The organism is Prochlorococcus sp. MIT2309, from assembly GCF_059772305.1.
Genome location: NZ_CM186282.1, coordinates 1659564 through 1716239, shown reverse-complemented (window position 1 = coordinate 1716239; position 56676 = coordinate 1659564). Strand labels below are relative to the sequence as shown.

Genomic DNA, 56676 nt, shown 5'->3' with positions numbered 1-56676 from the left:
CATTCATTGGAAATGATTGTTGTTCAAGATAACCCCACATCATTTGCAGATAAAGAGAGTTATTTTTTACCAAAATTTGCAGGTCATAACTTACTCCCCATTTGTATCTGAAGAGCGTCATAACCTCATCCACTGTGAGCGGAACAGAGGGATTATTTGAATTTGTGTCTATCAATTGTGTTCCTCAACATTTAAAACCCTGTATTTATAAGAAGGAATTAACCATCTTGATTCCATGCTGGTATATATTTTGAATCAGGTGAACATAAGTAATGACACAAATGACCGCCTCAGATGTGCCCTCCATGGGCAGGAGGCAGTTCATGAACCTACTCACCTTTGGAACTGTTACAGGCGTAGCACTTGGTGCTCTTTACCCTGTGGCCAATTACTTCACTCCTTTAAGGGCTGGTGGAGGGGGTGGAGGCAGTTCTGCCAAAGATGAATTGGGGAATCCCGTCACAGCAAGTGGTTGGTTAAGTAATCATGCTGTTGGTGACAGAAGTTTAGTCCAAGGACTCAAAGGTGACCCGACCTATCTAATCGTTGAGGGTCCCGAAGCAATCACGGACTATGGCATAAACGCCATATGCACTCATCTTGGTTGTGTAGTGCCTTGGAATAATGGAGAAAACAAATTTAAGTGTCCTTGTCATGGAAGCCAATATGATTCAACTGGGAAAGTAGTAAGAGGACCTGCTCCTTTATCTTTGGCATTAGCTCATGTGTCTATCGAAGATGACAATGTTTTAGTCAGTCAATGGACTGAAACCGATTTCCGAACAGAATCTCCACCTTGGTGGGCTTAACTTTGCAAAAATCTTCGCTCCACAATTCATAAAAATGAGACGCTCAATAACAATTTTTCTAAGCTCATTTCTTTTAGGAATTTCATTATTTGTTTTTCCAAAAGTCACATGGGCTTACCCATTTTGGGCACAACAAAATTATGAAAACCCTAGGGAGGCCACTGGCAAAATTGTTTGCGCAAATTGCCATTTAGCAAATATGAAAACGCAAGCCGAAGTTCCACAGGCAGTTGCTGCAGATAGTGTTTTTAAGGCAGTAGTCAAAATACCTTATAAGAATGGAATTCAAGAAATTGGAGCAGATGGGAGCAAAGTTCCCCTTCAAGTTGGGGCCCTTGTAATGCTCCCAGATGGTTTCAAGTTAGCCCCTCAAGAAAGATGGACGGATGATATAAAAGAGGAAACTCAGGGAGTATTTTTTACCCAGTACAGTGAGGAAAAAGAAAATATTATTGTTGTAGGTCCATTGCCTGGTGATCAAAACAAAGAGATTGTTTTCCCTGTCCTCTCACCCAATCCTAGGATAGATAAACAATTTCACTTTGGAAAATACGCAATACATGTTGGAGGCAATAGAGGAAGAGGACAAGTTTATCCGACAGGAGAAAAAAGCAATAACAATATATACAACTCAGAAAATGCTGGGAAAATATCCTCAATAGATACGGCAGAAGATGGCTCTACTGTTATTTCATTGATTAACGCTGAAGGTGATATTTTAAATGAAACTATTCCATCTGGGCCTCAAATACTTGTTAAAGTTGGAGATGAAATTGAAAAAGGTGCCGTCCTTACAGACAACCCTAATGTAGGTGGATTTGGACAAATTGATACTGAGATTGTTCTTCAAAGCTACGCAAGGGTAATAGGATTAATTGTTTTCTTTGCAGGAGTAGCTCTCTCTCAAATCATGTTGGTTTTAAAGAAGAAGCAAGTAGAGAAAGTTCAGGCTGCAGAGGGTATTTAACAGATAATATTTTTTGTTATTTAACATGCAAATAATATTTTGTTATTTGAAATCACCTGGTTCAGAAATACTCAATTTTGGTCCAATATCCATAAGATGGTATGGACTACTAATTGCCATTTCTGTTTATATAGGTCTATATTTATCGAATTATCTTGCAAAGAAAAGGAACTTACCTAATGGAACATTTAATGATCTTCTGCCATTTTTAATACTTTCATCAATTATTGGAGCGAGACTTTATTACGTTATTTTCGAGTGGGAAATGTATAGTGGCAATAGGTTTTGGTCTTCATTAAATATATTAGGTTTAAATTTTAAGATTCCTAGTTTTTTAGAAATTTGGGGGGGAGGCATAGCTATTCATGGAGCAATAATTGCAGGAGGATTTTCTGTATTTATATTTAGTAGATTAAGATCATTAAATTTTGGGATTGTAATCGATTCTCTAATTCCTTCCGTGGCGCTTGGACAGTCTATTGGCCGTTGGGGTAATTTTTTCAATAATGAAGCCTTTGGAATTCCTACAGATTTACCATGGAAACTTTACATACCAGTCATAAAGAGACCACTAGTTTATTTTGATCAAGATTATTTTCACCCTACTTTTTTGTATGAATCTATTTGGAATTTCTTGATTTTTGGGATATTAATTTACTTATTTAAACTTGCATTGAATAGACGAATTAATCTTCCTAATGGTGCATTGAGTTTCTTTTATCTTATTTTATATGGTGCTGGCAGGTTCTGGATAGAGTGGTTGAGAATTGACCCCCTTTGCATAAATTCAAGTCCACCTTTTTGTTATGGAGGTATAAGAGTAGCTCAGTTAGTAAGTATTGTATTTTTAGTTATTGGAATTTCAGGATTAATTTGGACTTTTAAAAAGTGTAAAAGCACTTTCATCAATAAAATAAAACTAAATAAAAAATCTTAGTGGAAAAAATCTCAATTGTTGGAGCAGGTCCAGGATCACCTGACTTAATGACAAGAAAAGCATTTAAACTTTTAACCGAGGCAGAAGTTGTTGTTTGGACTGACTCTTTAATTTCTCCTAAAATAATTGATTTATGCAACAAAGAGTGTCAATTAATAAATTCTAGTTCTTTGACATTGGAAAAAATAATATCAATTTTGGTAGAAAAATCAAAGGAGGGAAAAAAAATTGTTCGACTTCACGATGGTGATCCATGCTTCTATGGTGCGCTTTCAGAGCAAATTAATCATTTACATAATGCTGGAATAAAAGTTGAGGTAATTCCTGGAATAAGTGCATATCAAGCGACTGCTGCTTTACTCCAGACTGAGTTAACAATTCCTGGCATTACTCAGACCATTATTTTAAGTAGAGCAAGTGGAAGGACTGGAACACCCGAAAGGGAAAATTTAGAGAAACTTGCCTCTATTCAATCAACTTTGTGTTTATATTTGAGTGCTTGTCATGTGCAAGGTATTGAAGACACACTTTTGAAATATTATCCAAAAGATACACCTGTAGCGATTGGATATAGGGTAGGTTGGGATGATCAATGGTTACAATTAACTCAACTTGATAATATGGCCAAAGTATCTTTAGAGAGGGGACTAACTAGAACTACAATTTATCTTGTAAGCCCAGCATTAAGAAATTCTAATAACAGATCAAAACTCTACAGTAGTGAACATAAACATATTTTTAGGCCAAAATGATATTTCTATTATTAAAATATTTATTAATTATTAAATTTATATTTTTACAGTTAAGATCAAGTTCTTATTGATATTAAAAAACCAAAAAATAATAAAAACTTATTATCAATATAATCAATACATAAAGGGATACATAGTCTGGCCTAAAGATTAAGTTTCATCTATTCTATAAAAATATGAAGTTCCCTCCCATTTGGGAACAATCAAATCTCCACAAAAGAGCCTATGAAAACCCCCCTTGAGAAAGTTGGAGCATTCTTAAGAGAAGCAAGAACTGGGCGAAGCCTTTCCTTAGAGGAACTTTCTAGCAGCCTCAGGATAGGAAAAGAACAACTATCAGCTTTAGAATGTGGACAAGAGGAGCTTCTTCCTGAGAAGGTTTTTGTAAAAGCTATGGTTAGGAGAGTCTCAGAAAAATTAAATTTAGATACAAATTTCATATTGCAAGAACTGGAAGGAAGAGATATCTCCGTAGAGGAAATCTTTGAAAATAATAATGAAAGAATTTTAAGGCCTAATATTTCTTTGGTTCCTATATATTTAGTTTTATCGGGAATTGCGGGGATTTTATTATCAATGATTTTCATTAATTTAATTGAAGACAAAATTTTCCAAGCTCCAGAATCAACAACTTTAAATAGCAAAGAAAAAATAATTACAAGTTTTAATAAATAAAATTATACATCAATTTTAACATCAATTCCAAGATATTCCTTACTCATTTTTAATGTGTTCTGAAGACTCCATTTTTCTAAACTTAAGTTATTATTCTTACTTTCAGGAATAAGCTTAATTGTTATTTCTCTAGACCTTGATTGAACTTCAATAGATGAAATCGCCGGCACTGGACGCCTATCAAGTGAAGCCGATAATCTTAGAATTAAGGACATTTCAGCAACAATGTTTCTATATTTTTTCTCATCAAGAGATTGCCACGCTTCATGTCTTTTCTTAGGAAAACTCTTTCTGTGATATCTAGCTATTCCAGCTACCATCAAATGTTCAACATGAGAGTATCCCAATAACTCACAGTTTTTTATTAAATACCAGGAATGTTTGTGATACGCAGCTAAATTTATATGTTGGCCACAAGCATGCAAGATTGCCGCGGCCCATAGAAGATCTCTACCATTTCCATCATCACTGTGTAGAAAATTCCTTGTATTGTCGTATAGCGTCAACGCATGCTTTGCAACACGCTCTGCGCGTCTCAAATTAACTGCATATCGTCTGGCTTGGTGAAGAACAGTCCTTTGCCTGATATTGCCTTGCAAACTAAATCTATCCTCCAAAAAGCTATTCCGAAACATCCAATCAACGACCAACCCCTCTCTTAAAGCGCGTTCACTTAGGACTACTTCATTTATTTCCATCATCTTCATGGTGGTTTGAAGAATTAGAACACCTGGAAGGATAATTTCCGCCCTTCTATCATTTAGAGGAGTCATCCTCTGTATTTCTTGCGGAGTCATCCTTAAAAGTTTCTCAATAATCTGATCAAGTTGAGACTTGGATATTTTCAAGCCTTGTAATTTAGTTTTGATATTGGAATTCTCATTTAATATCAAAGCACCCAAAGCCATTGCAGTTCCACTAGTTGCTACCATTACGGGATTTTCCCCAGCTTTTATTCTCTGACCTATTTTTCCTATCGCACCCTCAAGATTCCCTTGAATGTAGGTCCTGAGAAATTCATATTTACTTTGAGAAAACGGTTGATGCTTTATAAAATCTGTTTTTAATCTGACCGCACCAATCTTTGTACTTGTAAGAGCTCTTGAGTCTTGACTGTCGGCAAGAACCAATTCGGTAGAGCCACCACCTATATCAACTATCACATGCGGGCGATCACCAAATTGCATGCCCGAGATAACACCAAGATAAATTAATCTCGCTTCCTCAGTACCGCTAATGATTTCAACCTCAATGTCTACTAATTTTTTTATCTTTTCCAAAAACTCATTACCATTGGGAGCTTCTCTTACTGCGCTGGTGGCTGCTGTTACAAGATTTTCTACTTTGTAGCCCTCTGCAAGATCTTTGAATCTCTTTAAAGTCTCAATAGCTCTATCTATTGCATTAGAAGTGAGTTCACCAGTAATGGGGTCTTTCTCGCCCAACCTCGTTGTCGACTTCTCAGCTAATTCAATGCTAAAAGTTTTTAACTCAGTATCTACTGCGGCAATTAAAAGATGTGTTGAATTAGTCCCAATATCAATGGCTCCAACGTAATTTATCCTCCCAGGATGATCTATCCCAGTGTTTGTCCCTTGGGGGATATCTTCAAGGTAAGTGCCTAATTCGACACTATTCATTTGAAGCAACATCCAGATAGAAATACTCTGCCATTAGATCAAGTAACTGTGTAGAAAATGTCCATTCTTGTTCAAATACAAAAATTTTTTCAGGCCAGATTCTTTCAAGAGCAAATATTCCCTATCATCACACTTCTTCGGTGGAATAAACCTAGTGGAAGACTGATATTATTGATTCCCGCAGGATGGTCTTTATGGCTCGCCCCTTCATCGCCTCCATCCTTAGAAATTATTTTTCTAATCACGGCAGGAACGATTTTTATCAGCGGAGCCGGATGTATTACAAATGATTTGTGGGATAAAAAAATTGACAAGCAAGTAACTCGAACGAGAAATAGACCATTAGCGAATGAGACTTTGACAGTCAAAAAAGCTTATTCGCTTCTTTTTTTGACCTTGTTTTTAAGCTTAATGGTCGTTATTAGTCTTCCAAATAACAGTAAGAGCACCTGCCTAGGACTTGCCTTAACGGCATTACCTCTAATTATTATTTATCCCTCAGCAAAAAGATGGTTTAAGTATCCTCAGGCTATTTTGTCTCTGTGCTGGGGTTATTCAGTTTTAATACCTTGGGCAGCTATTGAATCAAAAATCGTTTTAAACGCCCCATTAGTATTTTGCTGGTGCTCAGTAGTAATTTGGACTTTTGGATTTGATACGGTATATGCCCTTTCAGATAAAGATGATGATATTCGCTTGAGACTTAAAAGCAGTGCGATCAGCTTAGGGAAGAAAGTTTTAAAGATAGTTTCTTTTTGCTATTTAATCTCATGTCTTTGCTTGGCCTCAGCAGCATACATACAAGGTGTCAATTATCTGTTTTGGATTATTTGGTCAATCTCAAGCATTATTATGCAGTTAGAAGTAAGAAAACTTTCTATATCGAATAAAACTAAAAATATTTATGGATTACATTTTAGGAATCAAGTTTTAATTGGCAGCATATTACTTTTAGGTTTAATAATTGGAAAGTTGTAAAATATATGGCGCAAACCAAATCAAATAAAAAATTAAACGTGTTAAAAAAAGGTGATTTTTTTAACATTTCTGCTATTAGCTCAAAATTATACATCAATGATCAGATCATAGAAAGTATTAAATTAATTGAAACCTGGGGCCTTATTTGTATTAGTGATCTAAATGAATTATCAAAAAGAGAATGGAATTACCTTGCTGGTACAGATCAAGAAAGGTTCCAAGATCTTCATAACAAAAAAATATCTAACCTTACTGTATTTGCTTGTGGGGGGTGGGGTGCCGCAAGGTTGCTTGAAAAATTTCAACCTTGGAGAAATCAATACATGTTGGGCTTCTCTGATTTAACTTCGGTTTTACTTTCTAGGTTATCTGCAGGCTTTGATGGTGGTATACATGGTCCACTCTTATCAACATTAAGTGCGGAACCTGATTGGAGTAAAGAAAGAATAAAGTCAATACTTTTTGGGAGAAAAATTTCTGATTTAAGTGGGGATATCTGGGTTAAGGGTATTTCACGTGGTCCTTTAATAGTGGGCAATTTAACTATTATTTGCAGCTTAATCGGCACAAGTCATATTCCTGATTTTCAAGGTTCGATTTTGATTCTGGAGGAAACTAATGAAGAGCCTTATAGAATTGATAGAATGCTTACGCAACTTCGATTGGCAGGTATTTTAAAGAAAGTTTCTGGATTGGGATTTGGAAATTTTAATTGTTGTATTCATCAAGAAAGTTCTCATAACAATTCATTGCTGAGCCTTGAAAATATAATTATTGAGCGTTGCTTTGATCTAAAAATACCAATTATAGGCAATCTACCAATAGGTCACCTTAAGGGGAATGCAGCAATGCCTATTGGAAGGCAAACAATCCTTGATGGATTTAAAGGGAAAATTATCATAGAAGATTAGATGAAATTAAAATTTCAGCAATTTTCAAATCAATTGGAGTAGTAACTTTGATATTTGAACGAGAGCATTCGGTTATTTTAACCGGCAAACCAAGCCTTTCAAAGAGCGAGGCATCGTCAGTAACTTCCCAGTGATTTTTAATCGCCTCCTGATGAGCAGACTTAAGCTCTTTCACATTAAAACCTTGAGGAGTTTGGGCTGCCCAAAGTTTTTCTCTCTCCGGAGTTGAATTTATATATCCCTTGAAATCTACTTCTTTTATGGTATCTGTTACGGGCGTAGCCGCAATCAAAGCTGTTTTCTCCTCAGAGAGAATTTTTGAAAACGTATCAAGAAATCTCGAATCGATCAAACATCTCGCCCCATCATGTATTAGAACATTTTCGGCTTGGGTGGGTAATGCTTCCAATCCTAATTTGACTGATTGTTGTCGAGTACTGCCACCATTAATCCACTCAACTGGCTTTAACGTCTTAGGAACATTTCTCATTATTTCTTCTTTATCAACTGGTTGACCAATGATTCCAACCCAATGAATAGACTCAGATGAGAGTATGGCTTTCAAAGTCCACTCAATTATTGTTTTTCCATTTATTTTCAAAAGAAGTTTATTTTTCGCCGCCCCCATTCTTTTGCCACTTCCTGCTGCTGCAATTAAAAGGTGCAAAGACTTTCTCCTTAATTCCCTGAAAAATATTCTCTCAGAAATATGAAATATTTTTGTCTTTTAATATTATTCCTAGAAGAAGATTGATAATGAGTAACTAAATCAATAAGAATGGGAAAGAGGAACAAAATTTCCTAGTTCTGAAATAACTCAAATCAAATACCACCCAAAAACAATTAAAAATGACAAAATCAAAATTGCTTGAAGGACAAACAGCCCTTGTAACTGGAGCAAGCAGAGGTATTGGAAAAGCAATTGCAATTGCTCTAGGTGAAATAGGAGCAGAAGTGGTAGTTAACTATTCAAAATCTGCAGAAGAAGCAGATAAAGTGGTCGAGAAAATAAATTCAATCGGGGGGAAAAGCTACTCAATTCAATGCAATATTGAAGATGAATCATCAGTCAATAACTTAATTAATCAGATTCTTCAAAAAAGCAATGCTATTGATGTACTAGTCAACAATGCTGGCATCACAAGAGATGGGCTCCTCATGAGGATGAAGACAGAAGATTGGCAAAAAGTAATCGATTTAAATTTAAGCGGGGTTTTTTATTGCACCCGAGCAGCTGCAAGACCAATGATTAAACAAAGAAAGGGAAGAATAATCAATGTTTCCTCAGTAGTCGGATTAATGGGAAATGCGGGACAATCAAATTATGCGGCATCAAAAGCAGGCTTAATTGGTTTTACAAAAAGTTGTGCAAAAGAATTTGCAAGCAGAGGCATCACAGTAAATGCAATTGCTCCAGGCTTTATAAAAACTGACATGACCAAAGATTTAAGCAGTGAAAAAATCTTATCGGCTATTCCACTAGGTAAATTTGGTTCACCTGAGGATATCGCTGGGACTGTAAAATTCCTGGCTGCTGAGAAAGCTTCTTTATACATTACAGGGCAAACATTCAATGTTGATGGTGGTATGGTTATGAATTGAACAAATTCTTATATGATTGATTAAACGCTTAATAGTTAAACTTAATTAATTTATTTTCAACTACTAGAACGAATATTTTTTAATTTCGTAAGTGTATCAAATATCAGTATTATATATACAAATGATTCAACTAATTCCGCTTCCATTAAAAAGGAAGTTTCAAGAATATTTATATTATTCAAAATAGATCCTATAATAATATTTACAGGAAAAAGGAGCGTATATAATGAATATTTTTTCTCTAAGAACAAAATTTCTATATTTTTGGTAAATGAGAAATAGGAGCCAAATCCAATAACAAGCAAAGTAACTGTAAAAAATAATAAGCTAAGCTGGATATCAAAACTATAATCGAAAAAAGGCATATTTATATTTTCAAAAATCGTCTTATCAAGAAAACTAAGTTGGTGAAAGTTGACTTCAGATTGATTATTTATAGAATAAGTAAAAGTAAATTTATCTTGAGTTATCCAGCTTGCTTCCTCATAAAAGAGAAAAACAAACATTAATATTCTCAGGTTTAGAAAAATTTTATTAGATAGTCTTTTTAAAAATTTTCTATGTCTAATATGAATATAAATTGCATAAGCTAATAAAATTAGCTGAATTGTTGAGATTAAGCCATTTTCGGAAGTTGTCCAAATCCAACTAGCTCCATTGTCAAATCTTACTTTAAAAGAAATAAAAGTAAAAAAAACCAATAGGAATAGTAAAACAAAATGCGTATTTTTATATAATTTATTCAAACTATTCATTTAACTAAGTATGCTTATTGATCTACATTATTTTATCATCAAATCAATTCCTTAAACACCAGGATTTGAAATTAAAGTTGTTTGTTTTTTAGAAAAATAAAAATTACCCTACCCCAATTATAACTATGAGTTGTCAAGCGACTGGCCCAATTCATCTCTTAGTCTTCTAATCTTTTGGAGAAGCCTCAACCTCCTGCTTCTGGCAGTAGCTGTGAGGAATATTCTTAATGGGAAGTAAATAATTGTCATCGTTCCGGCTAAGCCAGCCATCAAAACAAAAAATAAAACTCCAGGATCATTCATAGCTTGAAGATACCTTCAATATTGATAACTGTGAATGCAAAGTTTCAAAGGATTCGGCTTTCCCCACTTAGTCACGCACCATATTTAAAGTCTACTGTGGGCAATTAACAGAACATTCAGTAAAAATGGTCAAACTTCTAAGTTTCTCAGATGAATCTCGAGGTTCGCTTGAAAATGGAGTAAATGCCCTTGCTGATGCCTTGAAAGTTACCATTGGACCAAAAGGTAGAAATGTAGTTATCGAGAAAAAATTCGGAGCACCAGACATAGTGAATGATGGAGTAACTATCGCTCGTGAGATTGAGCTAGAGGATCCTTTTGAAAATATTGGAGCAAAACTCCTTGAGGAAGTTGCTGCAAAAACAAAAGACAAAGCAGGTGACGGAACCACCACAGCAACTGTTTTAGCTCAATTGATGGTTCAAGAAGGTCTAAGAAACACTGCTGCTGGAGCAAGCCCAATCGAGTTGAGAAGGGGAATGGGTAAAGCCTTAAACAAAATCATCGAATTACTCGATAAAACCAGTGAAAAAGTCTCTGATGACAGAATTCAACAGGTCGCAACAGTCAGCGCCGGTGGAGATGAAGAGATAGGAAAAATGGTTGCAGCTGCTATGGAAAAAGTTACCGCTGAAGGTGTAATAACTGTTGAGGAATCAAAATCACTGACTACTGAGCTTGAAATCACCGAAGGAATGGCCTTTGACCGAGGTTACAGCTCTCCCTATTTTGTCACTGACCAAGAAAGGCAAGTTTGCGAATTTGACAACCCTCTAATACTTCTCACTGATAGAAAAATCAGCTCAATCGCTGATCTAGTTCCAATATTAGAGATAGTTGCCAAAAATGGTTCTCCTCTTTTGATTCTTGCTGAGGAGGTTGAGGGGGAAGCACTGGCTACTCTTGTGGTCAACAAAAATAGAGGAGTTATTAAAGTTGCGGCAGTAAGAGCTCCTTCTTTTGGTGAGAGAAGAAAAGCAGCATTAGCAGACATAGCAATTCTCACAGGGGGGACACTCATAAGTGAAGACAAAGCTATGCAGCTTGATAAAGTCCAGCTTTCTGATTTAGGAAAAGCCAGACAGATCACGATTACAAAAGAATCAACAACAATAGTTGCTAATGACGATAATAAAGAAGAAGTTGCCCAGAGAATCTCTGCAATTAAAAGGGAACTTAATCAGACGGAATCAGAATATGATCAAGACAAACTTAATGAGAGAATTGCAAAACTGGCAGGTGGAGTTGCTGTTATAAAAGTTGGAGCCCCAACAGAGACTGAACTAAAAAGCAAAAAACTACGTATTGAAGACGCTCTAAACGCAACAAAGGCGGCAATAGAAGAGGGAATAGTTGCTGGCGGGGGATTCACACTTTTAAATTTAAGTGATGGGCTCAGTTCACTTGTAGAAAAAACTGATGGAGATCAAAAAACTGGTATTAAGATTGTTCAAAACGCTTTATCTGCGCCTGCAAAACAAATTGCAATTAATGCTGGAAAAAATGGTGACGTAGTCATATCAGAAATGAAGCGCCTGAAAAAGGGATACAACGCTTTTACTGATGAATACGAAGATCTAATAAAATCGGGGATAATTGATGCATCGAAAGTCTTACGTTTAGCTTTGCAAGATGCCATATCAATAGCATCAATGCTAGTAACTACCGAAGTGGTTATTGCTGACAAGCCTGAGCCGCCTGCCACCGCAGGGGCAGAAGGGGCTGACCCCATGGGGGGTGGCATGGGAATGCCTGGCATGGGTGGCATGGGAATGCCAGGTATGGGTGGCATGGGAATGCCAGGGATGGGTGGCATGGGAATGCCAGGTATGATGTAGAGAATACTCCTCTAGATTTTTATTAGAAATAATTACTCAAGCCACCTTCTCAAGTTATTTAAAGATGGAGGAGGTGGAGGGGAAAAACGTTTTTCTTTCTCTTCCATTTCTGATTTACTTTCATTATTTTCTACGGGCTTTTTGGTTCCTGATGTTCTATTTTTTGGACTCTTATTTGATGATATTTCACTATCACGAATTCCTTGGGATTCAGGCCCATTAATTACTTTTTTATCATCGCTATCCTCATTCGAAATAACAGAATTATGAGAAATTTGCCCTTGGAGATTTTTCTCATCATCAGTATCATTACCAATCAATGGAATTTGATTCGATGTTTTTTTATTCAAAATTGTTGACTCTTCATCGCTGATAATTGATTTTGATTGATTCAAATTTTGTTTGTTTTTAGCATCAGTTCTCTCAAATTCGATTTCATCTTTAATTTTATCCTTCAATTGATTTATCCCTGACAAAGACTCGATACCAAATCTATGCACATAAACGGATTCTAAAATATAAAAATCATCCCAATTTTCTTTTCTTATAGCCTCCGTAAGTTTTTCTTGAAGAAATTTCTCAAGATCTGAGAGTTTGTCTTTTTTGTTTGGTGATGTTGATAATTCCACTTAATTAAGCCAGTTTACGGTTGAGTAAAGGGCGGATGAAAAAGAATAAAATAACTGTCAAAAGTATCAAGATAAACAAACATTGAGTACCTGTAACTTCTCCATATGGTGCAATCAAAACAACTTGAGTTAAATCAGCAGAACCTTTATATGCAGCTCGTATGGGTTCGATCGCAAAAGTCAAAGGATTTAATGATGCAATCCAACTAAGCCAATGAGGCATATATGAGATGGGAGCTAATGCTGTACTTGAAAAAAGAAGAGGTAAGTTGGCAACAAAAATTACTGCGATTAATTCAATATGACCAGGTAACGCAAAAGCCAATCCTAAGCTCATTGCCGTAACAGCAAATACAAGTATTAAGAGGGTAAATAAAACAATTGAGAGGCCATCAAGTCCTGGCCATCCATATCCAAGAAATGAAGCTGTTGCGATAATCGCCACACTTTGCAAAAGGCTTAGAAATGTTATGTAGATTACTGATGCATAAACAATTGAATTTCTACTTACTAGTGGAGCAACCAATAATCTATTTAAAAATCCAAACTCTCTATCAAACATTACTGGTAATCCCGCATTTAATGCACCACTGAATGCAGTGAAGACAATAATTCCTGCACCTAAAAATCTCCCATAATCGCCTCCCTCGGGCAGCATCTGCTCAGGGGCATTAGAAAATAAAGCTCCAAATAAAACAAGCCAAATTAACGGTTGCAAAATACCTGCAATTAAAGTGGAAGGTCGCCTTATTAATTGGATAAACAATCTTTTAGTAAGCGCGATAACTTCCTGAATTTGATCCAATAATTTATCTTCATTTTGATTTACAAAAGCTGGATCTGTTGTTGCATTCATTTAATAGGCTCCTTATTTAAGGTAGGAGATTAATAAAACTCATCTCATGGAGGATTTACTTTCCCTTTTCAGATCTCTTTGACCTGCTATTGAAAGTTCTGCATCCATAAGTGTGCGTCCTGTCGCTTGCAAGTAAACGTCATCTAATGAAGGACGACTTTGTGTGAGAGAAAAGATCTCAAACTGTGCACTTTCTAGCTGATCTCTGAGAGTTGACAATACAGCTTCATCATCCACAACAAGATTTAACGAAAAACCTTGTGCTCTGTTAACAACAACTTGTCTCACTCCAGAAATATTTTCCAATATTTGCTTGACCTTTAATGATTCTCTTTCATCACTAAACTCTTTAACTCTAAGAGTAACTCTATCTCCGCCAAGTCGTTTTTTTAATTCATCTGAGGTGCCCTCTGCTATTACTTTCCCTTTATCAAGTATTGCCATTTGATCAGCAAGTGAATCTATTTCTTCGAGATAATGACTACTTAAAAGAATTGTCGTGCCGTTTTTCTTAAGCTCTCTTAATAATTCCCAGATAACTTCTCTACTTTCAATATCCAACCCAACAGTTGGTTCATCTAGCACAAGTAATTTTGGTTTATGAAGTAATCCAGCAGCTAAATCTAATCTCCTTCGCATACCGCCTGAATAAGATCCACAACGTCTGTCAATCCAATCATTCATTTCTAATCGAATTATTAGTTCTTCAATTCGGGAATTTTTTTTTGTTTTACTAAGGTGATACAAATCACATTGAAGATTAAGTAATTCTCGTCCTGTAAGGATTTTATCTACCGCGACTTCTTGTGCAACGAACCCAAGCTTTTGTCTTATTGTTCGTGAATTATTTAATACATCCAGGCCGTCAACAATTACCTCACCAGAATCAGGATTGAGTAGTGTACATAGAATTTTAATTGTAGTGCTTTTTCCAGATCCGTTAGGCCCCAAAAGCCCAAATAGCACGCCTTCAGGAATAACTAAGCTCAAACTCGAAAGGGCTTGAACTTTTCCGTAAGTCTTTACAAGATTCTTAATTTCAACTAAAGGCATCAAAAACTTTTGTTGTTGTTGTTTGGAAATCTAATGAAATACCATCATAGAGGTCCTTTGTGAGTTACTAACTTAAATTTATTGAGAACCCAATCAAATTAAAAGATTCTCTCATTAATAAGCTGAGTTGATGATCAAATTGAACAGCCATAGGAGATCTACTTAGGATTAAGAGCAAGCAAATACCAAACATATAAAGTATCGACCATCGAAAAAGCCCCTTTGCTCTACTTGAGTCTTCAGGATCAATTTCAAGAGTATTAATCATCTGCAGAAGACGGGCATTAAATGGTATGACCAAAATTCCATAAAACAATCCCCCATCTGGTAAGGCAAAAATACCAAAGAAACTTAAAATAACAGTTGCAAATCCATATTTTCTAATTGCCTTGGCAGTGAACACAGGTCCCTTCACCACTGGGAGCATAGGTATACCTACTGATTTGTAATCATCCCTTAAGAAAATAGCCAAAGCCCAAAAATGTGCAGGAGTCCAAACCATCACCAACGTAAAAAGCCACCATCCTCCTAAACCTATGTGCCCAGTGGCAGCAGCTGCCCCTACTAAAGGTGGAATCGCTCCTGCAACACCTCCGATAACGATGTTTTGAGAAGTCCTAGGTTTTAGAAATGCCGTGTATAAAAGTACGTATGAACAAAGACCCAGCAAGGAAAGTCCAGCCGCCAGACAATTAACACCTCCAACTAATAATGATGCAGCTGCCAGAGTACATGATATTGCTCCGGCAAAAACGGCCGTAGGAGATAATTTTCCAGAGGGCAGGGCTCTTTGGCTTGTCCTTTTCATTCTTTTATCAAGGTCTTGCTCCCAAAGACAATTCAAAGCACCTGCAGCTGCAGCTGCCAAAGCACCACCACCAAGAGTGCAGGCCAACCTTGGAGAAGGCAAAGGCCAATCCTCACTTAGAGCCATTCCCCCCAAGGTTGTTGCCAAAAGAAGAGGGATTAATCGAGGTTTGGCTACTTCAAGCCAAGGAGGTAGTTTTATTCTTTTTCGAGATGGAACGATTTCATCTCTTGGATTATTCTCTTGAAAAGTCTCGGCTGAGGAACTAACCATGACAGGCCTCCATTAAGGATTGATCACTATTTTTGACGTTCATAACATCAGAGGTGATCGGTTGCTTAACCGTCAGAGCTGAAAGTAACGCCACAAGAAGAGCACCGAAAAGTTGATGAGAAATTGTCACCAATGGCTCAGAAAGTCCAAGTCTCACCGAAGTGATACCAAGAGTTATCTGAAAGCAAACAATTCCCAAGACAATTAACAAAAAGGGCCATTGAGTTCTTGGCCAACCTCCTGCAAATAATGCAGTTATCAAAAAAACCACAATAAAAGCAGTAATAGGTATTGCGAACAAACGATGGTTATCAAGTAAATTGCACCCGATATCTTGAGTCAAGCAAGTTTTGGAAGCCCATTGTGTAGCCATACGTCCTCCTAAAAGTGCTTGCACCATCACAAGAACGACTGAAGTAGATCCCATGATGCGCCACCAAATTGGTGCATTAGTTTGATTCGTCTGAAGTAATTTTTGTGAGATTCCACTCATTAGAGCAACCAGTGTCAAAGCCAGAATTAAATGGGCTGTAACTATGCCTGAAGGGAGAAGTTGAATTACCGTAAGAGCCCCTAAACCAGCTTGGAAAGCAACAAGAAGGATTAATGAGCCATATAGCCAGAGTAACCATTTGGGTAATTCTGATCTAAAAATCAACGCCGCCAAAAATTGCAATATCAACGCAATTCCAACAACAAATGCATCGAGGCGATGGAACCATTCCAAAAAAACTTGGACATTCATCTGTCTACCTGGCAAAAATGACCCATAACAAAGTGGCCAGTCAGGACATGCCAGACCAGCTTCCATTACCCTGGTTGCCCCTCCAACAACAACCAATGCAATTAGTGCCACTACTAAATGAGAGGCCACTTGAGCCAGGCGCCACCTAACTTGAGGGAGAGAGGATGAATTCAATTGATAAATCCCAGGTAAATCAAAATTACCCTGATTGCAAGGTAGCGATTTAACTGGCTACGTCACCGTCTTTGGCCTAGTACAACTTTAAAAAAGGATTTAGATTTTCCATCCCTGACAGAAAAATAAAAAAATCCAGTAAAGCTAACCAAATAAATCAAAAATACATACAAAAAGTGAACTTCAATGATTCTTAATGAGTTTATTCATGCATTGTTTCTAGTTCTCAATAACCTAAAGACAGCTGAGTAAATGAGTTGCCGAAATCATCGGCCATAATCACGCTCACATCGAGCATTGCATGTTCCATTGGAATCATTTGGCTGGGAAACGCCATAAATTTCCTGCCAGCAGAGGCAAGTACTAATGCCCCAATTTATGATGAACTTTCACAAGTTCTTTTTATTATTGGGACAATACTTTTTGTTGGGATGGTAGCTTTTATCATTTACAGCTTGGTTGAATTTAGAAGGCGGCCAGACGATAATGAAGATGGTTTAGCGATTGAAGGAAATATAACTTTAGAAATATTTTGGACAGCTGTGCCAGCAATTGTTGTTTTGTTTGTTGGTTTATACAGCTATGACATCTACGACAGGATGGGGGGTATGCAACCTCTTAATCATGGAATAGCTAATCATGAGCAGATTCAACATGCAAATATGGAATCTGACAAAAAAATCTGGGGTGGGATTGGATCAGGAACAGTTGAAGCCTCCAGAACAATCTCGGGAAATTCGATACCAGTAGAAGTTACTGCAATGCAGTTTGCATTTTTATTCCATTATCCAGAGGGAGATATTATTTCAGGAGAGCTTCATGTTCCAGTCAATAAAAAGATAAGTATGACTATGGAGTCTAAAGATGTTATTCATGCATTTTGGGTTCCTCAATTTCGAATCAAGCAGGATGTCATTCCAGGACAGCCGACTATCTTAAGCTTTACTCCAACAAAAACTGGTCGATTCCCAATAGTTTGCGCAGAACTTTGCGGTCCCTATCATGGGGGGATGAGATCAACAGTAGTGGTTGAAGATATAAATGATTATGAAAATTGGTTTTCTCAAAACGCTAAAATCACGACCTCCTAAATATGACTGTTGCTGCCCCTTCCTCAAATCAAAACTCACCAACAAGCCTTCAGCCAAAGGGATGGTTGAGGTATTTCAGCTTTAGTCTTGACCATAAAGTGATAGGTCTTCAATATCTAGTCTGTGGTTTTGCTTTTTATCTAATAGGTGGGTCGCTTGCAAGTGCCATGCGAATAGAACTTACTAGTCCAATTTCAGATTTCATGCCAAGAGACGTTTACAACCAAGTCTTAACTCTTCATGGGACAATTATGATTTTCCTTTGGATTGTTCCTGTTATTAATGGCGCATTCGGTAACTATCTAATACCTTTTTACGTTGGTGCAAGAGATATGGCATTCCCAAGGCTTAATGCTGTTGCCTTTTGGTTAATTCCACCAGCTGGTCTAATGTTAATCGGTAGCTATTTCATCAATGGTGCAGCTCAAGCTGGCTGGACTGCCTACCCTCCTTTAAGCATCACTACTCCTGCTGCAGGTCAAATAATATGGATACTCAGTGTTTTGTTGCTGGGAGGAAGCTCAATATTTGGGGGGATCAATTTCATATCAACAATACTCAAATTGCGCAGGCCTGGTCTGAAGCTTATGCAATTACCAATGTATTGCTGGGCAATGCTTGGGACTAGTATATTAGTCGTTTTAGCGACGCCAGTATTGGCAGGGACTCTTATACTTTTGAGTTTTGATATTGTCGCTCATACAGGTTTTTTTAACCCTGTACTTGGCGGCAATGTAATTGTTTATCAGCATCTCTTTTGGTTTTACTCTCACCCTGCTGTATACATAATGGTTTTACCTGCTTTTGGATTGGTCAGCGAAATATTACCCATACATAGTAGAAAACCTCTTTTCGGTTATACAACCATGGTCTTTTCAATAATGGCTATTGTTGTTCTTGGTCTAATAGTGTGGGCACATCATATGTTTACAAGCGGGACTCCGCCATGGATGAGACTGTTTTTCACTATCGCAACAGCTTTTATTGCTGTTCCCACGGGTATAAAGTTTTTCAATTGGGTGGCTACTCTTTGGGGTGGGAAAATATCTTTAAATAGTGCAATACTGTTTTCATGTGGTTTTATCGTAAATTTTGTACTAGGGGGGATAACTGGTGTTGCTCTTGCGCAAGTTCCTTTTGATGTACATGTCCACGACACCTACTTTGTAGTAGCCCATTTTCATTATATCGTCTACGGCGGATCAGTTTTTGTCATATTCTCCTCTGTATACCATTGGTATCCAAAAGTTACCGGTCGTCTTTTAAATGAATCCCTTGGTAGACTCCATTTCATTCTTACATTTGTAGGTTTCAATCTATGCTTCGCCCCTCAACATTGGCTTGGATTAAATGGTATGCCGCGACGAGTAGCTGAGTATGACCCTCAATTCACTTTGGTAAATCAATTTAGCAGTGCTGGAGCCTTATTAATGGCAATAAGTACTCTTCCTTTCCTTTGGAATATCATCAATAGTGCTTTTAATGGAGAAATAGCGGGCGACAACCCTTGGAAAGCTCTAACACCGGAGTGGTTAACATCATCCCCACCACCTGTAGAGAATTGGATAGGAGAAGCTCCTTTAGTTTCTGAACCATACGGCTACGGTTCAGAAACTGGTAAAGACAATTATGATAAACAACAAGAAAAGCTCAATTCAACATCAAATAACTAATGACTAGTATTACCTCCACTGATAAAGATGCTTCAGAGGAGCAAGAAATTTCGGCTGAGACAAATATTGCTGAACATCAAGATCATCGCTTATTTGGTCTTGTTGCCTTTCTAGTTGCTGATGGAATGACATTTGCAGGTTTTTTTGCGGCCTACCTAACTTTCAAAGCAGTTAACCCTCTCCTCCCAGATGCGATATACGAACTAGAGCTCCCTCTACCAACAATCAATACAATTTTGCTTTTAATAAGCAGTGCAACATTTCATAAAGCAGCTAAGGCCCTTACTAAAAAAAATTCTTCCTTGTGCCAAAGGTGGTTATTAGTAACTGCTGGGCTTGGCCTGGCTTTCTTAGCCAGCCAAATGATTGAGTACTTTACTCTTCCTTTTGGACTTACAGACAATCTTTATGCAAGTACTTTTTACGCTCTTACTGGTTTTCATGGCCTTCATGTAACTCTTGGTACCATTATGATTTTCATAATTTGGTGGCAAACTCGTGTTCCGGGAGGTCGGGTAAACGTATCAAATATGTTCCCTCTCGAAGCGACAGAACTGTATTGGCATTTCGTAGATGGTATTTGGGTCGTTTTGTTCATCATCCTTTACCTACTTTAAACCTATAAATTGATACCAATTAGAAGGATTGCAATTATTTTGTTGCCACAATTCCAGTTATTCGTCAGAATTAATACAATTAAATAAAACAGGTAAATGCTTGTCGGAAAAGAACTACTTGATAAAAACAGATCCTTATGCCATTTGTCAGAGGATGAGATTGCCAAAGGGTGCGGATATGTAGGCCCTAGCGGGAGAGTTCTACGTAAAAGTTTTTACAGAGCGCTAGTAGAAGCAAAAGGTATTAAGCTTAGATCAAATGGACCAGGCAGAGCAGGAAATAGATCTTCAAGGGGAAGACAAGCCGAGTTCAGAACTCGTGTTCATGGAAACGGTAATCTGCTTATTGGACATGCCTATACAAAAAAACTTGGACTAGAACCTGGGCAAGAATTTAAAATTGATGTTAGGAAAGATACTGGAGCTATCTATTTGGTCCCATTGAAATAACGCCTTCGCTTACACCCATCCGTGAGTTGAAAGCCATTCGGTTGAAATGCTTTCTGATTTATCAACTGACTCTTTTTGCATCATTAATAATCTCTCAGCATATTTAGCGATCATATCTGCCTCAAGATTTACAAAATCTCCTACTGATAAATTTTTCAAAGTTGTGTTCATCCATGTATGAGGGATGACTGCTACTTCAAAATTCATCCCATTTTCTGAGAATCTTGCAACCGTGAGACTAATCCCATTAATACAAATACTTCCTTTCTCACAAATGTATTTTGTGTAAGATTTATTATGCCAACTTATCTCTATATTCCAAGATGTTTTCAAATTTTGAATTTGCAAAACCTTTCCGAGCCCATCGATGTGGCCACTAACAAGATGTCCTCCTAATCTGTCGTTTAGCCTAAGAGCTGGTTCAAGATTTACAAAATCATTTCTTTTGGCCTTCCACCCCAAAGTTGTCCTATCAAGGGTCTCCTGACTTACATCAGCCTGAAAGCTTTCATTCGTTACGTGGGTTGCAGTCAGGCAAACCCCATCAACAGCGACACTATCACCAATAACTATTTCAGAGAAATCTTTAGATGTTTCGATCCTTAATCTTTCTCCCTCAAGGCGGAGTCTTCCTTCTCCTTGAATTAATCCTGTAAACATTGGTTGATGTCCGTCAAAAAGGTCATAATTTTTTTATTAATCATTCAAAAGTCCTAATAATCGGATTCACAATCCTCTTAATGAAAAAGATGTAAAGCATCATAAATATTATCTCATGCAAATACAAAAGAAATAGAATTATCTCTATGACTAATCAAATTAGAAGAAATTTTGGGCAAGGGCCAGCTGTGAGTTTATTTACGCTGGGAACAATGAGATCAATAGATAATTCAAAACAAATGCGTAATGTAGTCAAATCTGCTTGTCAAGCTGGAATTAACCACATAGAGACTTCTCCGGTATATGGAAAAGCTGAGGAGTATCTAGGATCAGCAATTAGCAACCTAGCCCGTAATGGAATTCAACCGCAAAATGGTTGGGTAATTACCAGCAAAATCCTTCCAGGAATTTCTTTTGAGAATGGGAAACATCAACTAAAAGCAATTTTAAAAAGACTTGGTTTACAAAAAATAGACAATCTTGCAATCCATGGATTAAATCTTTTTGATCACCTTGAATGGTCTCTAAATGGTGATGGGAGGCTCCTTATCGATTGGGCAAAAAAAGAAAATCTCATAGGGCAGATAGGTTTCAGCTCCCATGGGGAACTGTCTTTAATAAAACAAGCTATCAATAGTAAAGGATTTACTTTTTGTAGTCTCCATCTTCACTTGTTTGATCCTGCGAGGATTCCATTAGCAAAATTGGCAATTAAAAAAGGTATGGGAGTAATGGCTATATCTCCCGCAGACAAAGGTGGTCGACTACAGAATCCCAGTCAAACTCTGGTTGAAGATTGCAAACCGATAAGTCCTTTAGAACTCGCATATAGATTTTTACTGGGGAATGGAATTTCCACACTTACGATTGGTGCAAGATGCACAGATGACCTAGAACTTCCCAGAAAATTATCTCGCGCTGATGGCCCCTTAAATATTCAGGAAAAGAAAATCATTGATCACATTCAAAAAATACAACGCGCAAGATTAGGCGATACTTTTTGTGGTCAATGTCGAAAATGTTTACCTTGCCCAAGTAATATTCCAATTACTGAAATATTAAGACTTAGAAACCTATCACTAGCCCATGAAATGAAAGCATATGCAAAAGAAAGATATAACCTCATTAATAGAGCTGGTCATTGGTGGGAAACTGTAAATGCGGTTGCATGTGACAATTGTGGAGAATGCCTACCGAGGTGTCCCTACAATCTTCATATTCCAGATCTTTTGAAAGAAACTCATATAAATTTAAGAGACAAGCCAAGTAAACGTCTATGGGGCTGACTCAATCCAGCGTTTTACCAGGTCATTTTTTTTATCTATAGTCAATGGAGTTAAAGACCAACATTTATCCCAAATATTTTTTGATGGTGGAATAAATGAGTTGAAGTCACTGCGAAAATTTATTTTTTTATCTAAAATTTTCGGGTATGGTATCGGAGGTATCCATCCATCTATCAAAAGTTTTTTAATTGACTCTGATTCCCAGGATTGCTTTAACCAATTCAACGAAAATTCATAGTTACTATAAGTTGGTTGAACAAAAACAGTCCAATTAAGTGGTGCTCCCATTTTTGGCAAAGCCACTTTTAAACGAGGATCTTGTTTAATGTTTTTGATACATCTTTGAAGAGGAAGAATTGCTAATCTAGCTCTCCCAGAGATGAGCCAATTCATAGCATTTCTGTCATCAAAAGTTTTTACTTGATGTCTTAATATTTTCAACGCATCAGGTTCGCCAATCCGATCGGCAATTGACATCATCAGTCGGGGACTATTAGGAAAAACAATTTGCTTTTTTAGATTTTGGTCAAGCAAAACATCCCAAGCTAAATTAGCTCTATCAAGCCATTGTCCTCCATTTCTAAAAATCATTACCCATGGACTCGCCCCAATAGGAAGTATTTTTTTATAAAAATCACTTCCAAACCCATCAATGAAATCTTGAGCTTGATTGTCTAAAGATGAATAAATATCATCCTTACAGATATTTTTTAGAACCGAATGAGATAAACCCTCAAGCCATCCATCTTGATATGCAACTAAGTCGCTAGTCTCTAAATTATCAAATACTCTTGGGTCAAGAGTTTCCTTATAATCAAAAGCTTCAAAACGCCAATTTGGAGGCAAAGACTTCATTACCTGTCTGGGAATTGTATCTTTATCACCTTTGAGAACATATTTATTTGATGGCTTTGTACAACCAATCAAACTTAAGAGGCCGGATCCCAAAATAACTTTCAGGAAATGACGTCGTGCTATTAAAAAGTTTTTCATTAATAAGACATTAAACCTTAATACAAAATCTTCAAGGTTTATTTTTAATCAGTTCATATGTAGCCATTTCACAGGCTTGTACTAATTCCGAGATTTTTATTCCCTTTAATTGCGCTAAAAAAGACAGTGCACCTGCACCCACTCCCTCTTTAATATATCCAAGTTCATAATCTCCTAATAATTTTTGTTTACTACCCTTGAACCTCAATCCACTGGAAAAAGAAATCATATCAACCTCAAAAAAAGTTGACAATAAATGAAGTAATTTTGTAAAAACCCCCGCATCCGCATCCTCGTACTGAAAGTCACCTTCCGCCAACCAGGATGTTGTGACGATTGTAATGCCTCCTACAAAGTCTGCTCTAAGACAAGGTTCAATCTCATTCAAAGCTAATGCTAAAACTGCAATCATTTGACTTCCTCCACCAAGAATCACAGATTGATCAGCCAGTCTTGCCCCTATTAAAAGAGAACAAGCAAAAACTTGAAAAGGATCACCAACTGAAGAGAGAACTTTTCTTGTTGTTGGGTTAGCTTTTAGACAAGCGGCTTTTAGTCCTTTTTCTATAAGTTTTCGTTTTAATTCACAAGGCGGATTCAAAACACTTCCAGTAGCCAAGTTATCTACTTTTAAACCTAAGCCAGCCAAAACAGCCTGGGCTGTAGTAGTTCCTCCTGGAACACATTCAGTAATTAATAACGGTTCATGAAGATTTAATCCAATTTCGTAACCACTATTCCAAAGTTTATCGACTCTTGCATCAGCTAAAGCACTACCAGTACTGAGACAATTTGACGGACCCAGATTAGTTGACTCAATTTCAGTATGATCGAATGAAGGAGATTGCAGTAAACCAGCTGTATATATTTTTGGCTTTAAATCAAGGTATTTTGACGCCACATAACTAATTAATGCTGGAGAGACACCACCTGGCAATTTAGGCAAAGACCATTCCCTTGATGAAAGAGGGCCTTTGATAATTAATTCTGCATCTGCTATTGCCGTAAAGCGCCTCAATTGAGCAGTAGCACCCGCCCAGGAAATTCCATCTACTTCTGAGGTTTTTGTGCCAGCTAGTATCAAAAAAAAGTTGAGTTTATCTAAAGAGTTCTTCCATTTATCGATTACTTTATCCACATTATTTTTTAGACAATATGAACAGTAAGCATTAATGCCGTCAAATACTGGGAATTTATAAATTCTCATACTCAAAGCAATTTCACAAGTTATCTAATGTAATGAAACCATTTAAAAGGTTAGGGGGATCAGGCATTGATACCTGTAACCTAGGAAAAATCCAAAAAGCGAGTGCATGCAAAGACAATACAAACACCATCTCCTGAAGAACTACTAAAGACATCCCAACAAGCTGAACCTGGGTCATATCAGGTACAAAAGGAATATTCAATAAATCTACTATTTGTTCCATTAGGGAAGAACCTGCTCGAGTGATAATTACCCAAAGATTTTCACCTACTAATACTGACAGAACGACAACTCTAACTAAGAAACCAATAGTGCCTATAAGAACTCCTCCGAACCAACTTAACCACCAATTGAATCTTTTATACCAACAAAATCCTAACCATACTGACAGTAACCCATATGGGAATAGTATGAGAGGGCCTCTGATAGGTCCCATTAAAACAGCTAAAAGCAATACTGCTAGAGAAAGACCTTCAAAACCAGTTTTTATACCTCTACGCATAAGTAGTAAAGATAAAGGCAATGGCAACGCTAGGCGGAAAATAGCCCCACCTATTGGCAAATAATATAGAGCTATCCATATGAGTGACGTTGTCGCAGCCAAGTATGATGTCTCAACAATCATCGAAGCCTTATTTTTAGTTAATTTTTCATCTTTTTGTGAAAACTCAGAGGATGAATTATTCTTTATGATTCTCAAAATTGATTACCTCTCTTTGCTGAGGATTTTTTAGGAATATTTTTATTTAGACGCTCAATTTTTTCCACCTCAAATTTAACACCTGCTTCCCTTAATGCTTTTGTTAGAGACTCCCCTGGCGCGGAGGGATCACTTGCGGCAAGCCTAAGTATTACTCTATATGGAATAGCTTTAGGATTTTTCTCATTACTTCTATTTTTAATTATCGATATTTTTTTTTGGAATTTTTCTTCCGATTTATTTCTTTTATTTTCTCTATTAGTAACTTTTGGAGCATTCAACTCTGTTTTTGGAACTGATGAACTTTTAATTAAAAGTTTATTCTCTTTTTGAGTTGCTTTAGGTAATAATTTTTCAGGAACATCGAAATTATCAGATAATTGTCTTCCAATTTGAGCATTTTGGCAGCCTTGTAGTAAAAAAATCAAAAAAAGAGCTTTGAATATTATTAGTAATAAGTGATTTTTTGACTGAAAAGATTTCATTTATTGTCTTTCGATTTAATAATTCTTACTGAACTAGCTCTGAGTTTTCCCGTTTTCGTCAAAGCAGGTGATTTAGTAGTTGTTTTCTTTGTTGCTTTTTTTGTTGTTTTCTTTGTTGTTTTTTCAGATTTGATTGCTGACTTTTTTTTAGGCGATTTTGATCGTGATGTCTTCTTACTGGCCATCTTCTCTGCTAGTAAAACTACGGCTTCCTCCAAGGTAATATCATCACTACTTTTACCTTCAGGTAAGGAAGCATTTATTTTGCCTTGCTTCACATACTGACCATAAGGGCCATCAAAAACTTGAATATTTTCTTTACTACCTTTTGGAGCTCCAAGATCCTTCAATGCTGTTCTACCTCCTCTCCCTCTTTTAGGCATTGCTAATAATTCCAAAGCTCTACTAAGATCAACTTCAAGCACATCATCCTCAGCCTTTAGAGACCTATAGTCTTTTTCACCCTTTCCTTTATTCCAGACGATGTAAGGTCCAAATCTTCCAAGACCTGCTTGGATTTTACCTCCATCACTATGTTCTCCTAATAATCTTGGTAATCTGAGCAAACCTAATGCATCTTCCAAAGTGAGATTTTCCGATTTCACATCTTTTGGTAAGGAAGATCTTTTTGGTTTTGGATTTTCGTCTGAAATTTGACCTCTTTGAACATAAGGTCCATATTTTCCCAAAAGTAAATAAATATCTTCATCTGTTTCAGGATCTTTACCAATTGACTCAGGTCCTTGAGCTTTCTGTTTCAATATCTGCTCTGCTTTTTCCTCATCAAGATCAGCTGGAGTTGTTTCCTCTGGAATTGATGCAGTTATTGGTTTACCGTCATCCCCGAGCTGTTTGGATTCAAGATAAGTTCCATACTTACCAAGACGAACAAGGCAAGATAACCCCTCCAGTGAAACCGATCGAAATTCACCACCGTCTATGTCTCCCTCTCTTTTTTGGACTTGCGACTCAAGACCTTTATCACCCTTATAGAAACTTTTTAAATATGGTAACCACTGGACTTTTCCGGTAGATATTTCATCGAGAGTTGTCTCCATTCTAGCTGTAAAACTAGTATCAACTAACTCTGGGAAATGCTCCTCAAGCAAGGCGGTTACTGCAAATGCAGTAAAACTTGGAGTGAGAGAATTATTTTGAAGTACGGAATATCCCCTGTCAACAATAGTCCCGATAATACTTGCATAGGTTGAAGGTCTACCAATCCCCTCTTTCTCAAGAGTTTTTACCAAAGAAGCTTCGCTAAATCTGGCTGGGGGTTGGGTTTGATGACTAAATGATTCAACTTTTGTTGGAGTGGGTATATCTCCAACAGCAAGTGAAGGTAAAAGAATTTCTTGTCCTTCCAAAGCAATCTCCGGATCATCGCTACCTTCTACATAAGCTCTGAAAAAACCCGGAAAATCAATTCTTTTTCCATTTGAACGAAAAATCGCATCTCCAACCTCTAAGTCCACAGAAAGCATTGTCAGCCTTGCATCAGGCATTTGACTTGCAACTGTTCTCTTCCAAATTAGTTCGTAGAGAGCTAAATCTCTTGATTTGAGACCAGTATCTAATGGAGCCTTAAAAAATTCCCCAGCTGGTCTAATTGCCTCATGCGCCTCCTGTGCATTTCTTGTTTTATTACTGAATTGTCGTGGCTTTTCAATTAAATAGTCTTTTCCATATTTTGACATTACACAATCTCTTGCAGCTTTAACTGCCTGATCAGATAAATGAACTGAGTCGGTTCGCATATAGGTTATGTAACCTCGCTCATACAAACCTTGAGCACATCGCATTGTCTCCCTTGCTGAGAGGCGTAGCTTTCTATTTGCTTCCTGTTGAAGTGTGCTTGTAGTAAATGGGGGAACAGGTCTCCTTAAAGTTGGTTTTTCATCAACTGACTTAACAGTCCACTTACAATTTTTTGTTTCTCTCTCAAGATTTTTAGCCTCTAATTCCTCTAGGAGATGCACTTTTGACCCCTCTTTAAGCTTCCCCGTGCTTTCGTCAAAATCACTTCCTGAAGCTATTCTTTTCCCTTTGAAAATTACCAATCTCGAATCAAAACTACTGTCTTTATTTGATAATTTTGCTTTTAAATCCCAATAATTTCCACTTCTGAAGGCTCGTCTAGCTCTTTCTCTTTGAACTAAAAGTCTGACGGCTACTGATTGAACCCGTCCAGCTGATAACCCCCAAGCAACCTTTTTCCAGAGAAGCGGTGAAAGAGTGTACCCCACAAGACGATCCAAAATTCTTCTAGTTTCCTGGGCATGGACAAGTTCGATATCAACTTCTCTAGTTTTGGACAAGGCTTTAGAAATTGCCTCTTTTGTAATTTCATGAAATACCATCCTTTTAACAGGTATTTTTGGTGCGAGAAGTTGCATTAAGTGCCAACTTATACTTTCTCCCTCACGATCTTCATCAGTTGCAAGGAGAAGCTCTTCTGCATCTTTTAGGGAGGCTTTTAACTCCTTAACTACCTTTTTCTTATCTTTTGGGACTACATAAATTGGTTCAAAATCAGCTGTAGTATTAACCCCAATTTTTGCCCATTTCTGCGCTTTTTGTGCGGCAGGAATTTCACTTGCATTGTTAGGTAGGTCTCTAACATGCCCCATTGAGGCAATAACCTCAAACCCTTTCGGTAAGAAGCTACGAATAGTTTTAGCCTTTGTTGGGCTCTCTACGATTACTAATGTGTGCGCCATAGGCGGACAAGTGATCTTTATCTCTATCTATCCCACCATGGTGCAAAATGCATAGAGTATCAACATTTGAAAGGAATCTTTCATAACCTAGCTAAAGTCTCTATTAAAGCCTGGATACTAATTGTCCATGGCTGAGACATCCCTCTAAATCAGACTTTTAACTCATGAGTGCTCCAGTTGAGCTGCTTAATCTATCTCTAAATGCTAAAGCTGTTCTCCCTGAGGGATGTGTTCTTTTGGCAATGCTTGGGACCCTTCTTGTTGATTTAGCAGGAGAGGAAACTGCAGCAAAATGGTCACCACCCATCTGCTATTTGGGACTGGGTTCATCACTACTTATTCTTGCCTCACAGTGGAATGGTCCTGTTCAAGAATCTTTTCTTGGAGCATTTCTTGCGGACAACCTCGCAATAGCTTTTAGAGCTGTAATTTCATTATCAACTTTAATTTCATTACTTATCAGCTGGCGATATGCTGAAAAAAGTGGGAGTCCTGTTGGTGAATATGCGGCAATACTTCTTGCAGCAACACTTGGGGCAATGCTCCTGTGTGGATCAACAGATTTGGTGAGTGTTTTTGTATCTCTAGAAACCTTGTCGGTTGCCAGCTATCTATTGTCGGGATACATGAAGCGAGATGCTCGAAGTTCAGAAGCAGCGTTGAAATATTTACTTGTGGGCTCAGCTGCTGCTGCAGTTTTTCTTTATGGAGCCTCTCTTCTTTACGGGATAAGTGGCACAACAAGTTTGCAAGGGATAGGCAGTGAGTTACAGAACAATTCAAGTCCTCTCGTTGCGCTTGCGTTGGTTTTTGTTCTAGCAACAGTTGCTTTCAAAATAGCTGCAGTTCCATTTCATCAATGGACGCCAGATGTTTATGAAGGGTCACCCACTCCAGTAGTGGCATTCTTATCCGTTGGGTCTAAAGCTGCTGGTTTTGCCCTTGCCTTGAGAGTACTCATTGGATGTTTCAACGCTTTTGATACCCAGTGGAAACTTCTTTTTACTGTTTTGGCAATACTAAGCATGACGCTGGGCAATGTGGTAGCTCTTGCTCAAGCCTCTATGAAAAGAATGCTTGCCTACAGCTCAATTGGACAGGCAGGCTTTGTCATGATTGGCCTTGTATGTGGTACTGAAGAAGGATTTTCAGCCATGGTTCTATACATGGCTGCTTACCTTTTTATGAATCTTGGAGCCTTTGCATGCATAATTTTATTTTCAATAAGAACAGGTAGCGACAAAATTTCAGATTACGCAGGTCTTTATCAAAAAGATCCCTTAATAACTTTGGGCCTAAGTCTGTGTCTTTTGTCATTAGGAGGAATACCTCCAATGCTTGGATTTTTTGGGAAGATATACTTGTTTTTCGCTGGTTGGGCCGACGGTCAATATCTTTTGGTCTCTGTTGGTTTGGTTACATCTGTGATTTCTATTTACTACTACATTTCCGTCATTAAAATGATGGTAGTAAAGGAACCTCAAGAAGCCTCCGAAATTGTTAAAACCTATCCTCCAATCCAGTGGAAAACTATAGGTCTACCACCCCTAAGGATTGCACTCGTAACTTGTGTTTTTGTTACTGCAGTTGGAGGTATTCTATCGAACCCACTCTTTAAACTGGCAAACGACGCAGTAATTCGCACACCTTTGCTTCAAGAAGCTATTACAATTGCAAGTGATGGAGCTCTAGGTTGAAAGTTTTGAGCAATGAGGTAGCAAGTTTCCAAGGAATAAGTAAGCACTATGGAAGTGGAGGTTTAAAAGTTAAAGCCTTAGATAAAATTGATCTGCAAATCAACAAAGGCGATTATTTAGCTGTAATGGGGGCTAGCGGTTCTGGCAAAAGTACCGCAATGAACATATTGGGCTGTCTTGATCGTCCTACTACTGGAACCTATCAACTAAACGGAAGAGAACTTGAAAATCTTAATGATGATGAATTAGCCGATATTCGTAATAAAGAATTAGGTTTTGTCTTTCAGCAATTTCATCTACTACAAGAAGCTACTGCTCTTGAAAATGTCATTCTCCCAATGATCTATGCATGCGTTCCTGCAGCTAAGAGAAAAAGTCTTGCTGAAGAGGCTTTATGTAGAGTGGGCTTATCTGAAAGAATGCAAAATCTTCCCAATCAGCTCTCCGGTGGTCAACAGCAGAGAGTTGCAATCGCAAGAGCAATTATTAATCAACCTTCTCTTCTCCTAGCCGATGAACCCACGGGGGCTTTAGACTCAAAAACAACTGATGACGTTCTTGATCTTTTTGACGAACTTCATCTTCAAGGTATCACTTTAGTACTTGTAACCCACGAAGATCATGTGGCGGAAAGGGCAAAAAAAATTGCAAATTTTAAAGATGGAAAAATAATCAGTCTCATAGAAAAAAATCTATGAATCAAGATTCCCAGCGATTTATTGTTTTGACATAACCATCTCTACTTAAAATTAATTCTCCAATTTCATTAAGCCCTTCAATTTTCCAAATTAAGCCCGAAGAGGGGTCTTTAACCTGTTTAGTCCATAAAAGTTTTTCTGCATCTTTGTAAAACTTTTTGCCACTGTTGAAAAGATAAATTACCTTCTCAAAAACGAGAATTATCTCTGCTGACCATTCATCAATATCATTACTTTTTGAACCCAATAACTTTGCAATGGATGTGGCTCCGTCAGGGACTTGATTATTTAGATTTAAACCAAGTCCAATACGCGCTAATTTTGTTTTACCGCCTCGAGAGGTAACTCTGGGCAAGAAACCTGCCAATTTTTTTCCATCGACAAAAATATCATTTGGCCATTTTATTGAGGATTTAATATTTTTTGATTGAAGTAGCTCATTCATTGAGAATGCTATTGATAGTCCCAACAAGCTTGATGAATGTTTTTCTCCCTCTAAAGGAAAGGCTGCGCTGACCCAAATGCCACCCTTGGGCGAATGCCAAAATTTGCCTCTTTGCCCTATACCTTTAGTCTGACTAGAAGCAAATATAAATTTTGGGATATCATTGGGTAATTGACTGTTGGATATCCAATTAGACATCTCCACCTCAGTGCTTTTGCATCTTTCGAACCATTGAAGCTGCCAATTTAAGGTTTTAGTTGATTTTTCTCTCAAAAAATAAGAAATACGAGATAATCTATTTTTTTGAGGAAATAACACTTAAGAACTAAAAATAAAGCATAAAAAATAATAATAATATTAGTTTCTACCAATATCTTTTTTGAGTTGTTCTAATTCATCCTCGATTTCTGTAACATTAACTATCTCTATTTCATCATTTGTTTTTGATTTCATTTCATTGGTATCATCAGTGCCCTCTGGAAGAGCAGCTTTATTAGCACTTACTTTTAGATTTGCTCTTATTGACTCAAGCTCAGCCTCAATATCATCAGAATTCTCAAGTACTTTAAACTGATTTTCCAAATCGACTCCCGCCAATTCTGCTGCAGCCTGACTTGAGGCCTCAAGAGATTCCACTTTATCCTCCATTCTCTGAAAAGCTGCCATCGCAGAATTTGAATTCATTCCTCCAACAACATTTTCTAGTTGTTGCTGAGCCTGTGCTGCTTGAGCTCTAGCTTTGAGCATATCTTTTTTAGTTTTTGCTTCAGCTATTTTGTTTTCTAGAGTTATTAGGCTCCTTTTAAGTTTTTCTACATGAGTGGATTGTCCTTTAATCTGATTTTCAAGAGTAATTGAAGATTCTTTCAGAGTTTTTCTTCTTACAAGAGCTTCTTTAGCTAAGGACTCTTCTCCCTTACTTAAGGCCAGCTGTGCTCTTTCATACCAAATTTGAGTTTGTTGACTGGCTTGAGAGGATTGATTTTCCATCCTTTTTTGGCTTGCAATGGCTAAGCCAACCGCTTGTCGAAGCTTTACTAAATCATCTTGCATATCGGCCATTGATTGTTCCAATATTTTTGAGGGATCTTCGGCTTTACCTATGAGATCGTTAAGGTTTGACCTAATTAAGCGACTTAACCTATCAAAAAAACCCATTTCAAGATATTCATACTTCCTGAGGTTAGCTACATTTGAATGAAAAGAAGTAATTGCAATTATCTTTTTTTAAATATGATATGTAAGAGAAGAACCCAAAAGATTTATCAGGAGTCATAGGTGAAAGAAAATGATCAATTAGAAGGCTCTCTATCAAATTGCCTAAAAAAAATAAAAAATGACTTTAAAAAAAATAATGAACTAGCGTTGATTTCACAAAATTGGAAGAAACTTGTTGGAGAAGAATTATACTTACACTGCACGCCATTAAGCTACAAAAACAGAATTTTAATTATTGGATCAAGCCACCCACAATGGAGGCAAGCATTGTTTTATACAAGAAATAACATAATAGATTCATTAAAAATATATGGATATAAAGTAAATGATATAAAGATTAAGCAGTACCACCCTAAAAATATTGAAATCAATGAAAGTGAAAAAGATATATGGGATAAACATCCAAGCAGAATTAACGATAATGGCTTAACTATTTGTAAATTGTGTGGCAATCCTGCTCCATATGGCGAAATCATAAGATGGCATAAATGCGTATTTTGTAAGCGTAAAGAGTTTAATAATCATGATATTTAGCTTAATTCTCTAAAATCAAAATGCCCATTTGTCCGAATGCTATTTCAAAATATTTAGCCTTCTTAAAGCCTGCTTTCAATGCCAAAGAAACCTGAGATTTGCCAGAAGGGAATTCCAATAGGCTCATTTTGAGATAAGAGAAGTGATGTCCAAAACCATAAATAGTTGTCACTGGTAAGATAATCTTATCAAAATAGAATTTTTGAAAATCACTCTTTATGCATTTGTTTTTGATAATATTAAAATCTAATATTCCAGCTTTAGCACCTGGCTTAAGAAAATTCCTTATTGTTTTAAAGCCTTGAAATGGGTCAATTAAATTTCTTAATCCATAAGCCATCACTGCACCATCAAAATATTGAGGATAATTCTGCTCTTTAAAAATATCGTTATTAATCCAATCAATTGATCTTATGGGAAATTTATTTGATTTATTTTTTGCCACCTCAAGAGTCTTTTTAGCAGTATCAATTCCAACGATTTTTCCGTTTGGTTGAACTTTTTTAGCAAGATTAATTGCAAGATCTCCAGTTCCACAACATAAATCCAACCAATTTTCATTTTCAGAGGGTTTTAATAAAGTTATAAGCTTCTTTTTCCAAATTCTATGCATACCAAGACTAAGAATATCATTGAATAAATCATATCTTACTGATAAATCATCAAATAATTCCTCAACAAATTTTTCCTTATTTTTCATAAAAAGTCCTTTTTTTTGATAAATTTTGAATTAAACATTTTTATTTTAAATTACTTATTCTTCAATAGGTCTTACAAATAAGTTTTGTTTTATTAAATAATTTTTTATTTGTGAAATAGTCAAGACCCCATCATGCAATAAGGATGCTAATAAAGCAGCGGAGGCATTGCCCTCTGTAAATGCCTTTGCAATATGATCCAAAGATCCAGCACCTCCTGATGCAATTATCGGTATTGAAACTTCTTCAGAAATTGCTTTAGTTAACTCTATGTCATATCCCTGCTGAGTCCCATCTCCATCCATGGAGGTAAGAAGTATTTCGCCGGCTCCAAGCTCTGCAGCTGTTTTTGCCCATTCAATAGCATCAAGTTGGGTTTTTTTTCTTCCTCCATTTACAAAAACATCCCAGCCAGTTGAATCATTTCTTTTTCGTGCATCTATTGCAACAACTATGCACTGGCAGCCAAACCTCTCAGCCCCTTTTGAAATCAGTAATGGATCTTTTACCGCCGAGGAATTAAGGCTTATTTTATCTGCACCAGCTCTAAGAATCTCAGTAATTGATTCAACTGTTTTTATTCCACCCCCAACTGTGAAGGGTATTGTAACAACCTCAGCTGTTCTTCGCACCATTTCTATTAAGGTCTCTCGCTTTTCATGACTAGCAGCTATGTCTAAAAAAACCAATTCATCAGCACCATCCATGCTGTATTTTTGAGCGAGTTCAACTGGATCGCCAGCATCTCGCAGTCCGATGAAATTAACACCTTTGACAACCCTGCCTTCCGCCACATCTAGACAAGGAATTAAACGAAGAGCGACCATTTTTCTCAAAATTAAATTTAAAGGTGATTGAGCTGTTAAGGTTGCCCAAAACCTGCCCTCCCATAAATAAATGCCCCAGAAACTAACTCTTACAAGGATTGGGTCCAAAATCAAGGTAAATCTTGATAGAGTTAGAGACCGTATCCCCAGCAATTTAATTGAACTCCTCGAAAGCGATCCCAATGGAACTGTTCGAGACTACAAAATGACTGATGGGAAGGGAATTGGAGTTGTCCTTGAATTTAGCAATGGTCAAAAAAACTGGTTTTTTGAAGACGAAATCAAATGAAATTGGGGAATGAAAAATGAGTGACGCTCGCCAACTTCTTGGGATTAAAGGGGGGTCCGAGACTAATAATATTTGGAAGCTGCGATTGCAGCTTATGAAACCAATCACCTGGATTCCACTATTGTGGGGAGTTATTTGTGGTGCTGCAGCCAGTGGGAATTACCATTGGGAAGTCAGTAATGTACTCGCTTCAATGGCCTGCATGCTAATGAGCGGACCCCTTTTAACTGGCTATACTCAAACAATTAATGACTACTACGACAGAGAGATAGATGCTATTAATGAGCCAAACAGACCAATACCTTCAGGCGCTATATCCCTAACTCAAGTAAAAATACAAATTTGGTTTCTATTAATTGCAGGATTAGTTGTAGCATTTTGCCTGGACACATGGGCGGGTCACAACATACCTTCTGTTTTGTTGTTAGCTCTCGGTGGTTCATTTGTTAGCTATATATATTCCGCTCCACCATTGAAACTTAAACAGAATGGATGGATAGGAAATTATGCTTTGGGGGCAAGTTACATAGCATTGCCATGGTGGGCAGGACAAGCTTTATTTGGTCAATTAACATGGATAACTGCCTTGCTAACTCTTGCTTATAGCCTTGCAGGATTAGGGATAGCAGTTATAAATGATTTTAAAAGCGTTGAGGGTGATAGAGAGCTGGGCCTGAATTCATTACCCGTAGCATTTGGTATTAAAAATGCAAGCTGGATAAGTGCGGGAATGATCGATGTTTTTCAACTAATGATGGTTGCAGTTCTATTAGCTATCGGACAAAAATTTGCATCAGTAATTTTAATTTTGTTAATAATACCTCAAATAACTTTTCAAGATATTTGGCTTCTTAGAGATCCACTTACCTTCGATGTGAAATATCAGGCAAGTGCTCAACCCTTTTTAATTTTGGGAATGCTTGTTTCCGCAATTGCGATAGGACACAGCTCATTGATCACCTAAGTGTGCAATCTGCCTTAAAGCGTTACTTTTTGGTTGCCGCAGGAGCACTTTCAATCGGCTGGTTTGCAGCGATATCCGAGGATATTTTTACACAAAAAATTGACTCTCTTCTACCTGAAATAGGCAAAATAGATTCATTTAGCCGCCCAGGGACCATAACTATATTGTCAACGAATGGCAAAATAATACAGAAATTAGGGCCTGCAACAAGAGAAAAAATTGATAAGCATCAAATACCAGTTTTGATAAAGCAGGCTTTCATAGCCTCAGAAGATAGACGTTTTTACATTCATCGAGGAGTTGACTTCTGGAGTATAACAAGAGCCTTGATGAAAAATGTTAGTCAACTCTCTGTCATCGAAGGTGGTAGTACTATCTCACAACAATTGGCAAGAATTATTTTTTTAAGCCAAGAAGAAAGTATTACCAGGAAAATTAAAGAGGCAGCTCTCGCATTTAAAATAGAGCGTACTTTAAGCAAGGAAGAAATCCTTAGGCAATATTTAAATAATGTCTACCTGGGATCAAATGCATATGGAATTTCAGATGCTTCCTGGATTTATTTTTCCAAATCTCCAGACAAATTAAATCTCTCAGAAGTAGCCTTAATTGCTGGATTAGCACCAGCCCCATCAGTTTACTCTCCACTAGTAAATATTGATTTAGCAACAAGAAGGAGAGATATTGTTCTTGAGAGAATGTTTCTAGAAGGATATATCTCTAAGCAGAAGTATAATGATACCTTAAAAAGCAAAGTTTCAGTTAATCCTGCGCCACCAAAATTTTTAAAAAGTGAGGCTCCATTTTTTACAAGCTGGATCTCGAGAAAATTACCTGAGTTAATATCAAAAGAACATTTTGAAGTCGGAGGGATCACTGTTAAGACTAGCTTAAATTTAGACTGGCAAAAAAAAGCTCAGAAGACTATTCGTGATTTTAGTTATCAAAATATTGAAGGGGCTGTTGTATCGATTGAGCCTTCTAGCGGATTTGTGAGAATACTTGTTGGTGGAAAAAATTTTGATTTCAATGAATTCAATAGAGCTACTCAAGCTTTCCGATCGCCGGGATCAACTTTTAAAATTATTACTTATGCTGCAGCACTTAAACGTGGAATTACGCCCTCTGATATTTTTGAAGATAGGCCAAAATGTTGGGGAGAATATTGTCCCAAAAATTTTCGTAATAAATATCTTGGAAAAGTAAGTATCCTTGATTCTTTTAAATACTCATTAAATACAATATCTGTTGAATTACTTCATATAGTTGGTTTTGAAAATGTAATTTCTCTAGCAAATGATTTTGGAATTGGAATTGAAAGAAAACTAGAAAAATATTATCCATTAGCTGTTGGAGCTTTAGAAGAATCTGTGATAAATATGACTGCTGCATATGCTGCCCTGGCAAATGGAGGTATTTACAATAAACCAACGCCTTTTGAACAAATTATTGGTCCTGATGGAAAGATAATCTGGGAAAAAAGCACTCATGGACAAGCAAGTAAAAGAGTTATTAATCAAGAAATAGCCTCTACGATAAACAAAATGTTAATAGAAGTTGTCAACCAGGGGACAGGGAAAGCGGCAATAATACCTGGGGAAGAAGTTGCTGGTAAAACAGGCACTTCAGAGGGAGCTAGAGATATTTGGTTTATTGGTTCTCTCTCAAATTTATCTACAGGGATCTGGTTCGGCTACGACAATAGTATGCCTACAAAAAATAGTAGTGGAACTGCTGCTTATGCATGGAAAAAATTAATGAAAAGTATAAGTAATGAATAAGTTCAGTTTGATTAAATTAGAATTAATCCTTGTCTAAAATCGCGGCAAAAAAACCATCACCATTCGTGGAAGAACTTGGCAAAATCTGCTTATGATAAGCTAATTTCAAGTCCTTATTTTTAGACAAATATTTTTTTACGCAACCAAGATTTTCATCTGGATTAACAGTGCATGTTGAGTAGACAATTCTTCCTCTAGATTTCAAAAGAGGAGAAAGTCCTTCTAAAAGTGATGATTGCAAACATTCTAAATCTTTAATTTTTTCTTTACTCATTCTCCAGCGAATATCAGGGTTGCGAGCCAATGTTCCTAATCCAGAGCAAGGTGCATCTATGAGAATTTTATCGAAATAACCTTGCCATTCAGGCTTGAGTGTTAATAAATTAGATGAATCAGCTTTGAAAGTTTTGATATTGTTTACACCCATCCTTTTTGCATTATCGGAAACCAGTCTTAATCGAGAAGAAAACTTATCTATCGCCCATATCTCCCCATTGTTACCAATTGTTTCTGCAATATGTGTAGTTTTAGAACCTGGAGCTGAGCACGCATCTAACACCTGATCTCCAGGCTTTGGATCTAACAAAGGCACAATCCACTGGGAGGAACGATCTTGCACACACCACTCACCTTCTTCGTAACCTGGCCAATCTTGCAAATCACCAAGCCCAGATTCAATTTCAAGACCACTATCTAATCCTTCTATTAATTTACTTGAAATTCCATAAGTTGAGAATTTTTTGATCATCTCAGTTGGAGTTGATCTCAAGCAATTAACTCGCAGATCATTTGTCGGCGGCTTATTAGAGGCAATTGCAAACTCTAAAGCAATGTCAGTTCCATAATCATCTATCAGCTTATTTATGATCCACAAAGGCAATGAATATTGAATAGAGCAAGATTCCGCAAATGAATCTGGAAGTGGCGGTTGCTTACCTTTACTTAGACATCTATCAGCTGATCGAAGTAGTCCATTTACCACATCAGATAATCTTCTTAACTCACTTGTTTTAGCAATTTCTACTGTCGTATTAATAGCTGCTGAAGATGGAATTCGCTCTGTAAACAGCAATTGATATAGGCCAAGTTGCAAAAGAATTCTTAATAAAGGTGGTTGTTTTTTTGCGGGAAATTTTCCTAAAAAATCAATCCAATGATCAAGTAAGTTTGAAGATCTAATTACTCCATATGTCAATTCTGTAGCAAGTGCTTTATCGCTTTTATTTAATGAATATTTTCTGAGAGATCTATCAAGGGCTTTCCCAGAATATGCCCCTGCTGATACAGCTTGCAAAACTTCCCAAGCAACTTTTCTAGGTATCATGCCTTTTAAGGGGATTTTCAATTTAAAATATTGATACACATACTTATATTAATGGCTTACACAAGAAAGTACTATTCATGATCAATTCCTACTCAACCAAAAAAGCACGTCTATTTTCAAGAGATGTATAAAGCTTTTCAAGTTGAGAAGGAAATAAAAAATACTAATAATTCCCCATTAGTATCAAGTGATACTAATGGATTCTTTTTTGTTTTTGTTTTTTGAGTTATAGTGACGCGAGAATTGTTGTTTCAATGTCTTATGAAGCCGGCAGTAGAGAGTGTAGGGTTCTCACAGAAGCAAAAGAAAATTTAATTAAGGTAATGGCATCCTTAAGTGCAATTGAAAGCACTGTAAATATCAACAATGAACTTAAGATTATTTATAATAAATTGGAAGATATGCACGAAGAAAGAAGAAACGTCGAAAACGTTTCCCAATAAGCCTTGAGACAAAATTGTAGCTTCCGATACATCGCCTTGTTCCGATAAACACAATAATCAGTCCGTAATCCTTTTGTGTGAGGAATTTAATGAAACTTTTCCAGAATCTACTTCTGGCGCCTGCGGCTTTGGGCTTGATTGCGCCACTTTCAGCAGACGCAACTGAAATTAATTTAAAGGGTGTATCAAATTACGCTCCTATCATCAATACCTTTCAAACAGCCTCTGAACTTGGAGACATTCACCCAGGCGATTGGACATTTCAAGCCTTAACAGATTTAAGAAATGCAAGGGGTTGTAATGTCTCACTTCCCAAAGGCGTCATTACTCGCGCTGAGGCTGCAGCAATTTTAAATCAATGTGTAGGTAATGCTAATAAGCTTAATGACACCGAACTACGTCTCATTGATGAGTTTGCTACGGAACTTGCAACACTCAGAGGTACAGAAGATGTATTGAGTTCATTCTCATTTGAAGCTGGCTCTTTCTCCCCAACTACTGTTCTAAGTGGCTCAATTAATTTTGTAGCTGGAGCCAGATCAGAAACAGATCAACAAGAAGTTGAAGGGGTTTATGAAGTTAAATATTCACTTACTTCAAGCTTTACTGGCAAAGATTCACTTGTTGCTGAGTATGAACTTGGGAATGGTGGGACTTTGGGTATTGACCCTGTGAGTGATTTAGGAGGTACAGACGCAGTTGCTCAACTTACCGACCTTTACTATTCATTCCCCGTTACTGATAAAGGAACTATTTGCCTTGGGGCATTAATGGATGGAGACGCTTGTCTTGCAGGTACTTACACGGCCTATAGCGAACCAGTTTTTAATGGCGGGAATGACTACTGGTCTGAGGACATCGGCACAGGGGTTGCAGTAGGCGGCAACTATGTATTTGATAGCGGCTTAAATGTATCCGCTAATATTCAAAGCGGCAAAACTGGTGTCCTGGCTTCAGCATCCGACAACATAACTGGTCAAATTGGCTATGATGCCGAGGGATGGGGAGGTGCTTTTACGTATACAGACTTTGACTCCGACGACAGTGCCTATGGTCTCGGTTTGTATGTAGCTAAAGAGGGTTGGCCAACAGTTACCGTAGGATGGGACACAAAAGATCAAAGTACAACTGATTACAAAGATCTGAATAGTTTCTTCATCGGTGCGGAAACATCTGCTATTGGAGACGGAACCCTAGGCGCATCATTCCAAAACAAAGAAACCGGAACAACAGTGGCGACGGGTCAAAATAGTTATGAGATATTTTATGCCTACCCAGTTAATGATTATTTAACATTGACTCCATCAATTTGGACTGAGGAGAATGCTGCTCAAAATGGTACAGATGATGCAACCGGTTACGCAGTAACCGTTGGCTTCACTTTCTAGTAGCTGATCAAGATAAAAAAGCTCTATTCAATGAATAGAGCTTTTTTATCTATTTTTGCCAATTACTTGCAAATAGGTCCTAACTTGGGATCGATAAAGCAGTTGTCTTTTATTGGTATATCTGATTTGCTTGGTCCATGAGCATGCGGGCCAGCCTCAACGCCGACAGAATCATACATATGAGCAAAACTCTCAGAAGCTGCAAGAATAGAACCAGAAATGAAAAGTAAAGTGATAGCTAAGTTCTTCATGTAATTTTAAAACTATTTTGTATTTGAACTTAGCAAAGCTATATCATTTGAACACTCTAATTTAATGATTTACAGATATGGGAAATTTTAGACTGAGTATATTTTTATAGGTAAGGTATAAAATTAGATTCTTTAAGACTAAATTAAGGTTGCTTACCAACTGGTGCGTTTTAAACACCAAATATTATTAGTACGACATGCCCTTGTTACCCAAACGCTTTGAAAGACTTAAATCTGTTTTAGACAATCGTATGAGTGATTTGACTGTTTTAATTGAAAATGTCGGTAAACCACATAATCTTTCTGCAATCCTAAGGACATGTGACGCAGTAGGAGTGATGGAAATTCATTCCGTTAAAAAGGGGGGGGGGATTGAGACCTTCAACAGCACAGCTCAAGGTAGCCAAAAATGGGTCAAGGTTAATGACTATAATGATAGTGAGAGCGCGATAATGGAATTAAAAAAAAAAGGATTCAAGTTATATGGGACAAATCTTGATCAGAATTCCATCGACTATAAAGAATGCTCATTTCTAGAACCAACCGCCTTCGTCTTTGGTGCAGAAAAATGGGGATTAAATTCGTCAACAATAGATCTCATGGATCAAAGTATAAATATACCCATGAGAGGCATGGTTCAATCTTTGAATGTCTCAGTTGCAGCAGCAGTTCTTCTTTTTGAGGCCCTACGTCAAAGAGAAGAGGCGGACATAATTCCAAGAAATGGCGAAGGGCTAAACCAAATGGACTATGAGAGAAAAATTTTCGAGTGGGCTTATCCTGAGGTTGCCAATTGGTGTAATCAAGAGGGCCGCAGTTATCCCGAACTAGATTCTAAAGGACAAATCACAGAGGAACTTCCTCGAGACGTCAAAATGAGATATTGAGAAAAAGTAATCAATTATAATTAATTTTTTCATCATTAACACTACCAATCAATGATTCCAATCCATCTCCGATTAATGATAAGCCAATTACTAAAAGAAACATTGCAAAACCTGGATATAGAGCAGTCCACCAAATACCTGTAGGCATAGCTACTAATGCCATATTTAAATCATTTCCCCATTCTGGAATAGACTCTGGAAGACCTAATCCTAAAAAACCTAATCCCCCTAAAACTAATACAGCATCTGCTGCATTCATAGTTATTAGAACAGGTACAGTCCCGATAACATTTGAAAATAAATATTTTCGCATAATCCAAAAAGGTCCTGCCCCCATACTCTTTGCAGCCTCGATATATAATTCAGATTTTACTTGAGTTGTTTGATTTCGTACGACTCGAAAATACTGAGGGATATAGACAATGCACAATGCTAAGGCAGCATTCAGGACACCTCTACCCAATACGAAGGCCATAACAACAGAAAGGAGAAGAACGGGGATTGTATAGAGAGTATCCATAATTAAAATCATCAATTTATCAAAAAAACCACCGATATACCCACTCAATATACCCAGAGGAAGCCCAATACTTACTGAAAAGAAAACAGCCAAAAAAACAACATTTAAAGCGACACTACTTCCTTTTAGAGTTCTAACACATACATCTCGTCCAAGACGATCAGTTCCGCACCAATGCTTTAAAGAAGGTGCTGAAAAAACTTGATTATCTAATCCCTCTTGCGGATCGGGTAATATTTGCCAGCTAATTAGTACAGGGGTTATTAATGATATGAATACATAGACACCTAAAATAACGCATCCCCATCTAGCCATCCTTACAGAAAGGCTTTTATTTGTTAGGAGTCTTTTCAGAAACAAAAGAAATTTATCCCTATTAATCTTTATAAAATAGACACTCTTCTTTGTGGAGACAATTATTATTGCTATAATTAACTAGGCCACTTTAGTCTTTCATGGAGAATCAAAATAAAGCATTAACAGTAGGAGAACTTACAATATTTATTGGGACCTTACTTATTGTCGGACTAATATGGACTGGAATTAAACAAAAGAATAGTCAAAATTCATCAAATTACATTAATGATCACATTGAATACATAAAAGAAAGGAGTTGATATTTTTATTATTGATTTAATTTAAGCACGGCCATAAAGGCTTCTTGCGGCACATCAACTTTTCCCATTGATTTCATTCTTTTTTTACCCTTAGCTTGCTTTTTAAGTAACTTTTTTTTCCTTGAGATATCGCCACCGTAACATTTCGCCAGTACATCTTTTCTTAAAGCACTGATACTTTCGCTTGCTATTATTCTGCTACCAATTGAAGCTTGTAATGGTATCTTGAATTGTTGACGAGGTATTAATTCTTTTAGTTTCTCAACCAAACCTCTACCAACATTATAAGCTTTTTCTCTATGAACAATTGTTGTTAATGGGTCTGCTCTCTCAGAATTAATCAAAACATCAAGTCTAACCAAATCGTTCTTTCTATAACCAATGAGATGATATTCCATTGAAGCATAGCCTTTGGTCCGACTCTTCATTTGATCAAAAAAGTCAGTGACAACCTCAGCTAAAGGCATCTCATAAATAAGTGTAACCCTGTCTGTAGTTATGTATTTCATATCAACGTAAATACCTCGGCGTTCTTGGCAGAGGCTCATTAAAGTGCCATTAAATTCATTAGGTGCATATATTTCTAGTCGTACATATGGCTCTTCAATTGACTCTCTCTGTTGAGGATCTGGCAAAGTAGCAGGATTGTCAATAAAGTTTGTACCACCCTCGATCATGTTTACTTGATAAATAACAGAAGGAGCAGTAACAATTAAATCTAAGTCATATTCTCTTTCTAACCTTTCTTGAACTATTTCCATGTGAAGTAATCCCAAGAAACCGCATCTAAATCCAAAGCCCATCGCGCTGCTTGTCTCAGGCTCGTATTTAAGTGCCGCATCAGAGAGTTGTAGTTTATCAAGTGCATCTCTTAAATCGGGATATTGATCAGCATCAGTAGGGAAAAGGCCACAAAAAACCATTGGCTTTGCTTCTGCATACCCTGGCAATGGAGTCGTGGCTGGGCAATTAGAAAGTGTAATAGTATCGCCAACTCTCGCATCAGCCACGGCTTTTATAGATGCAGCTAGGTAACCAACCTCTCCTGCATGAAGTTCATCCACCTTGCATTGATCAGGAGCCATGATACCTATTTCGTCAAGCTCATAACTCTTTTTACTAGCCATTAATAAAATCTTATCTTTTATGCCTATGCAACCCCTGATAACACGAAAATAAACAATAACTCCTCGATATGGATCATAGTAAGAGTCGAATATTAACGCTTGAGTGGGTTGTTCAAGAGTCGCTCTAGGGGGGGGGATCTTATCAACTATCTCCTGTAAAATATCTGTAATTCCTTGCCCTGTTTTTGCTGAGCACTCAATTGCATCTGAAGTATCCAGGCCAATAATCGATTCAATTTCTTTTTTTATTTTGATTGGTTCAGCTCCAGGCAAATCTACTTTATTTAGAACAGGTATTATCTCAAGGTCATTTTCAAGAGCGAGGTATACATTAGCTAATGTTTGAGCCTCAACTCCTTGACTTGCATCAACAACTAGTAAAGCACCTTCACAGGCTTGTAATGATCTACTTACTTCATATGAAAAATCTACATGGCCAGGGGTATCTATCAAGTTCAATATATATGTCTTCCCATCGTTAGCGGCATAATCCATTCTTGCGGCTTGAAGCTTAATTGTTATTCCTCTCTCTCTTTCTAAATCCATATTGTCAAGAAACTGTTCCTGCATATCCCGGGAAGAAACTGTTTCAGTCTCTTGAAGTAGCCTGTCAGCCAAGGTTGATTTCCCATGGTCGATATGAGCAATTATGCAAAAATTTCTAATCCTTGAAATAGATACTTCAGTCATGTGGTTAACGATACCAACGCAAATTAGTTTTTATCATCACTAGTAGAGTTTAGAGTCATAGGAATCAATTGGGCGTTCTGTGTTTCAGGAGTAACCGAGAATAGAGTTATTTCTCTCTCTAATTTCTGAGAGAGTTACATATTTTGTGTCACTGCTCATGCTTGGGAAAAGAGCTTTAAGTTTCTCTTCCCAAGCATTTGAATTCATTTGCTCGGCCCAACAGAGCTTAAGAACTTCTAGCATTGTAGCCACAGCAGTACTTGCTCCAGGAGATGCTCCAAGTAGAGCCGCAAGGGTTCCATCTTTGGAGGAAACAACTTCTGTTCCCATTTTTAAAATCCCCCCTCTCTTTGATTTTTTAATAATTTGTACTCTCTGACCAGCCTCACATAATCTCCAATCAAGATTATCTGCACTTGGGATAAAGTCCTGAAGGGCCCCAATTTTACTTTTTTGATTTAGTTTTAATTGAGAAAGTAAATAGCCAACTAAATCAACATTTTTTAAGCCTGCCTGAATCAATGGACCAATATTAGTTGTATTAATTGACCCATAAAAATCCCATATTGATCCTTGCTTGAGAAATTTTGTGCTAAAGCCTGCAAAAGGTCCGAAAAGTAAAGAGCGTTCTCCATTTATCCAACGTGTATCTAAATGGGGCACTGACATCGGGGGTGCTCCTATTTTTGCTTTTCCATAAACCTTAGCTTGATGCTTGTTTGCAAGATTTGTCTTCTCACAAATGAGCCACTGACCGCCAACTGGAAAACCACCATAAGAACAAGCTTCCGGTACCCCAGACTTTTGCAAAAGACTCAAAGCACCTCCGCCTGCTCCTATAAAAACAAATGGTGTTACCACATTTTTCCTTCCGTTCTCACGTTTGATATCAATTGACCAGGATTTATTTTTATTTTTTTTTAAATTGACGACCTCGGACGAAAAATTAATTTCCACAGACCCTGATTTATTGATTTGTTTTAAGTATTCACAGCACAGAGAACCGAAATCCAAGTCTGTTCCTCGATTAACTCTTGTGCCAGCAAAAGGCTTGTCATTTTTTCTTTCCTCAAATATTAATGGCATCCAATCTCTTAATTCGTCAAAATCAGTGCTTAATTGCATTGATTCAAATGCAGGAAATTGAGTTAGTTTTTCGAAACGTGTTTTTAAAAAATTGACATCGGATTCTCCCCACACAAAGCTGATGTGAGGCAAGAAATTTAGAAATTTCTTGGGGTCCAACTTTCCAGCAGAAGCAAGAGATGACCAAAATTCAAGACTAAGTTCAAATGCCTTATTTATCTCTAATGCTTTATTTGTAGTAATCGTCCCGTCTTCATCCAGGGGAGTGTAATTAAGCTCACAATTCGCAGCATGGCCAGTACCGGCATTATTAAGCGCTGAACTACTCTCCAGACCTGGTTCAGGCAATCTCTCAATAATCAGTAGCCTTAAATCTGGATCAAGCTCATTTAATAACATAGCCAATGTACAACTCATTACTCCAGCACCAATTAGTACTGCGTCATATCTAATTTCAGATTCATTTTGATTGACGAACACAAATAAAACCGCCTTTTTTTGTCAGATTGTGCAATTGCTCTCTAGGCTAACCAAAGTTAGGAGAAAGTTTAATTATGAGTAATGAACCAATGGACTTCACTTTAGAAAATGTCGAGAAGGTTCTAGATGAATTAAGGCCATTCTTACTAGCCGATGGAGGTAATGTCGAAGTTGTTGAAATTGACGGGCCAGTCGTAAAAGTAAGACTTCAAGGTGCTTGTGGCGAATGTCCAAGCAGCACAATGACTTTAAAAATGGGAATTGAAAGAAAATTAAGAGAAATGATCCCTGAGATCAGTGAGGTAATGCAAGTCTTATAGCTCATAGTTAACTTTTAGACTCGAAATTAGTTAATGAATTAAATTTGTTCAAACAATATGCATAACTTATTTAAAGTCTAATCTAGATGCTTTAATCATAAAAATAGGGAAATTTTCAATGTTTAATTTTGTTCAATAGAGGCAAATTCTCTCGATATAGCTGATTCATAGTTTAAACAATCAAGAGGTAATCCTTTGTAGATCGCGTACATCAACGGAGAAATTGCTCCAATAGTAAAAATAAAACAAGATGCATTTAATGATGACGACCTTACAAGAAAAGTAAGCCCGTACAGAGAAGCTATGTATAGATGAAAGTATAAAAAATCTTTTGTGTCCTGAGCTGGCCATCTCATCCAAGTGCCCAAGAAAAATAGTGCGCCCTTCATAGATTTCAGTTTCTCGAGGAAATTCAATACAATCCAACATACTTCACAGTCCTCAAAAAAATAAATGAAAGTTACCTTTCATACGAAAATATTTGTAGCAGACTGAACTACAGAGAATTATTTTTCCATTAAACTAGAAAGGTAGCATTTGCTACAAAACGTTCACCCTCCGGGGCGCAGTTCGAGCCAGGCCATGGAACGGGGACCTGGACATCCATTTCGGACTCTGAATCATGACAACTCTCACCTACCGCGGGAAGGACTATCTCCAATCAAAAGAAATTTCTCCTAAAAAAAAGATCCAATTAATTTATCGGAGAAATGTTTACATCCAAAACCAACGTAACTATTCAAGTATGAGTCCAACGCTTACATACAGAGGTATTCAATACCAAAAATAAAATTTTAAAAGTTTGATTAATTTATCTAAGCTTTAAAAGCTAGCTATTTATCTAACCAAGGGTCATCTATCTATGACCTTTGGTTTTATATTTATTTATAAAATATTTTTAATAGATTACTTTTTAACCATTTATGAGTCTTTTCATAGCACTGGCTATGTCTTTTTGACGCATTAAAAATTCACCCACCAAAACTGCACCACAACCTGCATTCTTAACCCTTTCCAAATCACTTCTTGAGGAAATACCTGATTCACTTATTAACATAGCCCCAGAAACTCTCAAATCTGAGTAATGCTTACTTGCCAACACCTCTGTAATTGATAAATCTGTGGTAAAAGACTTCAGATCTCGATTATTAATTCCAATTAAATTTATCTTTGGTAAATTAATAACCCGTTTAATTTCTTCTGAATTATGAACTTCTATCAGTGTCTCTAATCCCAAAGAATGAGCGATTTTTTGTAAATATTCCAAATCTTGATCCGACAGAATACTTGCTATTAATAAGACAGCATCAGCCCCTGCGGCTCTAGCTTGATGTAATTGATATGCGCTAAAAATAAAATCCTTACACAATATCGGAATGTCAACTGATTCCCTAACTTCTACTAAAACTTCGAAACCACCTTTAAAAAAATTCTTCTCCGTAAGAACCGATAAACATGCCGCACCGCCTTTTTCATAAGTTTTGGAGATTGCAGTAGGATCAAAATCTTCTCTTATCAATCCCTTACTTGGACTTGCTTTCTTAACTTCAGCAATAATGGCTGGCGACAAAAAAGATCTTTTTAATGCCTCAGAAAAAGATTTTGGTTTAGGTAATTCAGAAATTTGTTTTTTTAATCTCTCAAGAGGAATTTTATTTCTTGCTTGTGCAATCTCTTTATCTTTTTCCCATAGAATTTTTTCAAGTATGTTATTCGGCTCTCCCTCTGAATGAGGTATTGCATATTCCAAGTTTGCAACCTTGACGCTTGGGTTAGGAGGTCTACGTCTAATCTCACTCATTGAATTTTTTTTAGAAATCATACAAAAACATCACTTGCACAAAAAGAATTTAATATTTTTTAAAATTTATTTATTCTGAATTTGTGATGATGCTTGTCTATAAGCTACCTCAATAACCTCACTTAAAGTTGGATGGGTGTGAACCTCTTTTGAGAGTTCTAAAACATTTTGACGCCTTGAGACAGCATTAGAAACTTCTTGAATTAAATCCGCAGCGTGCATTCCATAAATGTGGGCACCAAGAACCTCACCAGTATCCTTTCTAAAAATCAATTTCATAAGACCGTCACTTTCAAGTTCAGCAAGGGCTTTTGAATTAGCTTTGAAATAACTTCTAACGATGCCCAATTCAAAATTCTCATCAGATGAGAATTTCCTAGCCTCTGTTTCCATCATTCCCACGGAACTTATCTCTGGATGAGTAAAGGTTGCAGCTGGGATACTTCTATAGTCAATAGTTTTTGAAATTCCAAGAATATTATCTATAGCAACGATCCCTTGTGCGGCAGCAGCGTGAGCCAACATCAATTTACCTGTAACATCTCCAACAGCCCACAAATTTTCAACTGGTTCATCATCAACCAAAACTCGCATCTGATTATCGACAGGAATAAAGCCCCTATTTGTTTTGATATTTAACGATTCAAGATTAAGTTGATTGCTTGTGGGAACTCTTCCAGTAGCAACTAAAACTGCATCAACTTCAATTTCTTCCATGAATTCTCGAGATTTAACATCAGAAAGTTCGATTTTCACGGGACATCCCGGCGTGATTTTTGATGCCAATACTCCTGCTCTTGCATCAATATCTCTACTTTCAATTAACTTTCTTGACGCTATTTTTGCGATGTCAGGATCAAAGGTAGGCATTACTCTATCCAGGGCCTCAATCATCGTAACTTCGCATCCAAGCGCTGTATAGATATCAGCAAATTCCAGTCCTATATAACCACTTCCAACAATAGCAATCCACCTGGGTAACCACTCAAGATTGATAGCATCATCACTTGTAAAAACGGTCCTACCATCAGTAACTATTCCAGGTGGAACAAATGGGTCCGAACCAGTGGCAATGATTACATTTTTTGCCGAAAGAACTCTATCAACACCATTGGGTTCCCTAATACCCACCCTCTGATGCCCTTCTAATCTTCCCTGTCCATGGAGGATAGAAACTCCGACTCTTTCAAGTGTTTTTGTGAGATTTTTCCTAACGTTAGCCACTAAATTATTCGCATGATCTGCGATTTTTTGTCTTTCAAATCTGACTGGAGCAGCATGAACACCAAATTTGGCAAGATGTTTAACATCGGATATTTCCCTAACTTTCCCACTGGCAGCAAGTAGGGCTTTTGATGGTACACAACCTCTGTTTACGCAAGTGCCTCCCATTTCGCGAGACTCAATAATTGCAACTTTTAGGCCTTGCTCAGAGGCATGCTTTGCGGCATCAAATCCGCCGTAACCTGCCCCAATAACAATTAAATCGAAATCAAAATTCAGAGCGTTCACTTTTCAGAAAAAGTACTTTCATTCATTTTGGCTCTTCGGCGCTCCAAAAGCAGTGGAACAGCTGCAGCTGCCACATTTAATGATTGAACTGCATCACTATGAGGCAACGTAACAGCATAATTACAGCAATTCTTTATCTCTTTTGATATGCCCGAACCTTCATTTCCCAAGACTAAAATAGTTGGTTTAGTCCAATCAATTTCCCAATATGGAACTAATTTTTTACAATCTCCTTCTTCTGGGACTGATGACGCCACAATCTGAAAACCCACCTTGGCAGCGGAAACTAATTTTTTTTTCAAAGTCTTAGTCCCCTCACATTCATCAGGCCCAAAACGTTCATATGGAAGAGAGAACATTGCTCCTACCGAGGATCTAATAACTTTTTGATTAAGAGGATCAACTCCTGAGGAAAGCCATAAAACTTCTACTTCAGCAGCAAGTGCTGTTCTAAATAAACTCCCTAAATTACCAGGATCTTGCAAGCGATCAACGGCAAGAATAAATTCTGGATTTTCAGGGGGAGAGGGCAAACCAGCAATGGGAAAAAGTGCTGCCACACCATCTGGGTTAGAGGTGGTTATGGCAGCATCCAGAACGGTTTCAGTAACCGCAAAAAGTTTTACTTCTCCATCAATCGAGTTCAACATGCGTTGATTTTTTTCAACCCACTTGCTTGTCGCAATTATCTCCACAGGAAAAGTTTCTGTTTTAAGTGCCTCCTCGAGAAGATGAGTTCCCTCCAAAAGTATCAGTTCATATTCCTCTCTCCCTTGTTTCTTAGAAATCGACCTAAGACGTTTAACTAAAGCATTTCTTCTGCTTGTAATTAAAGTTGAATTTTTGTTAGTTATTTCGGAACTCATAAAAATTTAAAAAATCCTGTGGGACTATTCAATTGATGCGGATGGGGAGATTTGAACTCCCAAGACCAAGGGCCACATGTACCTGAAACATGCGCGTCTACCAATTCCGCCACATCCGCCTGTATCGTTTGAAATGGATGTTGTTACAATTTAAGCAAATTCGGGGGAATTAATCTCTTAGATTGCTTCTAACAACATTGTTTAATGGTACCTAGACTTTAAGGTTTTTATTGTCATTATAAGTTTGATACCTTTAAAAATATTCATGGGAAATGTGGCAGAGAGAAACGTTATGGAACTTATGCCGCATTTAGAGGTTGAAGGTAAAAAACCTCTATCAGGTCATTTGAAAGTTAGTGGAGCAAAAAATTCAGCTTTGGCTTTAATGGCAGCATCCCTATTAACTGAGGAAGAAGTTGTATTGAGAAACATTCCTGATTTGAGCGATATAGATGTAATGGAATCGATACTCTTAAAGCTTGGGGTAAAAATAATCAGAGATAACAAAACTCTCTCTCTTGATCCTCGTCAAATTAACGAGATTACTCTTCCTGCTGAATTGGTACACAGGCTTCGCGCAAGTTTTTTTTGCATAGGGCCATTACTAGCAAGATTAGGGAAAGCAAAAATCCCTTTACCAGGGGGATGTCAAATAGGGAAAAGGCCCATTGAAGAGCACATTAGAGGTTTAGAGGCATTAGGAGCATGTGTTAAAAACGAGGATGGCTTCATTTCTGCATCCATCGTTGGGAATCAAAAAAGATTGAAGGGAGCTCATATTGAATTGAATTGTCCAAGCGTTGGCGCCACCGAAACTCTAATAATGGCTGCATGTCTTGCTCAAGGAAAAACAATGATAATGAATGCTGCACAAGAGCCAGAGATTCAAGATTTAATAAAAATGCTGAATTCCATGGGTGCAAAAATATCAAGACCGTCTCCAAGTTCGATAATTATTGATGGAATCGTTAATCTTAAGGGCTGCAATCACATTGTTATTCCAGATCGAATTGAAGCTGGAACTTTTTTAATTGCTGCAGCCATAACAAGGTCAGAATTGATTGTTGGGCCAGTTGTTAAAGAGCATCTTGAATCAGTAATTCAAAAACTTAAAGATTGTGGTTGCGAGTTTGAAGAACTCCAGAATAACGCCTTAAAAATTTATCCAAAAAAAATTAATGGGGTAAATATCGAAACAAATCCATTTCCAGGTTTCCCGACTGATCTACAAGCGCCATTCATGGCACTAATGGCAACAGCAAATGGTAAAAGTCAAATTACAGAAAATATTTTTGAAAACAGAATGCAACACGTCAAAGAGCTTCAAAAAATGGGGGCAAAAATTTCAATAATAGATAAAACAGCATACATTCAAGGAGTAAGTAATTTAGTTGGCTCCCTTTTAAAAGGAACTGATCTACGTTCAGCCGCTGCAATAACACTTGCTAGCCTCTATGCCTCTGGCCTGAGCCGCATAGAGGGACTTAATCATTTAGATAGAGGATATGAATCTTTTGAGCTCAAATTAGAAAAAGTTGGAGCTAAAATAAATAGAAAGCTTTCACCTAAAAAATCTAATAATTACTTTTTCTCAGAATTAGGAAGCCAAAACAAAAAAATAAATCAAAGAAAAGTAGCCTAAGATCTGAGGTAATTCTAAACAGATAGAATCTTCACAGGGGAGCGTGGTGGAATTGGTAGACGCACCGCACTCAAAATGCGGCACCTTCGGGTTTGTCGGTTCGAGTCCGACCGCTCCCACTTCATTAATGAATACCTACAACAGATATCCCCTGACAATTGTAAAAGGGAGAGGTTGTTGGGTTTGGGATGATAAAAACACCAAATATCTTGATGCTGTTTCTGGCATTGCCACATGCTCATTAGGTCATAGCGACAGGGTTTTGAGAAGAGCATTATTTAATCAATTAAAAAAAATTCAACATGTTTCAAATCTCTATCAAATATCTGAACAAAAAGAACTAGGTAATTGGCTCGTGAAAAATAGTTGTTGTGATCGAGTTTTCTTTTGTAATAGTGGCGCTGAAGCAAATGAAGCTGCTATTAAGTTGGCCAGAAAATTTGCACATATAAAAAAAAACATAGAACATCCAACTATTCTCACTGCAAGGGAAAGTTTTCATGGAAGGACACTTGCGACTTTGAGTGCCACTGGTCAGTCAAAATATCAAAAAGGATTTGAACCCTTAGTTGATGGATTTTCCCACTTTAATTTCAATGATTTTGGATCGTTCAAAACCTTATATGAAAAAATTGAATCAGAAAGGGCCCAAACTGTCGCTGTATTAATTGAGCCGATTCAAGGCGAAGGAGGAATCAAGCCTGGAGATGTGGCATTCTTCAGAAAATTAAGAGACTTTTGCGATAAAGAAGAGCTTCTACTTATATTTGATGAAGTTCAATCAGGCATGGGTAGAACAGGATACTTATGGGGATATCAAACAGTTGGAGTAGAACCAGATGCATTTACTCTTGCAAAAGGCTTAGGGGGTGGCCATGCAATTGGGGCTTTTCTTTCCAAAAAAGAATTTGATGTTTTTCAACCAGGGGATCATGCAAGCACATTTGGAGGAAACCCCTTTGCATGTAGAGCAGCACTGACAGTTTGCGAGGAGATCATAAGAAGAGATTTACTCAAAAATGTCAATCGCCGAGGCCAGCAATTAAAAGAATCTCTAATGACTCTTGTTAAAAAATATCCAAAAATTCTTGAAGAAGTTCGCGGTTTAGGATTAATTCAGGGATTGGTAATTAATTCATCATCTTCAATCTCATCAACTGAAATTGTAAAAGTCGGTATTCAAAAAAAAGTCTTGTTAGTTGGTGCAGGAAGCAATGTCGTCCGACTAGTTCCCCCATTAACAATTAAAAAACATGAAATTGTTGAATTAGTAAAAAGGCTTAACTCAGTACTTGAACATTTCACATGATTGAGATTCGAAAATTAAACTAAGACTGGTTATGGAAGATTTCATACTTAAAGACGAAAAAAGACGTCTGAATTTCAACTTGAATAGAATGAGAAACGCAATAAAACACATGGGCGAGCCATGTAGGAATATCCCTGCAATTCAGATTGTTGGAACTAATGGCAAAGGATCTATCACAAGTTTTCTCAAGAGTTGTCTACTAGAAACAGGAGTTAATACAGGCATTACAACTTCTCCTCACCTAATTAATTGGCAGGAGCGTATTTGTGTCAATGGCATCCAAATTTCTAGGAGTGATTTTCACAATGGACTAGTCAAATTAAAAAGCACGATTAATAAATATCAATTAACTCCATTTGAATCAGTAATTGCTCTCGCCCTTAATTATTTTCATCATAAAAATGTAAAATTACTAATCCTAGAAGCTGGTTTAGGGGGCAGATTAGATGCAACTACAGCTCATTCCAATAGACCAATAATTGGTTTTGGCGGAATTGGAATGGATCATTGTGAATATCTTGGGAATAATTTAGTTTCTATTGCAAAAGAAAAAGCATCAGTAATAACAACAAACAGTCATGTAATAAGCGCACCACAACATCCAGAGGTAGAAAAAGTACTTAAAGAGATAGTTGAAAGAAAAAAAGCTTTTTTGCGTTTTGTCAAACCACTTTCTGAAGAATGGTCTCTTGGGATACCTGGTGAAGTTCAAAAACAAAACGCAGCTGTTGCGAAAGGCATCTTAGAATCTCTTATAAATTTAGGCTGGGAAATAAATCAAGAAAGCATTTTTAAAGGTTTTTCAAAGGCGAAGTGGCCTGGACGACTTCAAGCTGTTCATTGGAATCACCTTCCTTTCTTAATTGACTGTGCTCATAATCCGCACGCGGCAAAACATTTAGCAATTGAGCGAGAAAAATGGAATAACAACGAAAATGGAGTTTCTTGGATTCTGGGCATTCAGAAACAAAAAGACGCAATTGGTATAGTTGAAACCTTAATAAAAAAGAATGATATTGCTCTTATAATTCCCGTCCCTGGTTGTGAAAGTTGGAATCATGAAGAAATATCCCGAGAGTGTCCAAATCTATCAGAACGGCTCATAAAAGTAGATAACATTGATGAAGCATTTTATCTTGCTCACAAAGAAACTAAAAAAAATTTTAGTCCAACTCCTGTAATCACCGGATCAATCTATCTAATCGGTGATCTATTGAGGAGAGAAATCTTAAAATATTGAAATTTCACTGCCATCCTTTTAATTTACCTGGGTTAAGCAACCCCTCTGGGTCATAAGATTTTTTTGCATTAACTTGATCGGTATCGATAACTCCAAGACCTCCATCTTCCACAGTAATTACATGTGGGTTAAACATTATTGCTCCGAGTTCCTCACATTGTTTGATTAGTTTGTTTAGAGACTCCTCGTCTTTCCATTTAACCAGAGGCAAAGAGGCAATTCTCTGAGCCCCTTGCTGTCTGACGCTCTCTAAATGCCAAAGTAAACTATCTCCCCATTCTCTTTTCAAAATTTCCATGGCTGGAATTTCGGGTTGAGGAAGCAGCATCTGAAGATATGTCCAATTTGGATCAATACTCCTCATATGCAGAGTTGTATGATTCCATGTAAGTTCTCTTAGCCCCCTTCCTCTACGTATATTTTCCGTTCCAATATGATAAAAATTAGCACCTGCCATGTCAGCAAGTCTCCGAAGCGTAGATATTCCATCAGGGGAGACAAGTATCAAAATCCTATGACAATCTTTTGTGTCTCCATTCCACGAAGGTAACCTCGCTACAATAGGTTTTTCTAAAACTGTACAAAGGAAGATATCAATAGCTGCCTCTGTTATTACCTTAGAGAATTTTACGGCTTTATCCCATTCTTTAAAATCTATCGCGACCTCTTGCCATGAGACAAGGGGCGTGGTTGCCACTGTTAAAGAGGTAATTATTCCATTAGTGCCGTAAGCATGATTCAAAGCCTCTGATTTGTTAGCGTCCAAATTCAATTTCCTTGGATTATTTTCCAAAGTAATAATCTCCATAGCATTCAGATGTCCAGGATCTCTTAAAAAGCCCCATCTAACTGATCCAATACCTCCAGAGCCTCCAGCGATAAAACCTCCAAGAGAAGCACTTCTCCAAGTACTTGGTAACAATCTCAATTGACGACCTTTTTTTGACAGATAATCATTTAAATCACGTAGTAGGCAACCTGTTTCGACTGTTACCTCACCAGTAGATGTGTCATAATTTTTTATTTTATTTATCTCGCTCATAATCATTACCACACCCTTATGAAGTGGTACACACTGACCATAATTGCCAGTACCAGAACCCCTTAGAGTAAGGGCTACAGAATTTTTTTTACAGCATCTTGCCACTTCTAAGACTGCATTCACAGAATGAGGTTTTACAACAAAGTCAGCAAGACAATTTTCAAGTTGAGGTTTAAGTATTGGTGAGTAGTCAAAGAAATCTTTGGAAAATTTTTCTCTATCAGGCAATGAAGAAAAGATTGTTAAGTCCTGAATTGAGGACAAATCATCAAAAAGATTTTTTAATTGAGAGTTATTCATTATTTTTAATCCCCTAATTTGTTTTGACTCATTTTTTTATCGGTCCAAATACCATTAATAATGTGTTCCTTTTCAGAGGGATGAGATAGGGCC

The 56676-nt window shown here is 37.2% G+C and carries 60 protein-coding genes and 2 tRNA genes (2 of these 62 running past the window's edge); 30 read left to right on the top strand and 32 right to left on the bottom strand.

Annotated elements, in window-relative coordinates; genetic code table 11:
- Window positions 1-175 carry the 5' portion of a DUF3067 family protein gene (locus AC6EJA_RS09375; protein ID WP_498502393.1) on the bottom strand. Its footprint begins 170 nt before the window's first position, so 175 of the gene's 345 nt are visible here — the first part of the coding sequence; the start codon lies at window positions 173-175; its stop codon lies off the left edge, out of view.
- Window positions 176-272: 97 nt separating this feature from the next.
- Here AC6EJA_RS09375 and petC point away from each other — a divergent pair, with 97 nt between their 5' ends.
- The 5 genes from petC (at window position 273) to AC6EJA_RS09350 (ending at window position 4140) form a co-directional block, all read left to right on the top strand.
- Entirely contained in the window at window positions 273-809 is a 537-nt protein-coding gene (petC, locus tag AC6EJA_RS09370; RefSeq protein WP_498502392.1) for a cytochrome b6-f complex iron-sulfur subunit, read from the top strand.
- Between the two features lie 34 nt (window positions 810-843).
- Window positions 844-1776 carry a cytochrome f gene (petA, locus tag AC6EJA_RS09365; protein ID WP_498502391.1) on the top strand — a complete coding sequence of 311 codons (933 nt, stop codon included), beginning with the start codon at window positions 844-846 and terminating at the stop codon, window positions 1774-1776.
- 25 nt (window positions 1777-1801) lie between these two features.
- Window positions 1802-2713 (top strand): prolipoprotein diacylglyceryl transferase, encoded by a 912-nt coding sequence (gene lgt / locus AC6EJA_RS09360; protein WP_498502390.1) that lies wholly within the window; start codon window positions 1802-1804, stop codon window positions 2711-2713.
- A complete protein-coding gene (gene cobM, locus AC6EJA_RS09355) occupies window positions 2713-3465 on the top strand; it encodes a precorrin-4 C(11)-methyltransferase (protein WP_498502389.1) in 753 nt (250 codons plus the stop codon). Before lgt ends, cobM begins: the two co-directional genes overlap by 1 nt.
- 225 nt (window positions 3466-3690) lie before the next feature.
- Window positions 3691-4140 carry a helix-turn-helix domain-containing protein gene (locus AC6EJA_RS09350; RefSeq protein WP_498502388.1) on the top strand — a complete coding sequence of 150 codons (450 nt, stop codon included), beginning with the start codon at window positions 3691-3693 and terminating at the stop codon, window positions 4138-4140.
- Between the two features lie 2 nt (window positions 4141-4142).
- Here AC6EJA_RS09350 and AC6EJA_RS09345 read toward each other — a convergent pair whose 3' ends face one another.
- Window positions 4143-5792: a Ppx/GppA phosphatase family protein gene (locus AC6EJA_RS09345; RefSeq protein ID WP_498502387.1), complete on the bottom strand. Its 1650-nt coding sequence runs from the start codon at window positions 5790-5792 to the stop codon at window positions 4143-4145.
- Window positions 5793-5837: 45 nt separating this feature from the next.
- Here AC6EJA_RS09345 and AC6EJA_RS09340 point away from each other — a divergent pair, with 45 nt between their 5' ends.
- On the top strand, window positions 5838-6758 hold the full coding sequence (locus AC6EJA_RS09340) for a 4-hydroxybenzoate polyprenyltransferase (RefSeq protein WP_498502386.1): 921 nt from the start codon (window positions 5838-5840) through the stop codon (window positions 6756-6758).
- 5 nt (window positions 6759-6763) lie between these two features.
- Entirely contained in the window at window positions 6764-7669 is a 906-nt protein-coding gene (locus AC6EJA_RS09335) for an LD-carboxypeptidase (RefSeq protein ID WP_498502385.1), read from the top strand.
- On the opposite strand, the gene ispD is transcribed toward AC6EJA_RS09335, so the two are convergent.
- On the bottom strand, window positions 7656-8336 hold the full coding sequence (gene ispD / locus AC6EJA_RS09330) for a 2-C-methyl-D-erythritol 4-phosphate cytidylyltransferase (RefSeq protein WP_498502384.1): 681 nt from the start codon (window positions 8334-8336) through the stop codon (window positions 7656-7658). The genes AC6EJA_RS09335 and ispD overlap by 14 nt on opposite strands.
- A gap of 182 nt (window positions 8337-8518) precedes the next feature.
- Here ispD and fabG point away from each other — a divergent pair, with 182 nt between their 5' ends.
- A complete protein-coding gene (fabG, locus tag AC6EJA_RS09325) occupies window positions 8519-9271 on the top strand; it encodes a 3-oxoacyl-[acyl-carrier-protein] reductase (protein ID WP_498502383.1) in 753 nt (250 codons plus the stop codon).
- Window positions 9272-9327: 56 nt separating this feature from the next.
- On the opposite strand, the gene AC6EJA_RS09320 is transcribed toward fabG, so the two are convergent.
- Both AC6EJA_RS09320 and AC6EJA_RS09315 read right to left on the bottom strand, forming a co-directional pair.
- Entirely contained in the window at window positions 9328-10026 is a 699-nt protein-coding gene (locus AC6EJA_RS09320) for a hypothetical protein (RefSeq protein ID WP_498502382.1), read from the bottom strand.
- Between the two features lie 123 nt (window positions 10027-10149).
- Entirely contained in the window at window positions 10150-10329 is a 180-nt protein-coding gene (locus tag AC6EJA_RS09315) for a hypothetical protein (RefSeq protein ID WP_498502381.1), read from the bottom strand.
- Between the two features lie 125 nt (window positions 10330-10454).
- Here AC6EJA_RS09315 and groL point away from each other — a divergent pair, with 125 nt between their 5' ends.
- Complete coding sequence (gene groL / locus AC6EJA_RS09310; RefSeq protein ID WP_498502380.1) at window positions 10455-12167, top strand: chaperonin GroEL; 1713 nt, start codon at window positions 10455-10457, stop codon at window positions 12165-12167.
- A 32-nt stretch (window positions 12168-12199) separates the two neighbouring features.
- Here groL and AC6EJA_RS09305 read toward each other — a convergent pair whose 3' ends face one another.
- The 5 genes from AC6EJA_RS09305 to AC6EJA_RS09285 form a co-directional block, all read right to left on the bottom strand.
- A complete protein-coding gene (locus AC6EJA_RS09305; protein WP_498502379.1) occupies window positions 12200-12796 on the bottom strand; it encodes a hypothetical protein in 597 nt (198 codons plus the stop codon).
- Window positions 12797-12800: 4 nt separating this feature from the next.
- Window positions 12801-13652: an ABC transporter permease gene (locus AC6EJA_RS09300; RefSeq protein WP_498502378.1), complete on the bottom strand. Its 852-nt coding sequence runs from the start codon at window positions 13650-13652 to the stop codon at window positions 12801-12803.
- A 39-nt stretch (window positions 13653-13691) separates the two neighbouring features.
- Complete coding sequence (locus AC6EJA_RS09295; protein ID WP_498502377.1) at window positions 13692-14705, bottom strand: ABC transporter ATP-binding protein; 1014 nt, start codon at window positions 14703-14705, stop codon at window positions 13692-13694.
- 67 nt (window positions 14706-14772) lie between these two features.
- Complete coding sequence (locus AC6EJA_RS09290) at window positions 14773-15786, bottom strand: heme o synthase (protein ID WP_498502376.1); 1014 nt, start codon at window positions 15784-15786, stop codon at window positions 14773-14775.
- Window positions 15779-16705: a COX15/CtaA family protein gene (locus AC6EJA_RS09285; RefSeq protein WP_498502374.1), complete on the bottom strand. Its 927-nt coding sequence runs from the start codon at window positions 16703-16705 to the stop codon at window positions 15779-15781. Before AC6EJA_RS09285 ends, AC6EJA_RS09290 begins: the two co-directional genes overlap by 8 nt.
- A 257-nt stretch (window positions 16706-16962) precedes the next feature.
- On the opposite strand from AC6EJA_RS09285, the gene AC6EJA_RS09280 reads away from it, so the two are divergent.
- The 4 genes from AC6EJA_RS09280 (at window position 16963) to AC6EJA_RS09265 (ending at window position 20536) form a co-directional block, all read left to right on the top strand.
- Window positions 16963-17796 (top strand): cytochrome c oxidase subunit II, encoded by an 834-nt coding sequence (locus AC6EJA_RS09280; protein WP_498502373.1) that lies wholly within the window; start codon window positions 16963-16965, stop codon window positions 17794-17796.
- A gap of 2 nt (window positions 17797-17798) precedes the next feature.
- On the top strand, window positions 17799-19469 hold the full coding sequence (ctaD, locus tag AC6EJA_RS09275) for a cytochrome c oxidase subunit I (RefSeq protein WP_498502372.1): 1671 nt from the start codon (window positions 17799-17801) through the stop codon (window positions 19467-19469).
- Window positions 19469-20086: a cytochrome c oxidase subunit 3 gene (locus tag AC6EJA_RS09270; protein ID WP_498502371.1), complete on the top strand. Its 618-nt coding sequence runs from the start codon at window positions 19469-19471 to the stop codon at window positions 20084-20086. The genes ctaD and AC6EJA_RS09270 overlap by 1 nt, the downstream gene beginning before the upstream one ends.
- Before the next feature lie 96 nt (window positions 20087-20182).
- Window positions 20183-20536 (top strand): AbrB family transcriptional regulator, encoded by a 354-nt coding sequence (locus AC6EJA_RS09265; protein WP_498502370.1) that lies wholly within the window; start codon window positions 20183-20185, stop codon window positions 20534-20536.
- Window positions 20537-20545: 9 nt separating this feature from the next.
- On the opposite strand, the gene AC6EJA_RS09260 is transcribed toward AC6EJA_RS09265, so the two are convergent.
- Entirely contained in the window at window positions 20546-21196 is a 651-nt protein-coding gene (locus AC6EJA_RS09260) for a riboflavin synthase (RefSeq protein WP_498502369.1), read from the bottom strand.
- Between the two features lie 146 nt (window positions 21197-21342).
- Here AC6EJA_RS09260 and AC6EJA_RS09255 point away from each other — a divergent pair, with 146 nt between their 5' ends.
- The gene (locus AC6EJA_RS09255) at window positions 21343-22482 is read left to right on the top strand and encodes an aldo/keto reductase (RefSeq protein ID WP_498502368.1); all 1140 of its coding nucleotides are present in this window, start codon (window positions 21343-21345) and stop codon (window positions 22480-22482) included.
- On the opposite strand, the gene AC6EJA_RS09250 is transcribed toward AC6EJA_RS09255, so the two are convergent.
- The 5 genes from AC6EJA_RS09250 to topA all read right to left on the bottom strand — a co-directional run bounded on the left by AC6EJA_RS09250 (window position 22471) and on the right by topA (window position 28587).
- Entirely contained in the window at window positions 22471-23475 is a 1005-nt protein-coding gene (locus AC6EJA_RS09250) for a type 2 periplasmic-binding domain-containing protein (RefSeq protein WP_498502367.1), read from the bottom strand. The two genes, AC6EJA_RS09255 and AC6EJA_RS09250, sit on opposite strands and share 12 nt — an antisense overlap.
- 31 nt (window positions 23476-23506) lie before the next feature.
- Window positions 23507-24682 (bottom strand): nicotinate-nucleotide--dimethylbenzimidazole phosphoribosyltransferase, encoded by a 1176-nt coding sequence (locus AC6EJA_RS09245; RefSeq protein WP_498502366.1) that lies wholly within the window; start codon window positions 24680-24682, stop codon window positions 23507-23509.
- Window positions 24683-24695: 13 nt separating this feature from the next.
- Window positions 24696-25307: a DUF2232 domain-containing protein gene (locus AC6EJA_RS09240; RefSeq protein WP_498503591.1), complete on the bottom strand. Its 612-nt coding sequence runs from the start codon at window positions 25305-25307 to the stop codon at window positions 24696-24698.
- A 71-nt stretch (window positions 25308-25378) separates the two neighbouring features.
- Window positions 25379-25867, bottom strand: coding sequence for a hypothetical protein (locus AC6EJA_RS09235; protein WP_498502365.1), 489 nt, complete (start codon window positions 25865-25867; stop codon window positions 25379-25381).
- Window positions 25864-28587: a type I DNA topoisomerase gene (gene topA, locus AC6EJA_RS09230; protein WP_498502364.1), complete on the bottom strand. Its 2724-nt coding sequence runs from the start codon at window positions 28585-28587 to the stop codon at window positions 25864-25866. The genes AC6EJA_RS09235 and topA overlap by 4 nt, the downstream gene beginning before the upstream one ends.
- A 164-nt stretch (window positions 28588-28751) precedes the next feature.
- Here topA and AC6EJA_RS09225 point away from each other — a divergent pair, with 164 nt between their 5' ends.
- Window positions 28752-30284: an NAD(P)H-quinone oxidoreductase subunit N gene (locus AC6EJA_RS09225; protein ID WP_498502363.1), complete on the top strand. Its 1533-nt coding sequence runs from the start codon at window positions 28752-28754 to the stop codon at window positions 30282-30284.
- A 5-nt stretch (window positions 30285-30289) separates the two neighbouring features.
- Entirely contained in the window at window positions 30290-30982 is a 693-nt protein-coding gene (locus tag AC6EJA_RS09220) for an ABC transporter ATP-binding protein (RefSeq protein ID WP_498503590.1), read from the top strand.
- A gap of 1 nt (window position 30983) precedes the next feature.
- Here AC6EJA_RS09220 and AC6EJA_RS09215 read toward each other — a convergent pair whose 3' ends face one another.
- The gene (locus tag AC6EJA_RS09215; RefSeq protein WP_498502362.1) at window positions 30984-31745 is read right to left on the bottom strand and encodes a biotin--[acetyl-CoA-carboxylase] ligase; all 762 of its coding nucleotides are present in this window, start codon (window positions 31743-31745) and stop codon (window positions 30984-30986) included.
- Between the two features lie 39 nt (window positions 31746-31784).
- Window positions 31785-32585 (bottom strand): PspA/IM30 family protein, encoded by an 801-nt coding sequence (locus tag AC6EJA_RS09210; RefSeq protein ID WP_498502361.1) that lies wholly within the window; start codon window positions 32583-32585, stop codon window positions 31785-31787.
- A 120-nt stretch (window positions 32586-32705) separates the two neighbouring features.
- On the opposite strand from AC6EJA_RS09210, the gene AC6EJA_RS09205 reads away from it, so the two are divergent.
- A complete protein-coding gene (locus AC6EJA_RS09205; protein ID WP_498502359.1) occupies window positions 32706-33179 on the top strand; it encodes a DciA family protein in 474 nt (157 codons plus the stop codon).
- Window position 33180: 1 nt separating this feature from the next.
- On the opposite strand, the gene AC6EJA_RS09200 is transcribed toward AC6EJA_RS09205, so the two are convergent.
- Both AC6EJA_RS09200 and hisF read right to left on the bottom strand, forming a co-directional pair.
- On the bottom strand, window positions 33181-33879 hold the full coding sequence (locus tag AC6EJA_RS09200) for a ubiquinone/menaquinone biosynthesis methyltransferase (RefSeq protein ID WP_498502358.1): 699 nt from the start codon (window positions 33877-33879) through the stop codon (window positions 33181-33183).
- A 54-nt stretch (window positions 33880-33933) separates the two neighbouring features.
- The gene (hisF, locus tag AC6EJA_RS09195) at window positions 33934-34704 is read right to left on the bottom strand and encodes an imidazole glycerol phosphate synthase subunit HisF (RefSeq protein ID WP_498502357.1); all 771 of its coding nucleotides are present in this window, start codon (window positions 34702-34704) and stop codon (window positions 33934-33936) included.
- A 70-nt stretch (window positions 34705-34774) separates the two neighbouring features.
- On the opposite strand from hisF, the gene petP reads away from it, so the two are divergent.
- Genes petP through AC6EJA_RS09180 form a run of 3 tightly spaced genes read left to right on the top strand, consistent with a single transcriptional unit; the run spans window position 34775 to window position 37738 of the window.
- Window positions 34775-34993, top strand: a complete 219-nt coding sequence (gene petP, locus AC6EJA_RS09190) for a cytochrome b6f subunit PetP (RefSeq protein ID WP_498502356.1) — start codon at window positions 34775-34777, stop codon at window positions 34991-34993.
- A 16-nt stretch (window positions 34994-35009) separates the two neighbouring features.
- Window positions 35010-35957, top strand: a complete 948-nt coding sequence (chlG, locus tag AC6EJA_RS09185) for a chlorophyll synthase ChlG (RefSeq protein ID WP_498502355.1) — start codon at window positions 35010-35012, stop codon at window positions 35955-35957.
- 2 nt (window positions 35958-35959) lie between these two features.
- On the top strand, window positions 35960-37738 hold the full coding sequence (locus AC6EJA_RS09180) for a transglycosylase domain-containing protein (protein ID WP_498502354.1): 1779 nt from the start codon (window positions 35960-35962) through the stop codon (window positions 37736-37738).
- 22 nt (window positions 37739-37760) lie between these two features.
- On the opposite strand, the gene AC6EJA_RS09175 is transcribed toward AC6EJA_RS09180, so the two are convergent.
- The gene (locus tag AC6EJA_RS09175) at window positions 37761-39062 is read right to left on the bottom strand and encodes a 16S rRNA (cytosine(967)-C(5))-methyltransferase (protein WP_498502353.1); all 1302 of its coding nucleotides are present in this window, start codon (window positions 39060-39062) and stop codon (window positions 37761-37763) included.
- Window positions 39063-39316: 254 nt separating this feature from the next.
- Here AC6EJA_RS09175 and AC6EJA_RS09170 point away from each other — a divergent pair, with 254 nt between their 5' ends.
- Together AC6EJA_RS09170 and AC6EJA_RS09165 are read left to right on the top strand one after the other, a co-directional pair.
- Window positions 39317-39505, top strand: coding sequence for a hypothetical protein (locus AC6EJA_RS09170; protein WP_498502352.1), 189 nt, complete (start codon window positions 39317-39319; stop codon window positions 39503-39505).
- Window positions 39506-39594: 89 nt separating this feature from the next.
- Window positions 39595-40893 (top strand): porin, encoded by a 1299-nt coding sequence (locus AC6EJA_RS09165; protein ID WP_498502351.1) that lies wholly within the window; start codon window positions 39595-39597, stop codon window positions 40891-40893.
- Window positions 40894-40955: 62 nt separating this feature from the next.
- Here AC6EJA_RS09165 and AC6EJA_RS09160 read toward each other — a convergent pair whose 3' ends face one another.
- Window positions 40956-41144: a hypothetical protein gene (locus AC6EJA_RS09160; protein ID WP_498502350.1), complete on the bottom strand. Its 189-nt coding sequence runs from the start codon at window positions 41142-41144 to the stop codon at window positions 40956-40958.
- A gap of 197 nt (window positions 41145-41341) precedes the next feature.
- On the opposite strand from AC6EJA_RS09160, the gene trmH reads away from it, so the two are divergent.
- Complete coding sequence (gene trmH / locus AC6EJA_RS09155; protein WP_498502349.1) at window positions 41342-42031, top strand: tRNA (guanosine(18)-2'-O)-methyltransferase TrmH; 690 nt, start codon at window positions 41342-41344, stop codon at window positions 42029-42031.
- 10 nt (window positions 42032-42041) lie between these two features.
- Here the strand turns inward: trmH and AC6EJA_RS09150 are convergent, their stop codons facing one another.
- Complete coding sequence (locus AC6EJA_RS09150; protein WP_498503589.1) at window positions 42042-42866, bottom strand: ABC transporter permease; 825 nt, start codon at window positions 42864-42866, stop codon at window positions 42042-42044.
- A gap of 140 nt (window positions 42867-43006) precedes the next feature.
- Here AC6EJA_RS09150 and AC6EJA_RS09145 point away from each other — a divergent pair, with 140 nt between their 5' ends.
- Window positions 43007-43168, top strand: a complete 162-nt coding sequence (locus AC6EJA_RS09145; RefSeq protein ID WP_498502348.1) for a hypothetical protein — start codon at window positions 43007-43009, stop codon at window positions 43166-43168.
- 8 nt (window positions 43169-43176) lie between these two features.
- On the opposite strand, the gene lepA is transcribed toward AC6EJA_RS09145, so the two are convergent.
- Window positions 43177-44985, bottom strand: a complete 1809-nt coding sequence (lepA, locus tag AC6EJA_RS09140; RefSeq protein WP_498502347.1) for a translation elongation factor 4 — start codon at window positions 44983-44985, stop codon at window positions 43177-43179.
- An 84-nt stretch (window positions 44986-45069) separates the two neighbouring features.
- Window positions 45070-46488: a malate:quinone oxidoreductase gene (locus AC6EJA_RS09135; protein WP_498503588.1), complete on the bottom strand. Its 1419-nt coding sequence runs from the start codon at window positions 46486-46488 to the stop codon at window positions 45070-45072.
- Window positions 46489-46625: 137 nt separating this feature from the next.
- On the opposite strand from AC6EJA_RS09135, the gene AC6EJA_RS09130 reads away from it, so the two are divergent.
- Window positions 46626-46871, top strand: a complete 246-nt coding sequence (locus tag AC6EJA_RS09130) for a NifU family protein (protein ID WP_498502346.1) — start codon at window positions 46626-46628, stop codon at window positions 46869-46871.
- A gap of 122 nt (window positions 46872-46993) precedes the next feature.
- On the opposite strand, the gene AC6EJA_RS09125 is transcribed toward AC6EJA_RS09130, so the two are convergent.
- On the bottom strand, window positions 46994-47260 hold the full coding sequence (locus AC6EJA_RS09125) for a hypothetical protein (protein ID WP_498502345.1): 267 nt from the start codon (window positions 47258-47260) through the stop codon (window positions 46994-46996).
- Window positions 47261-47493: 233 nt separating this feature from the next.
- Between AC6EJA_RS09125 and AC6EJA_RS09120 the strand changes: the two genes are divergently transcribed.
- Window positions 47494-47661 carry a DUF4278 domain-containing protein gene (locus AC6EJA_RS09120; RefSeq protein ID WP_498502343.1) on the top strand — a complete coding sequence of 56 codons (168 nt, stop codon included), beginning with the start codon at window positions 47494-47496 and terminating at the stop codon, window positions 47659-47661.
- A 123-nt stretch (window positions 47662-47784) separates the two neighbouring features.
- Here the strand turns inward: AC6EJA_RS09120 and trpC are convergent, their stop codons facing one another.
- From trpC to AC6EJA_RS09100, 4 genes are all read right to left on the bottom strand, one after another.
- Entirely contained in the window at window positions 47785-48693 is a 909-nt protein-coding gene (gene trpC / locus AC6EJA_RS09115; RefSeq protein WP_498502342.1) for an indole-3-glycerol phosphate synthase TrpC, read from the bottom strand.
- Window positions 48694-48738: 45 nt separating this feature from the next.
- Complete coding sequence (gene lpdA / locus AC6EJA_RS09110) at window positions 48739-50184, bottom strand: dihydrolipoyl dehydrogenase (protein ID WP_498502341.1); 1446 nt, start codon at window positions 50182-50184, stop codon at window positions 48739-48741.
- Window positions 50181-51050, bottom strand: a complete 870-nt coding sequence (locus tag AC6EJA_RS09105) for a TrmH family RNA methyltransferase (protein ID WP_498502340.1) — start codon at window positions 51048-51050, stop codon at window positions 50181-50183. The genes lpdA and AC6EJA_RS09105 overlap by 4 nt, the downstream gene beginning before the upstream one ends.
- Before the next feature lie 36 nt (window positions 51051-51086).
- Window positions 51087-51169 (bottom strand) — tRNA-Leu (locus AC6EJA_RS09100).
- A gap of 146 nt (window positions 51170-51315) precedes the next feature.
- On the opposite strand from AC6EJA_RS09100, the gene murA reads away from it, so the two are divergent.
- From murA to AC6EJA_RS09080, 4 genes are all read left to right on the top strand, one after another.
- Window positions 51316-52692 carry a UDP-N-acetylglucosamine 1-carboxyvinyltransferase gene (gene murA, locus AC6EJA_RS09095; RefSeq protein ID WP_498502339.1) on the top strand — a complete coding sequence of 459 codons (1377 nt, stop codon included), beginning with the start codon at window positions 51316-51318 and terminating at the stop codon, window positions 52690-52692.
- A 37-nt stretch (window positions 52693-52729) separates the two neighbouring features.
- Window positions 52730-52811: transfer RNA gene (locus AC6EJA_RS09090), tRNA-Leu, on the top strand.
- Between the two features lie 8 nt (window positions 52812-52819).
- On the top strand, window positions 52820-54001 hold the full coding sequence (locus tag AC6EJA_RS09085) for an aspartate aminotransferase family protein (RefSeq protein ID WP_498502338.1): 1182 nt from the start codon (window positions 52820-52822) through the stop codon (window positions 53999-54001).
- A gap of 31 nt (window positions 54002-54032) precedes the next feature.
- On the top strand, window positions 54033-55241 hold the full coding sequence (locus AC6EJA_RS09080; RefSeq protein WP_498502337.1) for a bifunctional folylpolyglutamate synthase/dihydrofolate synthase: 1209 nt from the start codon (window positions 54033-54035) through the stop codon (window positions 55239-55241).
- Window positions 55242-55245: 4 nt separating this feature from the next.
- On the opposite strand, the gene AC6EJA_RS09075 is transcribed toward AC6EJA_RS09080, so the two are convergent.
- Together AC6EJA_RS09075 and AC6EJA_RS09070 are read right to left on the bottom strand one after the other, a co-directional pair.
- A complete protein-coding gene (locus AC6EJA_RS09075; protein WP_498502336.1) occupies window positions 55246-56583 on the bottom strand; it encodes an FAD-binding oxidoreductase in 1338 nt (445 codons plus the stop codon).
- A 5-nt stretch (window positions 56584-56588) separates the two neighbouring features.
- Window positions 56589-56676 carry the final stretch of an amidohydrolase family protein gene (locus AC6EJA_RS09070; protein ID WP_498502334.1) on the bottom strand. 1181 nt of this gene lie beyond the right edge of the window, so only the last 88 of its 1269 coding nucleotides appear in the window; its start codon lies beyond the right edge, outside the window — the gene reads right to left on this strand; it ends in the stop codon at window positions 56589-56591.

Excerpts from the sequence above, each read along its gene's own strand:
- groL (WP_498502380.1), top strand. The coding sequence starts at position 10,455 with ATGGTCAAACTTCTAAGTTTCTCAGATGAATCTCGAGGTTCGCTTGAA.
- AC6EJA_RS09255 (WP_498502368.1), top strand. The coding sequence starts at position 21,343 with ATGACTAATCAAATTAGAAGAAATTTTGGGCAAGGGCCAGCTGTGAGT.
- AC6EJA_RS09160 (WP_498502350.1), bottom strand. The coding sequence starts at position 41,144 with ATGAAGAACTTAGCTATCACTTTACTTTTCATTTCTGGTTCTATTCTT.
- AC6EJA_RS09075 (WP_498502336.1), bottom strand. The coding sequence starts at position 56,583 with ATGAATAACTCTCAATTAAAAAATCTTTTTGATGATTTGTCCTCAATT.
- AC6EJA_RS09135 (WP_498503588.1), bottom strand. The coding sequence starts at position 46,488 with ATGAGTTGTACATTGGCTATGTTATTAAATGAGCTTGATCCAGATTTA.
- fabG (WP_498502383.1), top strand. The coding sequence starts at position 8,519 with ATGACAAAATCAAAATTGCTTGAAGGACAAACAGCCCTTGTAACTGGA.
- AC6EJA_RS09345 (WP_498502387.1), bottom strand. The coding sequence starts at position 5,792 with ATGTTGCTTCAAATGAATAGTGTCGAATTAGGCACTTACCTTGAAGAT.
- lgt (WP_498502390.1), top strand. The coding sequence starts at position 1,802 with ATGCAAATAATATTTTGTTATTTGAAATCACCTGGTTCAGAAATACTC.
- AC6EJA_RS09120 (WP_498502343.1), top strand. The coding sequence starts at position 47,494 with ATGACAACTCTCACCTACCGCGGGAAGGACTATCTCCAATCAAAAGAA.
- AC6EJA_RS09150 (WP_498503589.1), bottom strand. The coding sequence starts at position 42,866 with ATGGCTAGATGGGGATGCGTTATTTTAGGTGTCTATGTATTCATATCA.
- petC (WP_498502392.1), top strand. The coding sequence starts at position 273 with ATGACACAAATGACCGCCTCAGATGTGCCCTCCATGGGCAGGAGGCAG.
- AC6EJA_RS09335 (WP_498502385.1), top strand. The coding sequence starts at position 6,764 with ATGGCGCAAACCAAATCAAATAAAAAATTAAACGTGTTAAAAAAAGGT.
- AC6EJA_RS09315 (WP_498502381.1), bottom strand. The coding sequence starts at position 10,329 with ATGAATGATCCTGGAGTTTTATTTTTTGTTTTGATGGCTGGCTTAGCC.
- AC6EJA_RS09340 (WP_498502386.1), top strand. The coding sequence starts at position 5,838 with ATGTCCATTCTTGTTCAAATACAAAAATTTTTTCAGGCCAGATTCTTT.
- AC6EJA_RS09200 (WP_498502358.1), bottom strand. The coding sequence starts at position 33,879 with ATGAAAAATAAGGAAAAATTTGTTGAGGAATTATTTGATGATTTATCA.
- AC6EJA_RS09145 (WP_498502348.1), top strand. The coding sequence starts at position 43,007 with ATGGAGAATCAAAATAAAGCATTAACAGTAGGAGAACTTACAATATTT.
- AC6EJA_RS09320 (WP_498502382.1), bottom strand. The coding sequence starts at position 10,026 with ATGAATAGTTTGAATAAATTATATAAAAATACGCATTTTGTTTTACTA.
- trmH (WP_498502349.1), top strand. The coding sequence starts at position 41,342 with ATGCCCTTGTTACCCAAACGCTTTGAAAGACTTAAATCTGTTTTAGAC.
- AC6EJA_RS09245 (WP_498502366.1), bottom strand. The coding sequence starts at position 24,682 with ATGAGAATTTATAAATTCCCAGTATTTGACGGCATTAATGCTTACTGT.
- AC6EJA_RS09290 (WP_498502376.1), bottom strand. The coding sequence starts at position 15,786 with ATGGTTAGTTCCTCAGCCGAGACTTTTCAAGAGAATAATCCAAGAGAT.
- AC6EJA_RS09350 (WP_498502388.1), top strand. The coding sequence starts at position 3,691 with ATGAAAACCCCCCTTGAGAAAGTTGGAGCATTCTTAAGAGAAGCAAGA.
- AC6EJA_RS09240 (WP_498503591.1), bottom strand. The coding sequence starts at position 25,307 with ATGATTGTTGAGACATCATACTTGGCTGCGACAACGTCACTCATATGG.
- AC6EJA_RS09300 (WP_498502378.1), bottom strand. The coding sequence starts at position 13,652 with ATGAATGCAACAACAGATCCAGCTTTTGTAAATCAAAATGAAGATAAA.
- AC6EJA_RS09210 (WP_498502361.1), bottom strand. The coding sequence starts at position 32,585 with ATGGGTTTTTTTGATAGGTTAAGTCGCTTAATTAGGTCAAACCTTAAC.
- AC6EJA_RS09085 (WP_498502338.1), top strand. The coding sequence starts at position 52,820 with ATGAATACCTACAACAGATATCCCCTGACAATTGTAAAAGGGAGAGGT.
- AC6EJA_RS09295 (WP_498502377.1), bottom strand. The coding sequence starts at position 14,705 with ATGCCTTTAGTTGAAATTAAGAATCTTGTAAAGACTTACGGAAAAGTT.
- petP (WP_498502356.1), top strand. The coding sequence starts at position 34,775 with ATGCCCCAGAAACTAACTCTTACAAGGATTGGGTCCAAAATCAAGGTA.
- chlG (WP_498502355.1), top strand. The coding sequence starts at position 35,010 with ATGAGTGACGCTCGCCAACTTCTTGGGATTAAAGGGGGGTCCGAGACT.
- AC6EJA_RS09235 (WP_498502365.1), bottom strand. The coding sequence starts at position 25,867 with ATGAAATCTTTTCAGTCAAAAAATCACTTATTACTAATAATATTCAAA.
- AC6EJA_RS09105 (WP_498502340.1), bottom strand. The coding sequence starts at position 51,050 with ATGAGTTCCGAAATAACTAACAAAAATTCAACTTTAATTACAAGCAGA.
- AC6EJA_RS09270 (WP_498502371.1), top strand. The coding sequence starts at position 19,469 with ATGACTAGTATTACCTCCACTGATAAAGATGCTTCAGAGGAGCAAGAA.
- AC6EJA_RS09130 (WP_498502346.1), top strand. The coding sequence starts at position 46,626 with ATGAGTAATGAACCAATGGACTTCACTTTAGAAAATGTCGAGAAGGTT.
- AC6EJA_RS09265 (WP_498502370.1), top strand. The coding sequence starts at position 20,183 with ATGCTTGTCGGAAAAGAACTACTTGATAAAAACAGATCCTTATGCCAT.
- murA (WP_498502339.1), top strand. The coding sequence starts at position 51,316 with ATGGGAAATGTGGCAGAGAGAAACGTTATGGAACTTATGCCGCATTTA.
- AC6EJA_RS09175 (WP_498502353.1), bottom strand. The coding sequence starts at position 39,062 with ATGATACCTAGAAAAGTTGCTTGGGAAGTTTTGCAAGCTGTATCAGCA.
- AC6EJA_RS09125 (WP_498502345.1), bottom strand. The coding sequence starts at position 47,260 with ATGAAGGGCGCACTATTTTTCTTGGGCACTTGGATGAGATGGCCAGCT.
- AC6EJA_RS09080 (WP_498502337.1), top strand. The coding sequence starts at position 54,033 with ATGGAAGATTTCATACTTAAAGACGAAAAAAGACGTCTGAATTTCAAC.
- AC6EJA_RS09260 (WP_498502369.1), bottom strand. The coding sequence starts at position 21,196 with ATGTTTACAGGATTAATTCAAGGAGAAGGAAGACTCCGCCTTGAGGGA.
- trpC (WP_498502342.1), bottom strand. The coding sequence starts at position 48,693 with ATGATTTCTAAAAAAAATTCAATGAGTGAGATTAGACGTAGACCTCCT.
- petA (WP_498502391.1), top strand. The coding sequence starts at position 844 with ATGAGACGCTCAATAACAATTTTTCTAAGCTCATTTCTTTTAGGAATT.
- AC6EJA_RS09225 (WP_498502363.1), top strand. The coding sequence starts at position 28,752 with ATGAGTGCTCCAGTTGAGCTGCTTAATCTATCTCTAAATGCTAAAGCT.
- lepA (WP_498502347.1), bottom strand. The coding sequence starts at position 44,985 with ATGACTGAAGTATCTATTTCAAGGATTAGAAATTTTTGCATAATTGCT.
- AC6EJA_RS09170 (WP_498502352.1), top strand. The coding sequence starts at position 39,317 with ATGTCTTATGAAGCCGGCAGTAGAGAGTGTAGGGTTCTCACAGAAGCA.
- hisF (WP_498502357.1), bottom strand. The coding sequence starts at position 34,704 with ATGGTCGCTCTTCGTTTAATTCCTTGTCTAGATGTGGCGGAAGGCAGG.
- topA (WP_498502364.1), bottom strand. The coding sequence starts at position 28,587 with ATGGCGCACACATTAGTAATCGTAGAGAGCCCAACAAAGGCTAAAACT.
- ctaD (WP_498502372.1), top strand. The coding sequence starts at position 17,799 with ATGACTGTTGCTGCCCCTTCCTCAAATCAAAACTCACCAACAAGCCTT.
- AC6EJA_RS09165 (WP_498502351.1), top strand. The coding sequence starts at position 39,595 with ATGAAACTTTTCCAGAATCTACTTCTGGCGCCTGCGGCTTTGGGCTTG.
- AC6EJA_RS09250 (WP_498502367.1), bottom strand. The coding sequence starts at position 23,475 with ATGAAAAACTTTTTAATAGCACGACGTCATTTCCTGAAAGTTATTTTG.